Annotated in this window: 59 protein-coding genes (1 of these 59 cut by a window edge); 50 read left to right on the top strand and 9 right to left on the bottom strand. The window is 31.9% G+C overall.

The window, feature by feature from the left end; all coding sequences use genetic code 11:
* From J0J69_RS06475 to J0J69_RS06405, 15 genes are all read left to right on the top strand, one after another.
* Positions 1-500, top strand: partial view of a CpsD/CapB family tyrosine-protein kinase gene (locus J0J69_RS06475; RefSeq protein WP_212726020.1) — the 3' portion only. Its footprint begins 217 nt before the window's first position; the window shows 500 of its 717 coding nt (coding positions 218-717); the start codon falls outside the window, past its left edge; the stop codon is at positions 498-500.
* A gap of 165 nt (positions 501-665) precedes the next feature.
* Positions 666-1331 (top strand): sugar transferase, encoded by a 666-nt coding sequence (locus J0J69_RS06470; protein ID WP_212726019.1) that lies wholly within the window; start codon positions 666-668, stop codon positions 1329-1331.
* A 12-nt stretch (positions 1332-1343) separates the two neighbouring features.
* A complete protein-coding gene (locus tag J0J69_RS06465) occupies positions 1344-2510 on the top strand; it encodes a nucleotide sugar dehydrogenase (RefSeq protein ID WP_212726018.1) in 1167 nt (388 codons plus the stop codon).
* Between the two features lie 27 nt (positions 2511-2537).
* Positions 2538-3698, top strand: a complete 1161-nt coding sequence (gene cps2T / locus J0J69_RS06460; RefSeq protein ID WP_212726017.1) for a beta 1-4 rhamnosyltransferase Cps2T — start codon at positions 2538-2540, stop codon at positions 3696-3698.
* 187 nt (positions 3699-3885) lie between these two features.
* Positions 3886-5274, top strand: a complete 1389-nt coding sequence (locus J0J69_RS06455; protein ID WP_212726016.1) for a glycosyltransferase — start codon at positions 3886-3888, stop codon at positions 5272-5274.
* Positions 5271-5960, top strand: coding sequence for an acyltransferase (locus tag J0J69_RS06450; RefSeq protein WP_212726015.1), 690 nt, complete (start codon positions 5271-5273; stop codon positions 5958-5960). The genes J0J69_RS06455 and J0J69_RS06450 overlap by 4 nt, the downstream gene beginning before the upstream one ends.
* A 9-nt stretch (positions 5961-5969) precedes the next feature.
* Positions 5970-6917 (top strand): glycosyltransferase, encoded by a 948-nt coding sequence (locus J0J69_RS06445; protein ID WP_212726014.1) that lies wholly within the window; start codon positions 5970-5972, stop codon positions 6915-6917.
* A 12-nt stretch (positions 6918-6929) separates the two neighbouring features.
* Positions 6930-8306, top strand: coding sequence for a hypothetical protein (locus tag J0J69_RS06440; RefSeq protein WP_212726013.1), 1377 nt, complete (start codon positions 6930-6932; stop codon positions 8304-8306).
* A gap of 13 nt (positions 8307-8319) precedes the next feature.
* Positions 8320-9291, top strand: coding sequence for a glycosyltransferase family 2 protein (locus tag J0J69_RS06435; protein WP_212726012.1), 972 nt, complete (start codon positions 8320-8322; stop codon positions 9289-9291).
* 333 nt (positions 9292-9624) lie between these two features.
* Entirely contained in the window at positions 9625-10494 is an 870-nt protein-coding gene (gene rfbA / locus J0J69_RS06430) for a glucose-1-phosphate thymidylyltransferase RfbA (RefSeq protein ID WP_212726011.1), read from the top strand.
* Entirely contained in the window at positions 10494-11075 is a 582-nt protein-coding gene (gene rfbC / locus J0J69_RS06425) for a dTDP-4-dehydrorhamnose 3,5-epimerase (protein ID WP_212726010.1), read from the top strand. Before rfbA ends, rfbC begins: the two co-directional genes overlap by 1 nt.
* Positions 11075-12103 carry a dTDP-glucose 4,6-dehydratase gene (rfbB, locus tag J0J69_RS06420; protein ID WP_212726009.1) on the top strand — a complete coding sequence of 343 codons (1029 nt, stop codon included), beginning with the start codon at positions 11075-11077 and terminating at the stop codon, positions 12101-12103. The genes rfbC and rfbB overlap by 1 nt, the downstream gene beginning before the upstream one ends.
* Positions 12103-12942: a dTDP-4-dehydrorhamnose reductase gene (rfbD, locus tag J0J69_RS06415; protein WP_212726008.1), complete on the top strand. Its 840-nt coding sequence runs from the start codon at positions 12103-12105 to the stop codon at positions 12940-12942. Before rfbB ends, rfbD begins: the two co-directional genes overlap by 1 nt.
* Positions 12943-13130: 188 nt before the next feature.
* Complete coding sequence (locus tag J0J69_RS06410) at positions 13131-14579, top strand: flippase (RefSeq protein WP_212726007.1); 1449 nt, start codon at positions 13131-13133, stop codon at positions 14577-14579.
* Positions 14580-14930: 351 nt separating this feature from the next.
* Positions 14931-15980, top strand: a complete 1050-nt coding sequence (locus J0J69_RS06405) for an LCP family protein (protein ID WP_256637943.1) — start codon at positions 14931-14933, stop codon at positions 15978-15980.
* 42 nt (positions 15981-16022) lie between these two features.
* On the opposite strand, the gene galU is transcribed toward J0J69_RS06405, so the two are convergent.
* A complete protein-coding gene (gene galU, locus J0J69_RS06400) occupies positions 16023-16907 on the bottom strand; it encodes a UTP--glucose-1-phosphate uridylyltransferase GalU (protein ID WP_212726006.1) in 885 nt (294 codons plus the stop codon).
* Positions 16908-17490: 583 nt separating this feature from the next.
* Here galU and J0J69_RS06395 point away from each other — a divergent pair.
* The 20 genes from J0J69_RS06395 to J0J69_RS06300 all read left to right on the top strand — a co-directional run bounded on the left by J0J69_RS06395 (position 17491) and on the right by J0J69_RS06300 (position 39224).
* Positions 17491-19476 carry a polysaccharide biosynthesis protein gene (locus J0J69_RS06395; protein ID WP_212726005.1) on the top strand — a complete coding sequence of 662 codons (1986 nt, stop codon included), beginning with the start codon at positions 17491-17493 and terminating at the stop codon, positions 19474-19476.
* A gap of 11 nt (positions 19477-19487) precedes the next feature.
* The gene (locus J0J69_RS06390; RefSeq protein WP_212726004.1) at positions 19488-20090 is read left to right on the top strand and encodes a sugar transferase; all 603 of its coding nucleotides are present in this window, start codon (positions 19488-19490) and stop codon (positions 20088-20090) included.
* Position 20091: 1 nt separating this feature from the next.
* Positions 20092-20721, top strand: a complete 630-nt coding sequence (locus J0J69_RS06385) for an acetyltransferase (protein WP_212726003.1) — start codon at positions 20092-20094, stop codon at positions 20719-20721.
* 18 nt (positions 20722-20739) lie between these two features.
* On the top strand, positions 20740-21885 hold the full coding sequence (locus J0J69_RS06380) for a DegT/DnrJ/EryC1/StrS family aminotransferase (protein ID WP_212726002.1): 1146 nt from the start codon (positions 20740-20742) through the stop codon (positions 21883-21885).
* Positions 21886-21896: 11 nt separating this feature from the next.
* Positions 21897-22574, top strand: coding sequence for a YveK family protein (locus J0J69_RS06375; protein ID WP_212726001.1), 678 nt, complete (start codon positions 21897-21899; stop codon positions 22572-22574).
* Positions 22575-22577: 3 nt separating this feature from the next.
* Positions 22578-23267: a CpsD/CapB family tyrosine-protein kinase gene (locus tag J0J69_RS06370; protein ID WP_212726000.1), complete on the top strand. Its 690-nt coding sequence runs from the start codon at positions 22578-22580 to the stop codon at positions 23265-23267.
* Positions 23268-23284: 17 nt separating this feature from the next.
* Entirely contained in the window at positions 23285-24403 is a 1119-nt protein-coding gene (locus tag J0J69_RS06365; protein WP_212725999.1) for a glycosyltransferase family 4 protein, read from the top strand.
* Position 24404: 1 nt separating this feature from the next.
* Positions 24405-25517: a glycosyltransferase family 4 protein gene (locus J0J69_RS06360; RefSeq protein ID WP_212725998.1), complete on the top strand. Its 1113-nt coding sequence runs from the start codon at positions 24405-24407 to the stop codon at positions 25515-25517.
* A gap of 48 nt (positions 25518-25565) precedes the next feature.
* Complete coding sequence (locus J0J69_RS06355) at positions 25566-26120, top strand: acyltransferase (protein WP_212725997.1); 555 nt, start codon at positions 25566-25568, stop codon at positions 26118-26120.
* Positions 26113-27075: a DUF6625 family protein gene (locus tag J0J69_RS06350; RefSeq protein ID WP_212725996.1), complete on the top strand. Its 963-nt coding sequence runs from the start codon at positions 26113-26115 to the stop codon at positions 27073-27075. The genes J0J69_RS06355 and J0J69_RS06350 overlap by 8 nt, the downstream gene beginning before the upstream one ends.
* Positions 27076-27086: 11 nt before the next feature.
* Positions 27087-27965: a glycosyltransferase family 2 protein gene (locus tag J0J69_RS06345; protein WP_212725995.1), complete on the top strand. Its 879-nt coding sequence runs from the start codon at positions 27087-27089 to the stop codon at positions 27963-27965.
* Between the two features lie 862 nt (positions 27966-28827).
* Complete coding sequence (locus J0J69_RS06340) at positions 28828-29868, top strand: EpsG family protein (RefSeq protein WP_212725994.1); 1041 nt, start codon at positions 28828-28830, stop codon at positions 29866-29868.
* A gap of 28 nt (positions 29869-29896) precedes the next feature.
* Positions 29897-31069 (top strand): glycosyltransferase, encoded by a 1173-nt coding sequence (locus tag J0J69_RS06335; RefSeq protein WP_212725993.1) that lies wholly within the window; start codon positions 29897-29899, stop codon positions 31067-31069.
* Positions 31070-31071: 2 nt separating this feature from the next.
* Complete coding sequence (locus J0J69_RS06330) at positions 31072-32265, top strand: glycosyltransferase (protein ID WP_212725992.1); 1194 nt, start codon at positions 31072-31074, stop codon at positions 32263-32265.
* Position 32266: 1 nt separating this feature from the next.
* On the top strand, positions 32267-33436 hold the full coding sequence (locus J0J69_RS06325) for a polysaccharide pyruvyl transferase family protein (protein WP_212725991.1): 1170 nt from the start codon (positions 32267-32269) through the stop codon (positions 33434-33436).
* An 889-nt stretch (positions 33437-34325) separates the two neighbouring features.
* Positions 34326-35267 (top strand): glycosyltransferase family 4 protein, encoded by a 942-nt coding sequence (locus J0J69_RS06320; RefSeq protein WP_212725990.1) that lies wholly within the window; start codon positions 34326-34328, stop codon positions 35265-35267.
* An 89-nt stretch (positions 35268-35356) separates the two neighbouring features.
* Positions 35357-36892 (top strand): lipopolysaccharide biosynthesis protein, encoded by a 1536-nt coding sequence (locus J0J69_RS06315; protein ID WP_212725989.1) that lies wholly within the window; start codon positions 35357-35359, stop codon positions 36890-36892.
* Positions 36889-38070 carry a Coenzyme F420 hydrogenase/dehydrogenase, beta subunit C-terminal domain gene (locus tag J0J69_RS06310; protein WP_212725988.1) on the top strand — a complete coding sequence of 394 codons (1182 nt, stop codon included), beginning with the start codon at positions 36889-36891 and terminating at the stop codon, positions 38068-38070. Before J0J69_RS06315 ends, J0J69_RS06310 begins: the two co-directional genes overlap by 4 nt.
* A 191-nt stretch (positions 38071-38261) precedes the next feature.
* Positions 38262-38675: a class II glutamine amidotransferase gene (locus tag J0J69_RS06305; RefSeq protein ID WP_237252660.1), complete on the top strand. Its 414-nt coding sequence runs from the start codon at positions 38262-38264 to the stop codon at positions 38673-38675.
* A 99-nt stretch (positions 38676-38774) separates the two neighbouring features.
* On the top strand, positions 38775-39224 hold the full coding sequence (locus J0J69_RS06300) for a hypothetical protein (RefSeq protein ID WP_256637942.1): 450 nt from the start codon (positions 38775-38777) through the stop codon (positions 39222-39224).
* Between the two features lie 14 nt (positions 39225-39238).
* Here J0J69_RS06300 and istB read toward each other — a convergent pair whose 3' ends face one another.
* Together istB and istA are read right to left on the bottom strand one after the other, a co-directional pair.
* Positions 39239-39991, bottom strand: coding sequence for an IS21-like element helper ATPase IstB (istB, locus tag J0J69_RS06295; protein ID WP_055243484.1), 753 nt, complete (start codon positions 39989-39991; stop codon positions 39239-39241).
* Positions 39979-41562: an IS21 family transposase gene (gene istA / locus J0J69_RS06290; protein WP_256637852.1), complete on the bottom strand. Its 1584-nt coding sequence runs from the start codon at positions 41560-41562 to the stop codon at positions 39979-39981. The genes istB and istA overlap by 13 nt, the downstream gene beginning before the upstream one ends.
* Positions 41563-41683: 121 nt before the next feature.
* On the opposite strand from istA, the gene J0J69_RS06285 reads away from it, so the two are divergent.
* The 9 genes from J0J69_RS06285 to J0J69_RS06255 all read left to right on the top strand — a co-directional run bounded on the left by J0J69_RS06285 (position 41684) and on the right by J0J69_RS06255 (position 49049).
* The gene (locus J0J69_RS06285; RefSeq protein WP_256637941.1) at positions 41684-42622 is read left to right on the top strand and encodes an isomerizing glutamine--fructose-6-phosphate transaminase; all 939 of its coding nucleotides are present in this window, start codon (positions 41684-41686) and stop codon (positions 42620-42622) included.
* A 37-nt stretch (positions 42623-42659) separates the two neighbouring features.
* Positions 42660-43247, top strand: coding sequence for a phosphohexomutase domain-containing protein (locus J0J69_RS13440; protein WP_272875286.1), 588 nt, complete (start codon positions 42660-42662; stop codon positions 43245-43247).
* Between the two features lie 4 nt (positions 43248-43251).
* The gene (locus J0J69_RS13435; RefSeq protein ID WP_272875285.1) at positions 43252-43452 is read left to right on the top strand and encodes a hypothetical protein; all 201 of its coding nucleotides are present in this window, start codon (positions 43252-43254) and stop codon (positions 43450-43452) included.
* Positions 43453-43468: 16 nt separating this feature from the next.
* Positions 43469-43669, top strand: coding sequence for a hypothetical protein (locus J0J69_RS13430; protein WP_272875284.1), 201 nt, complete (start codon positions 43469-43471; stop codon positions 43667-43669).
* A 445-nt stretch (positions 43670-44114) separates the two neighbouring features.
* Positions 44115-44474 (top strand): phosphohexomutase domain-containing protein, encoded by a 360-nt coding sequence (locus J0J69_RS06275; RefSeq protein WP_336511279.1) that lies wholly within the window; start codon positions 44115-44117, stop codon positions 44472-44474.
* A gap of 495 nt (positions 44475-44969) precedes the next feature.
* Positions 44970-46256 (top strand): AAA family ATPase, encoded by a 1287-nt coding sequence (locus J0J69_RS06270; protein ID WP_212726209.1) that lies wholly within the window; start codon positions 44970-44972, stop codon positions 46254-46256.
* A gap of 7 nt (positions 46257-46263) precedes the next feature.
* The gene (locus J0J69_RS06265; protein WP_212726208.1) at positions 46264-46908 is read left to right on the top strand and encodes an HNH endonuclease; all 645 of its coding nucleotides are present in this window, start codon (positions 46264-46266) and stop codon (positions 46906-46908) included.
* A 493-nt stretch (positions 46909-47401) separates the two neighbouring features.
* A complete protein-coding gene (locus J0J69_RS06260; protein ID WP_212726207.1) occupies positions 47402-48172 on the top strand; it encodes a type II toxin-antitoxin system PemK/MazF family toxin in 771 nt (256 codons plus the stop codon).
* Positions 48173-48653: 481 nt separating this feature from the next.
* Positions 48654-49049, top strand: a complete 396-nt coding sequence (locus tag J0J69_RS06255; RefSeq protein WP_212726206.1) for a hypothetical protein — start codon at positions 48654-48656, stop codon at positions 49047-49049.
* Between the two features lie 161 nt (positions 49050-49210).
* On the opposite strand, the gene J0J69_RS06250 is transcribed toward J0J69_RS06255, so the two are convergent.
* Complete coding sequence (locus J0J69_RS06250; protein ID WP_055245000.1) at positions 49211-49582, bottom strand: hypothetical protein; 372 nt, start codon at positions 49580-49582, stop codon at positions 49211-49213.
* A gap of 83 nt (positions 49583-49665) precedes the next feature.
* On the bottom strand, positions 49666-49926 hold the full coding sequence (locus J0J69_RS06245) for a hypothetical protein (protein ID WP_055244998.1): 261 nt from the start codon (positions 49924-49926) through the stop codon (positions 49666-49668).
* A 311-nt stretch (positions 49927-50237) separates the two neighbouring features.
* On the opposite strand from J0J69_RS06245, the gene J0J69_RS06240 reads away from it, so the two are divergent.
* The 6 genes from J0J69_RS06240 (at position 50238) to J0J69_RS06215 (ending at position 55238) form a co-directional block, all read left to right on the top strand.
* Positions 50238-51488: an AAA family ATPase gene (locus J0J69_RS06240; protein WP_212726205.1), complete on the top strand. Its 1251-nt coding sequence runs from the start codon at positions 50238-50240 to the stop codon at positions 51486-51488.
* A gap of 11 nt (positions 51489-51499) precedes the next feature.
* Positions 51500-52168, top strand: a complete 669-nt coding sequence (locus tag J0J69_RS06235; RefSeq protein ID WP_212724945.1) for a HEPN domain-containing protein — start codon at positions 51500-51502, stop codon at positions 52166-52168.
* A 241-nt stretch (positions 52169-52409) separates the two neighbouring features.
* The gene (locus J0J69_RS06230; protein ID WP_212726204.1) at positions 52410-52943 is read left to right on the top strand and encodes a VanZ family protein; all 534 of its coding nucleotides are present in this window, start codon (positions 52410-52412) and stop codon (positions 52941-52943) included.
* 91 nt (positions 52944-53034) lie between these two features.
* Positions 53035-53685 (top strand): hypothetical protein, encoded by a 651-nt coding sequence (locus tag J0J69_RS06225; protein ID WP_212726203.1) that lies wholly within the window; start codon positions 53035-53037, stop codon positions 53683-53685.
* Positions 53686-53700: 15 nt separating this feature from the next.
* Positions 53701-54324: a class D sortase, LPxTATN-specific gene (gene srtD / locus J0J69_RS06220; protein ID WP_212726202.1), complete on the top strand. Its 624-nt coding sequence runs from the start codon at positions 53701-53703 to the stop codon at positions 54322-54324.
* Positions 54325-54338: 14 nt separating this feature from the next.
* The gene (locus tag J0J69_RS06215; protein WP_212726201.1) at positions 54339-55238 is read left to right on the top strand and encodes a hypothetical protein; all 900 of its coding nucleotides are present in this window, start codon (positions 54339-54341) and stop codon (positions 55236-55238) included.
* Between the two features lie 168 nt (positions 55239-55406).
* Here the strand turns inward: J0J69_RS06215 and J0J69_RS06210 are convergent, their stop codons facing one another.
* The 4 genes from J0J69_RS06210 to J0J69_RS06195 all read right to left on the bottom strand — a co-directional run bounded on the left by J0J69_RS06210 (position 55407) and on the right by J0J69_RS06195 (position 57671).
* Positions 55407-55973 (bottom strand): IS66 family transposase, encoded by a 567-nt coding sequence (locus J0J69_RS06210; protein WP_212726200.1) that lies wholly within the window; start codon positions 55971-55973, stop codon positions 55407-55409.
* A gap of 49 nt (positions 55974-56022) precedes the next feature.
* Positions 56023-57033, bottom strand: coding sequence for an IS66 family transposase (gene tnpC, locus J0J69_RS06205; protein WP_256637940.1), 1011 nt, complete (start codon positions 57031-57033; stop codon positions 56023-56025).
* 63 nt (positions 57034-57096) lie between these two features.
* A complete protein-coding gene (tnpB, locus tag J0J69_RS06200) occupies positions 57097-57417 on the bottom strand; it encodes an IS66 family insertion sequence element accessory protein TnpB (protein ID WP_256637951.1) in 321 nt (106 codons plus the stop codon).
* A gap of 74 nt (positions 57418-57491) precedes the next feature.
* A complete protein-coding gene (locus tag J0J69_RS06195) occupies positions 57492-57671 on the bottom strand; it encodes a hypothetical protein (RefSeq protein ID WP_212723601.1) in 180 nt (59 codons plus the stop codon).

Below are 57671 nucleotides of genomic sequence, written 5' to 3'. Positions count from 1 at the left end.
ATTTACGTAAGCCACGTGTTCACAAAGTGTTTAAAATTTCAGGGACTAGAGGATTAACCAATTTATTAGCAGGTCAGTTATCTTTAGAAGAAGTAACAAGCTATGTTGGATCAGATTTAACAGTTATTCCATGTGGGCCAATTCCACCCAATCCTTCAGAGCTAATTGCTTCAAAGCGTATGAAAGAGTTAGTAGCAAACTTACGACAACAATATGATGTGGTTATTATTGATGCACCACCAGTTGGAGTGGTTACTGATAGTGCTATTTTTTCAACGATTGTGGATGGAACATTATTAGTTGTCGCTTCTGGTAAAACAGAAATTGATGGGGCAAAACGAGCTAAACAATTACTTGAAAATGTTAATGCACGAATTCTTGGTGTTGTCATGACGATGATTCCAGTCACGAAAAAAGGGTACTATGGTTATCAATATTATAGCTACGAAGAAGAGACACAACCAGCAAGAAAGAAACGGGGGGTATTTTCAAAAGCATAGATGATTGAATCGAGGGATTTAATTATCGATAAAGGTTATAAGAGTTAATTAGGGTAGAGATAAAAATATTAGAATATGAGTTTAATGCAAACTTATTTTTAAAGGTGTTTATTTACCATACCCACTATGTTAAATAAACACCTTTTTTAGTGAGGTGAAATAAAAGTGGAGCATTTTAGTGAAAGTGAACTCCTCATGAAAAAAAAAGAATTAGTAAAGGATGACGTTATTTATTTATTCTTTAAACGATTGATGGATATTGTGGGAGCTAGTCTGGGATTAATTTTAGCCTCACCAATCATGTTAATCGTGGCTATTTTGATTAAGTTAGAGGATCCAAAAGGGCCTATCTTTTTCTCACAAATTCGAAATGGGGCTTATCCAGGAACCTTTAAAATGTATAAGTTTCGAAGCATGTATATCGATGCGGAAGAACGGCTACAAGAGCTAATGCATCTCAACGAACAAAGTGGTCCAGCTTTTAAAATCAAAGATGACCCACGTATCACGAAGGTTGGAAAGTTTATTCGTAAGACAAGTTTGGATGAGCTCCCACAACTGTTTAATGTGTTAAAAGGTGATATGAGTTTAGTGGGGCCACGTCCAGCAATTCCACGTGAGGTTGAACAATACACTGATTATCAAAAGCAACGTATATTTGTAAAACCTGGACTTACATGTATTTGGCAGGTGAGTGGACGAAATAACATTGGCTTTGAAGAATGGGTCGAACTTGATATTGAATATATTAAAACACGAAATTTATGGCTAGACATTAAATTAATTTTATTAACTATTCCAGCAATGCTGGGCGATGAGAATGCAAGTTAGGAGAGAGTATAAATGAAAATTACCGTAGCAGGAACAGGGTATGTGGGATTATCAAATGCCATACTACTCGCACAACATAATGAAGTCATTGCCCTAGATATTATCCAACATAAAGTGGATATGATTAATGCAAAAAAATCTCCGATTGTTGATCAAGAAATCGAAGAATATTTAGCAAATAAGGAATTAAACTTAGTTGCGACAACAGATGTTTTTACGGCGTATAAAGATGCGGATTATGTAATTATCTCAACTCCAACGAACTATGATCCTGAGCTAAATTACTTTAATACGCGTTCAGTTGAGGCTGTAATTGCGAATGTACTGTCAATTAATCCAGACGCGACGATGATCATTAAATCAACCGTACCAGTTGGGTATACGGAAAAGGTTCGTGAAATGTTTGAAACAGATAACATCATCTTCTCACCGGAGTTTTTACGTGAAGGGCGCGCATTATATGATAACTTATATCCTTCTCGTATTATTGTTGGGGAACAATCAAAACGTGCGAAAAAATTCGCTGAGCTTTTAGTACAAGGGGCTATAAAAGAAGATATTCCGGTATTATTTACGAATTCTACAGAAGCAGAAGCGGTGAAGCTATTTTCAAATACATATTTAGCATTACGTGTTGCTTACTTTAATGAATTAGATACCTATGCGGAAATTCGCGGACTTGATACCAAACAAATTATTGAAGGAGTTGGACTGGATCCTCGAATTGGGACACATTACAATAATCCTTCCTTCGGATATGGAGGATACTGTTTACCAAAAGATACAAAACAACTTCGTGCAAATTATGCCGATGTTCCAAATAACATTATCGAGGCCATTGTTGAAGCGAACCGCACGCGTAAAGATCATATCGCTGATATGATTATGAAAAAAAATCCTAAAATCGTAGGGATTTATCGTTTAACAATGAAGACTAATTCAGATAATTTCCGTGCCTCATCGATTCAAGGAATTATGAAGCGTCTAAAAGGGAAAGGAATTGAAGTTATTGTTTATGAACCGGTATTAAAAGAAGAGACATTCTATAATTCAAAAGTTATTCGCGATTTAGATGAATTCAAATCGATGAGTGATGTGATTGTGTCAAATCGTTTATCAAAAGAACTACAAGATGTTGAAGAAAAAGTTTATACACGAGATTTATTTAATCGAGACTAAATTATATAAGGATGGGGTAAAAGATAAATGAGAAATGTTTTTATCATAGGTTCAAAAGGAATACCTTCAAATTATGGTGGTTTTGAAACATTTGTTGAAAAGCTTACTGAAAATAAAAAAAGTGATGAGATTAAATATCACGTTTCTTGTTTGGCAACAGATGAAAAAGAATTTGTCTATAATGATTCTCGCTGTTTTAATGTAAAAGTTCCTAATATTGGTCCTGCCAAAGCTGTTTATTATGATTTAGCAGCTTTGAAAGAATGCATTAAATACATTAAAATGAATAATATCGATAATCCAATTATTTATATTCTAGCTTGTCGAATCGGTCCTTTTATGTGGTTATTCAAAAATGTATTAAAAAAATATAATATAACTTTATTCGTTAATCCGGATGGTCATGAGTGGAAGCGTGGGAAATGGAGTGCACCAATTAAAAAGTATTGGAAAATTTCAGAGCGATTGATGGTTAAACATGCTGATTTATTAGTCTGTGATTCTAAAAATATAGAAAGATATATTAAAGAAGACTACTCTAAGTATAATCCACAAACAACTTTTATTGCATATGGGGCAGATTCAGAAAAATCAAAGTTAGCAGATGATGATTTAACCTTAATTAATTGGTATAAAGAAAAAAATATTAAACAAAATGAATATTATTTAGTAGTTGGTAGATTTGTACCAGAAAATAATTATGAAACAATGATAACGGAATTTATGAAATCGAACACAAAAAAAGATTTTGTATTAATTACCAATGTTGAGCAAAATAAATTCTATGAAGAATTAAAAATTAAAACTAGTTTTGATCAAGATTCACGCATCAAGTTTGTTGGTACCGTTTATGATCAAGAATTATTGAAGAAAATACGCGAAAATGCCTATGGTTATTTGCATGGACATGAGGTTGGAGGGACTAACCCGTCTTTATTAGAAGCTTTAGCTACCACAGATTTAAACTTATTACTAGATGTTGGATTTAATAAAGAAGTTGGCATGGATGGAGCAGTCTATTTCAGTAAGGAAAAGAATCATTTAGCTACTTTAATTAATAAATTAGAAGAGATGAGTGAAGCGGAGAGATTTATCTTGGGAGAGAAGGCTAAAGATAGAATAGAGAAGAATTATACTTGGACAAAAATTGTTAATGAATATGAATGTTTATTTTTGACTCTGTTTTAGAAGAATGTTGATATTTAACTAAAAACACGAACATCATGTTGATGTCGTTAAACTATTGGTCCATTAAAGTTGATATGATAAATGGTTTTAGTCATCAACATTTATTTAAAACACAGCCTTATTTTTAATAAAGTAGGTTTGAATCTTATCTTATAATATAAGGCATTCTTAATATGGAGGAATTTAAGTGAAGATACTACATTATACATTAGGGTTGCCTCCATACAGATCAGGAGGATTGACGAAATATACATATGATCTGATGAAAGAACAAGTGAAGAATGGAGAAGATGTTTATTTATTATTTCCTGGTCAGTTAAAAAGAAATAGTAATGAGACTATTATAAAGCGTTATAAAGTAGTTAATGGAATCAACGTTTATGAGTTAATTAATCCATTACCGGTACCGCTTCTGAATGGAATTCAAAATCCAGAAGCATTTATGCAATCTACAGATTATATCGTATACAGAGAGTTTTTGAATTCAAATAAAATAGAGATTATTAACTTGCATACGTTAATGGGGTTGCATAAAGAATTTTTAATTGCTGCAAAAGAGCTAACTATTCCTATAGTTTATACAACACATGATTATTTTGGTTTGTGTCTTAAGGTTAATTTTTTAGATTCAAATTCTATTATTTGTGAAGATAGGAATTCTAATAAATGTTCGAATTGTAACTTAAAAGCAGACAGTCTTAATAAAATAAGGATTCTTCAATCTAAAGAATATCGGCTGATGAAAAATCTTGGAATGATAGATAAAATAAAAATTTTAAAATCTTATATTAAATCTGATAAGAGTTTGGATGGTATAGGAGAAAATATTCTACTGACTAAGTATAACGCTCAAAGTAGTAATTATGAGTTATTATTAAAATACTATGAAGAAATGTTCACTCTGGTAGATAGGTTTATATTTAACAGTGAAATAACTAAAAAGGTATATAGTAAATATATTGATATTGCTACAAAAGGAGATATAGTATCTATTACACACAAAGATATTCGAGATAACCGACAAAAAAAGTATTTAAATCCATATAAGTTAAGACTAACATATTTGGGACCGGATAAACCCTATAAGGGTTTCAATTTATTAATAACTGCAATGAAGATATTAAAAGAGTTAGGCTATTCAAATATTAGTTTAAATGTATACGGAAATACTAGTTATATTGGACAGATAGATGAAAATATAAAGGTTAACGGGAAATATGTATATAGCGATTTAGAAAAAATCTTTAAGGAAACGGACTTATTAATTGTACCTAGTAGATGCTATGAAACTTTTGGATTTATTACTTTAGAAGCAATTAGCTATGGGGTTCCCGTATTACTAACTGATAAAGTTGGAAGTAAAGATATTTTAAAAGGAAACTTTAATAAAGGAATTATTATTCAGGATAGTAGCGAAGATATAGTTAAAACTTTAGTAACATTATACGAAGATAAATCGTTAATAGAAAATATGAATCATAATATTTTAAATGACGAATTTAATATAACCTTATCACAGCATTATCAAGAGATTAACAATATATACAATAGAATTTTAAAGGAAAAGATATCATGATAATAAAAAAAATTGTAAAAAAAATAAAAGGAAATGATTTCGAATTAGATCCTAATATCCCCTTTAGTTATCTTATTCATAAAAGTATTGAAATGATATTTAACTTAATCAGAGGTAATATAAAATTCCTATTTGTAAAAAAAAATAGTAGATTATTTTTTGTAGGAAAAAAGACAAAGATTAAAGTATCTAAAAAAGTTACAATTAATAAAGGGGTAAATATAGGAGATAATGTTGTAATTGATGCATTATCTCTTAATGGGGTTAAGATAGGTAGTAATGTACGTATTGGAGATTACAGTAGAATTTTATGTAGTGGAACAATTAGAAATTTAGGTAAAGGATTTTCAATTGGTGATAATTGTGGAATAGGAGATTATGGATTTTTTGGCTCTGCCGGTGGAATAGAAATAGGAAATGATGTAATAATGGGACAAAATGTTAGATTCCATTCAGAAAATCATAATTATCAAGATCTCACGATCCCAATTAGATTGCAAGGAGTAACAAATAAAGGAATTAAAATAGGTAATAATTGTTGGATTGGATCAGGCGCAGTATTTCTAGACGGAGTAGAGGTTGGAAGTGGTTGTGTTATTGGAGCTAATTGTCTTGTCAATAGGAATATCCCTGATAATAGCGTTGTAGTGGGAATTCCAGCAAGAATAATTAAAGTTAGAAAGTAGTTGATCAAAATGTATGATTATAAGGTCAGTATTATTTTACCAGTATATAATGTAGAAAAATTTTTACGAAAATGCTTGGAGAGTTTGTTGAACCAAACTTTAGATAATATTCAGATAATTGCAGTTAATGATGGATCAACAGATAATTCTTTGCAAATTCTTAAAGAATATGAAAAAAAGATTATTATTATTAATCAAGAAAACAAAGGCTTAAGTGCAGCAAGGAATGCTGCATTGAAGTATGTAAAAGGAAAATATCTTGCTTTTGTTGATAGCGATGATTTTATGGATAAAGAAATGTTCAGTAAAATGTATTATAAGGCAGAACAAAATCAAGTTCCTTTAGTTATTTGTGATTTACTTCAATATTGGGATGAAAACAAGCATCAACCATTTAATAAATTACAAAAAGATGAAGAGAGAATCTATAATAAAAATGAATTATATCAAAGTTTATTAACAAGAGAATTAAATTGTCAAGTTATCAATAAAATTTATCGAACTGATATTTGGCAAGATAATAAAATTGAATTTGAAGAAGGAATCTATTATGAGGATATTCATCTTTCTTTTAAAGTAATTGAATATTATAAAGAGGCAATGTTTATAAATAAGCCTTTGTATGTCTATAGAATGAATAGTGATAGTATTACTAGTAATTTCAGTGAGAAAAAAATCAATGATTATATTAATGAATGTAATAAAGCTAAGAAACATGTACTATCACATGCAAATTGTAATGAGGTAACAAAATATATTTTAAATTTTGATACTATATATGGTTTATATGCTAAGTATATGTTAAGAAAAAATGGAGAAAGTACTAATAAAAATATAATACTAAAAAAAATATATAATAATTTCTTTAGTCATAATAGATGGGATATATTGATTAATGCTAATTTAGACTATCAAACAAAATTTAAATTTTTATTATTTCTTATAGGGTGTTATTAAGAGGGATAGAGTATGAAGAAAAATTTAGTCTATTTCTTATGTGTTGTATTATTGATTATTAGTATAATAATTGCTAGTGCAGTATTAAATGTAAATTTTATGAATTTATTTTTGATAGTATTATTAGCTTTATTTTTGGGAATTTTTTTATTTAATCATGACAATTTATTAATAATAGTAACCCTATTCTATGCGTTGACAGTTTATTTTGTTACAGATACAATAGGAATTTTAAAGTTTATAAAAATTGGTGTAGACTTTTTGGTTTTAATTATTCTATTTAAATTATTATATTATATGTTAAAACGAAGAATTTTATTTGATAAAATTTATCTTTTATTAATTATTTTTACTATATGTACATTTATAAGCTCTGTATTTATAAATAAAATTAATATTTTAAATTACATGATTGATTTCTACACCGATTATGCTCGTTATTTTATTATCTTTTTGGGTGCTTATAATTTTAATATGGATAAGATTAAATATTACAACATAATAAAATTATTATGGTACTTCTTTATTTTACAAATTCCTTTTATATATTTTCAGGATAAAGTAACAAAGATAAAGTGGGTTCCAAAACTCCCAGGAGATATTCGTCAAGATTATCTTAGTGGACTTTTAGGTGGACGAGGAGTAACAGAACTAGGCATAATAATATGTGCAATTCTATCTATATTATTTATGTATTATTTAGATAAAAAAGTTTCCTTTTCAAAATTTATAGTATTTTTATGTTTATTTTTCTATATTTTTATAATAAGTGAAATTAAATTTGCAATTTTCCTAGTAGTATTATGCTTTGCTATTGTCTTGTTTTTTAAAACTAGTATTAAAAGTGTGATTTGGCTACTAATTACGGCTATATGTGGATACAATAGTATTATTTTATTAGGTAAAATATATCCATGGTTTGATAATTTTTTAAATATTGAAACTATAACTGAATATATCAATTTTGAGTATGCTGGATCAGGACTAAGTCGCGGTAATTCATTTTATATTGCACTTAATAATATTAGTCGTTTTTTTGGGACAAAATTATTCGGAATGGGAATTGGTCATGGAACTTATATAATTGATGAAAACAGTCATACAACAATATATAAAATGTTTACGATAAGTCAATATATTTATGAGAATGGTATTATTGGTTTACTGTTAATTATCTCAATTTTAATAACTATCTTAATATATAGTTTTAGATTGATGAAAAAAAATACTGAATTATTTAATATAGGATTATCGGGAATAATAATTATATTTTTAATTGTTGTCTCCTTATTTTACGGTATGTCAATGATAAAATTAAATTTTAGTGTATTAGTTTGGATTTGTTTTGCATTTATATGCAAGCTTCATCAAGAACTAAAGAACAGTTGATAGGGAGAGAAAAATGATTACAATTATAATACCAGTATTTAATGTCGGAAAGTATATTAGAGAATGTTTAGAGTCGTTATTTTGCCAAACATATAGCAATTTTGAATTAATTATCGTTAATGATGGTTCAACAGATAATTCATTAAAAATTATAAAAGAGTATATAAATGAATATTCTGAAAAGATTACTTTATTGAACCAAGAAAATCAAGGAGTTTCAGAGGCAAGAAATCTAGCTAATAATTATATTCGAGGGGATTATTTAATTTATATTGATCCTGATGATTATTTACACCCTGATTATCTAAAAAAATTGGTTTTGACAATAGAGAAAGAAAAATCTGATGTAGCAATATGTGGTTATGAAATTTTTTATGATGATATAAAAGGAGAAAATTATCAAAAAAAATATAATGTTTCAGTCGATTTTTTAGATGGTATAGCTACTGCTCAAATGATGATGAACTTAGATTTAGAAGGATATTTATGGAATAAATTGTTTAGGGTAAGTGCCCTAAAAGCAAAAGGAATATTTTTTGAAAAAGGTAGATATATACAAGATTGGTATCCCGTTTTTAAAACATTAGCATCGATGAGTAAAATAACATTTATAAATGAATCACTATATTTCTATCGACAAAGAAGTACCTCTACTGTTTATAAAAAAAGTAAAAAGAAAGTAGATGACTACTATTATGCCTGTCGACAAATTATAAAAAAAGCAGAACTATTAGATATTGACAGTAAGATAATCGCTAAATTTAGAGTTGCTACTTTTTTGGCAATTGCTACAGATATTTATTATATTAATGATGTCGATATTATAGATTTATACCAATTTTCTTTTGAAAATGGTTATACGGAATTAATTGATAATGTTTCAATACTAAAAAATAGAGAAATATCATTTAAACAAAAAATAAAGTTATTATTATGGAGAGGACATGCTTTTTATAAAATACCAATTGTAATAAAGCATAGATAGCGAGTATATAATTAGTAAGTTTAACTTTTTTTAGAAAGTATTGATGTTTTCTTGAAAGACTTAAACATCTAGTAGTTTTAAATTACCTAACATTTAGATTAGTAATTAATATGAATCTTTTTAAGAACCACTACTTATATAAAAAAACATAAATTTTTATTATTAACTCAAATTTCATATAAAGGAAAACATAAGCCTTGATATAGTTAGTTTCTGTTTTCAATATATTATTAATCAAGTATTTATCATTATGAATAAGTTCAAATACTGTTAAATTATAAATATTACAAAATAAGGCTTAATAATAAAGAAAGATTCGAAAGGATGAAAGATATGAAAGGTATAATCTTAGCAGGTGGGTCAGGCACACGTTTATATCCAATCACTAAATCTGTTTCAAAACAAGCATTACCAATTTACGATAAACCAATGATTTATTATCCATTATCAGTCTTAATGTTGGCAGGGATTCAAGATATTTTAATCATTTCAACACCACGAGATATTACGTTATTTCAGGAATTATTAGGAGATGGATCCCATTTAGGATTAACAATTGAATATAAAGTTCAAGAACAACCAAATGGATTAGCCGAAGCATTTATTATTGGAGAAGAGTTCATTGGTAATGATAAAGTAGCTTTAGTTTTAGGTGATAACATCTTCCATGGTTATGGATTTTCGGAGCGCCTTCAAAAAGCAGTTGAACGCGAGGAATCAACGATTTTTGGATATCACGTCAGTGATCCAAGTGCATTTGGAGTGGTTGAGTTTGATCAAGATTTCAACGTATTATCCATTGAAGAAAAACCTGTACAACCTAAGTCAAATTATGCGGTTCCAGGCTTATATTTCTATGATAATGAGGTTGTTGAAATCGCCAAAAATATCAAACCTTCTCCACGTGGTGAGCTAGAAATTACTGATATTAATAATGAATATTTACGTCGTGGAAAATTAAAAGTCGAATTATTCGGACGTGGAATGGCTTGGCTTGATACAGGAACTCACCGTGGATTATTAGATGCAGCGAATTATGTTGAAGCGGTTCAAACACGTCAAGGGTTATATGTCTCATGTTTAGAAGAAATTGCGTATCGTAAAGGTTACATTTCAAAAGAACAATTATTAGAATTAGCACAGCCATTATTGAAGACAGAATATGGACAATACTTAGTGAAAATCGCAAATGAGGTGATTTAATGGGAAACTTTAATTTTATTGCGACTAAAATTCCAGACTTATATATTATTGAACCGAAAGTATTTGGTGACGATCGTGGATACTTTATGGAAAGTTACAGCCAAAAAGACTTCGCTGAAGCAGGATTAACGATGACATTCGTTCAAGATAACGAATCAAAATCTCGCAAAGGTGTGCTACGTGGCTTACACTTCCAAACGAAACACACGCAAGGAAAATTAGTACGTGTTACTCAAGGAGAAGTATGGGACGTAGCGGTGGATTTACGTAAAGGATCTCCGACTTATGGACAATGGGAAGGTGTTTACTTAAGTGCTGAAAATAAACGCCAGTTCTATGTACCAGAGGGATTTGCTCATGGATTTGTGGTGACATCAGAGGAAGCTGTGTTTAACTATAAATGTACGGACTTCTATGCGCCAGAATATGATAGTGGGCTACTGTGGAATGATGAAGATGTTGCCATTGAATGGCCTTTAGAAGGACTAGGAGACATTTTATTATCAGAAAAAGATAAAAAACAAAAGACATTAAAAGAATTAACTGATTTACCGTTTGTCTATGAAGGAGAGAGCAAGTAATGATGGATAAAAAGATTTTAGTGACAGGTGGAGCCGGATTTATCGGTGGAAACTTTGTTCATTACATGGTAGATAAATACCCAAACTACATGATTGTGAATTTAGATGCGTTAACTTACGCAGGAAACTTAGAAACATGCCAACCAGTTGAAGGGAAACCAAACTACAAATTCGTTAAAGGAGATATCGCCGATCGTGACTTTATCTTCGATTTATTCGAAAAAGAAAAGTTCGATATCGTCGTTAACTTCGCGGCAGAATCTCACGTCGACCGTTCAGTAACAGATCCAGAAATCTTCATTAAAACGAATGTATTAGGAACACAAGTGTTAATGGATGCATCTCGTGCTTATGGCGTAGAACGTTATCACCAAGTGTCAACAGACGAAGTATATGGAGATTTACCATTAAATCGTCCAGATTTATTCTTTACAGAAGAAACACCATTACACACCTCAAGCCCATATTCAGCGTCAAAGGCATCAGCTGACTTATTAGTCTTCGCTTACCACCGTACATTTGGATTGCCAATCACGATTTCTCGTTGTTCAAATAACTACGGACCATACCATTTTCCAGAAAAATTAATTCCATTAATGATTTCACGTGCGTTAAATGATGAGCAATTACCGGTTTACGGAAATGGAGAGAATGTTCGTGATTGGTTACACGTGTATGACCACTGTGCAGCCATCGACTTAATTTTACATAAAGGTAAAATTGGTGAAGTTTACAACGTCGGTGGACACAACGAACGTACCAATTTAGAGGTCGTTAAAACCATTTTAAAAGCCTTAAACAAACCAGAATCATTAATTACTTACGTGAAAGATCGTCCTGGACATGATTTACGCTATGCGATTGACCCACAAAAATTAGAAACTGAATTAGGATGGAAACCAACGTATAACTTTGATACAGGAATCCAACAAACGATTGAGTGGTATTTAGACAATAAACAATGGTGGGAAAATATCATCTCAGGAGAATACCAAAACTATTTTGAAAAACAATACGGTGATAAATAATGAAAGTATTAGTAACTGGAGTTAAAGGTCAATTAGGCTATGATGTGGTAAAAGAATTAGAAAAACGTGGACATCAACCGATTGGGGTTGACCGTGATGAAATGGATTTAATGGATAATGCCGCAATTAGAACGTTTATTATGGAGTTAAAACCAGAAGCCATCATTCATTGTGCAGCTTATACAGCAGTAGATAAAGCTGAGGAAGAAGTAGAGACTTGTTACCAAATCAATGCTGAATCAGTGAAAGTCATTTCAGAATGTGCCAAAGAACTAGATGTCAAATTAATTTATATCAGTACTGATTATGTGTTTAATGGGACAAAAGAGGGAGAGTATGTGGAAACAGATCTTCCTAATCCAATCAATGTATATGGTGCAAGTAAATTAAAAGGGGAACAATACGTTCAAGGCTTATTAGAAAAGTACTATATCGTTCGTATTTCATGGGTCTTCGGTGTGAACGGAAACAACTTCATCAAAACGATGCGTCGTTTAGGTTCAGAACGTGATAAATTAAATATCATCAACGATCAAATCGGATCACCAACGTATACAGCCGATTTAGCACCATTATTAGTCGATATGATGGAAACAGATAAATATGGCATCTATCATGCGACAAATGAAGGAACTTGTTCATGGTATGAATTTGCGAATGAAATTTTCAAACAAAGTGGGATTGAAGTAAAAACAAATCCAATTACAACGGATCAATATCCAACAGCAGCAAAACGCCCAATGAATAGTCGTATGAGTAAAGCAAAGTTAAAAGCTAATGGATTTAGCTTGTTACCTACTTGGAAAGAGGCATTAAAGAATTATCTTGATCTAATTTAATATATGTAGATTGAAATAATTAAAAGCTATGTTATAACATTAAAATATTATCTTAGTGACATATTTTAATTATTGGGTCAAAGAGATGAACAGTTTATTTATTTGAGAGATCATAAAGAGATCGATTAATAAAGGCTACATATAGATTTATATGTAGCCTTTATTAATGACTATCAAGGAGAATGAGCATGAGTATAAAGAAAAATTTTTTATATAATGTATCCTATCAACTTTTAACAATGTTATTGCCTTTATTTACAGCACCTTATATTGCCCGCGTTATAGGGGCTGAGGGGGTAGGAGTCTATTCCTATTCTAGCTCCATAGCAAATTATTTTGTCTTATTTGCTATGTTAGGGCTTGTTAATTATGGTAATCGAACGATTTCACAAGTTAGAGATAATAAGCAATTATTGAGCCAGACATTTTTTAATATATATGGTTTACAGCTAATTACATCTTTAATAACGATTGTTGGGTATGTATTTTACATAAATACTTTTGTTACAGAGAATAGAGTAATCTTTTATATTCAATTATTGCTAATTATAGCCACTATATTGGATATTAATTGGTTTTTCTTTGGATTAGAGCAATTTAAACTAACTGTAACTCGAAATACTATAATAAAATTGTTAACTGTGGGATGTATTTTTATTTTTGTAAAAGATAGTAATGATTTATGGATTTATACAGTGATAATGGCAGGTGGAACATTATTAAGTCAATTAATGTTATGGTTCTTTATCAAAAAATATGTTTATTTTAGAATGCCAACAGTGAAGGGGATTTGCTCTCATCTTCGTCCTAACCTAGTATTATTTATTCCAGTTTTAGCAGTTAGTATATATAAAATTATGGATAAAATCATGCTAGGATCTATGACGAATATGGCTGAGGTTGCTTATTATGAAAATTCAGAAAAAATTATTAATATTCCCATGGGAATCATTGCAGCATTAGGAACCGTCATGTTACCCAGAATGTCAAATTTGATTGCCACAGGAAATGATAAGAAGGCAATGCAAATGATTGAAATGTCACTTAAGTTTATTATGTTTTTAGCGATAGGTATTGCAGGTGGAGTTATTATTGTATCGCCTAATTTTATTCCTTTATTTTTAGGTGATGAGTTTGTGAATGCTATCCCAGTTGTATCATTATTAGCATTTACTGTTATTTTCATATCTTGGGCAAATGTTATAAGAACACAGTATCTTATTCCACATCAAAAAGATAAAATTTATATTAAGTCTACCCTATTAGGGGCTCTAGTCAATGTAATTAGTAATATAATTTTTATTCCGTTTTATGGAGCAGTAGGTGCTGCTATTGGGACAATCTTCGCAGAGGCCACTGTAGCCATATATCAAACAGTTAAAGTAAGAAATGCATTAGAGATAAGAAAATACCTAATTAATACTATGATATATATTGGACCAGCGATTATAATGTATATAGTTGGAAATCTAATTTCATTAAAACTTTCTTCAGCTATAGGTACTATATGTATTCAAATAATTTTAGGAGGAAGTATTTATTTAATATTAACTGGATTAATGGTATTGCTAGTAGATAAAGAGATTAGAGTTAAATTTAATAAATATTTTTTAGAAAAATATTCTAATACAAAATAGGTAGCTGAAACAAAACACTAAATATTGTAGACTTAAAATATTCAACAAGTTTGTCGCTAACTACAAAAATAATAGCTATCAACTTAGTATAGTGCTTTGAGTTTACAGGATTGGTAGCTATTGTTATATTCGTGTTATTATTAACCACTTACAATTCACTATTTGAGAAAAACTATAGGATAAAAGAGTTTGATTAACGTCAGAAAAGTTCTGCTGATAACTCTCTCTTATATAATTATTTTTGATAACTAAAGTATAGAGTAAAGTGAGAGGTCGAAATAGACAGACTTATTTACAAATTATCTCTGAGTATGGTAGAGATTGAATTAATGTGGAGTAGGAGGATTTGCTGTGAGTAAGAAAAAAGTACTAGGGATTGTGATTTCTTTAATGATTATTGTTTTCATCTTAGTTATTGGTGGAGGGATTTTTGCGGCGAATCATTTTTACTCAAAGGTAGAGACAACGGAATCTTTAAAGCCCGCAGAGGTTGGAGTTATTGAAGAGCTTGTTCAAAAAGAGGAAGAGTCTAATATTGTTAATATTGCGGTTTTAGGGATTGATCGCGATGGTGATGGGTCAAATGGTCGTAGTGATGCAATTAAGGTGATTTCTCTTGATATGAATAATAAAAAGGTGAAGATGACATCGTTTCAGCGTGATACATTGATTTATATTCCTGAGCCTGAAAATGATTTTGATAAGCTGAATCATGCGTATTGGTATGGAAAAGCGCCATTAACATTAAAGACGTTAAATTATAATTTTGATTTAGATATTACGCGTTATGTCGCGTTTAATTTTGATGCGATTGAGCATATTATTGATACGATTGATGGAATTGAGTTAGATGTTCATGAAAACGAGTTAAAAGTGACAAATGATTATATTCAGCATTTAAATAGTTTATCAGATACTGATCAAGATGCTCCTTATTTAACGAAAGGTGGATTACAAAAATTATCGGGACGCCAAGCGATGGCGTATATGCGTAATCGTTATGTTGGTGATGATTTTGATCGAATGAATCGTCAGAACAAAGTGATGGAAGCGATGATTGATAAAGTGATGAATCAAAGTTATACGGAGCTATTAGGCTTGCTAGACGCTTGTTTACCTTATGTTGAAACGAATTTAACGATGAATGAGATGATTAGTTTTGGAACAAAAGTTTTAACATTTGATTTGAAAAATATTGAGCAAACACAAATTCCGGCTGCTGATAATAAAAATAGAACGGTAAGTTATAAAGGATATAGCCCGCTTTATGTCATGAACAATTATCAGGACTTAGTACGTGATGTGCATGCTTTTATTTATAATGACGCTGAGTATCAGCCATCACAAACTGTCATTGAGAATGAGGCTGCTATTTATGAGAAGTTTGGAACTGTTAAATAAGAGAAAAAGGAACCTTCGAGGGAAGGTTCCTTTTGTTATCTATTAAGCTTGTTTTAGTTCTTTTAAGTAGGCAATGACTTGGTGTTTTAGATCTTCGCGGTTTAATGAAAAGTCAATGGTTGCTTTGATGAATCCGAATTTATCTCCAACGTCATAGCGTTGTCCTTCAAAGTCATAGGCATAAACGGCTTGGCGATCCATTAAGCGATCAATGGCATCTGTTAATTGGATTTCTCCACCAGCCCCTTCACCTTGAGTTTCTAACATTTCAAAGATTTCTGGTGTTAAGACGTAGCGTCCCATAACAGCTAAGTTTGATGGTGCTTCTTCTTGTTTTGGTTTTTCAACCATTCCAGATAGTTTAACTAGACGTCCTTCTGGTTGATGTGATTTTGAAGGTTTCATAATTCCGTATTTAGAAACGTCTTCGTCTGCTACGGTTTGAACACCCATAATTGAGCATCCGTTTTTCTCATAAGCATTAATTAATTGTTTGGTTGCTGGGTTTTCATCGTTTACGACGATATCATCTCCAAGTAAGACAGCAAATGGTTCATTCCCAATGAATGTTTTGGCACATAAAATCGCATGACCTAAACCTTTCGCTTCTTTTTGACGAATATAGTGAATTTGTGCCATATTTGAAATGTTTTGAACCATTTCAAGCATGTCATTTTTTCCTTTTTTAGCTAGTGTGTCTTCAAGTTCGTAAGATTTATCGAAGTGATCTTCAATGGAACGCTTTGTTGAGCTTGTGACAATTAGAATTTCTTCAATTCCTGAAGCAATCGCTTCTTCGATGATGTATTGAATCGTTGGTTTATCAACGATAGGTAACATTTCTTTTGGTTGTGATTTCGTTGCTGGTAAGAATCGTGTTCCAAATCCGGCAGCTGGAATCACGGCTTTACGTACAGGTTTTCTCATAACTTTCTAACTCCTTCTCTCTTTTCAAAAAGATAGCAGAATTATATCATAACTTTAATTAAATGTACATAATTAGTAATATATTGTTATATTAGGTAGAAAAAACAATAATATTGTAAAAATGGATTCAATCTTTAATTGTATCAAACTGATTTAGAAGATAAACTTTTATAAGGTAAATAATGTTTATTTCTAGATAAACTTGTAAAAAAATAATAAATAATGTAAAATTTTAGTTGTGTAAAAGGGAAATTGGGTTATTGGGATAATATTTGGGACAAATTCGATGCTAGATAGGGTTAAATATTAATCTGTTAATTTTGGGAGAATTGCTAGTTTCATGATTTATTATTTAGGGTAGAATTTTTTAATCATTTTAAAATCGTTGAGATTTACTCTAAAAAGGTCACATTTATTGTCTAATAGATGTGGCTTTTTTTATGTTTAAAGGAGGTAATGAAGGTGATGAGAAGAGCGCCGACTTCGATTGTGTGATCAATTTTATAGAAAGTCATTAGCTTTGTGACATTAAAAAAGTTAAGTAAGATAAGTAATCGATGATTTAAGATAGAGGAGGTCGTATATGAGAGAGTTAATATTAGAGGGGCCACTTCTTAGAAAACGTGGAGTGAAAAAGGGAATTTTAATCGGGATAGATACCATTTTAATCACACTATCGTATGGATTAGCGACGTTATTTCGTTACCACTTAGCGGGAAATTCACTGGTTGAAACGATTGGGATTTTTAATTATTACAAGTGGGAGTTTGTTTTAAGTTTAGGAATTTTACTACTATGTCAGTGGATCATGAAGCAGTATCAAAGTATTTGGACGTTAGCGGGGATTGAGGATTTTATGCTTGGAACGCTTGCGTTTATGGGGGGAACGATCATTAACTTGATGATTTCAATGCTACTTCCTCATCGTGTACCGTTACTGGTGACGACACTTGCTGGGATTTTGGCGATGCTACTTTGTAATGGAGTTCGTATTTTGTGGCGTATCATTCGACGAATGATTATCTCACGTCAATATGAATATCAGCATAAGATTCAGCGCATTTTGATTTATGGGGCTGGTATGGGTGGAAGCTTAGTGGCGAATGAATATAAGCGAAACCCTCATTTAGGGAAAAAAGTCATTGGTTTTATAGATGATAATCAAGAAAAGTTAGGCACGGTGATTGGAAATACACCGGTATATGGAACCCATGAAGACTTAGAACAAATCGTTCATCAACATCAAATTGATGAAGTGATTATCGCGATTGCAAACATTGAAGAAAGTCTTCTAAAAGAAGTGTCACTCACCATTAAACAACTTGGATTAACGGTTAAAATGATGCCGGGTCTTTTTGAACTCATTGATGGTAAGTTTAATCTTAACATGATTCGTGAGGTACAAGTGGAGGATTTACTTGCTCGTGATTCGATCAAACTGGATTATGAAGGGATTCATGAGTATTTAGAGCATCAGGTCGTGATGGTGACGGGGGGTGGTGGATCGATTGGTTCGGAGCTTTGTCGTCAAATTGTAAAGTTTAATCCAAAGCAACTGATTATTTTAGATATTTATGAAAATAATGCGTATGATTTACAAAATGAATTGTTACGTCAATATCCTAATCTAAATTTAGTGACGTTAATTGCCTCGGTTCGAGATCGTCATCGATTAGAAGAGATTTATCAAACGTACCAGCCAAATGTCGTGTTTCATGCGGCCGCCCACAAACATGTTCCACTCATGGAAGTGAGTCCGTCTGAAGCGATTAAAAATAATGTGCTTGGAACACTCAATACGGCGGAACTGGCGAGTGAGTATGGGGTGAAACGCTTTGTACTCATTTCAACGGATAAAGCGGTGAATCCAACGAATGTCATGGGAGCGACGAAACGTTTATGTGAAATGATTATTCAAGCGATGAATCCTAAAAGTCAAACCGAATATGTGGCGGTGCGTTTTGGAAATGTGCTTGGATCGAATGGATCAGTCGTACCACTGTTTAAAAAGCAAATTGCCAAAGGTGGACCGGTGACGTTAACACATAAAGACATTACCCGTTACTTTATGACGATTCCTGAGGCGGCACAACTGGTGCTTCAAGCGGGAGGATTCGCTCAAGGTGGAGAAATCTTTGTGCTTGATATGGGAAAACCAGTTAAGATTTATGATTTAGCGGAAAATCTCATTAAGTTATCCGGTTATGAACCTCATGTGGACATCGAAATTGAAGTCACAGGGCTTCGCCCAGGGGAGAAGCTGTACGAAGAGTTATTGATGGATGAAGAAGGATTAACAGAGACGCGCCATCAAAAAATCTTTATTGGAAAACCAAGTGAATTTGAATTAACAACGGTCAAATCACAAATTCAAGAGTTATTACAAGTGGCGAAAACAAAAGGGATTCAAGAACTAAAAGAGAAGTTAAAAGAAGTGGTGCCGACTTATGAGGAGCCAGATCATCATCAATTAGATAAAGAGAAGATGACCCTACCAGTGGAGGAAAGCCACGAGACCAATCAAAGATTGTCCCACGTGGCGCAGGGAACCCACCATAAAGTTGTATAAGGAGGAGAGAGATGCAACAAATCATTAAACGTATTTTAGATTTTATTATGGCTTTTATTGGACTAATCTTAGCTTCTCCTATTTTGTTAATCATCGCTATTTTAGTAAAAACGAAGCTTGGATCACCCATTTTATTTCGGCAACAACGCGCGGGGTTAAATGGAGAAATCTTTGAAATGGTGAAGTTTCGTACGATGAAAGATGCTACTGATTCAGAAGGAAATCCACTACCGGATGAAGAACGTCTCACTAAATTTGGACAGTTACTTCGAAAAACAAGTTTAGATGAGTTGCCTGAGTTATGGAACGTTTTAAAAGGTGATATGAGTTTAGTGGGGCCACGTCCACTGCTTGTGGAATATTTACCTCTTTATTCAACGGAGCAAATGAAACGCCATGATGTTCGTCCAGGGATTACGGGTTATGCTCAAGTGAATGGTCGTAATAATATTTCATGGACTAAAAAATTTGAACTGGATGTCTACTACGTGGAGAATTTTAGCTTATGGTTAGATGTCAAAATCTTGTTTCAAACCGTTGCTAAAGTGTTAGGGCAAGCGGATATTAATCAAGAAGGTAATGTCACAATGGAAAAATTTAATGGGATGAACTAAGATGAAAGAAATTATTTTACTTGGAGCAGGCGGTCATGCCGCTGTCATATTAGATATTTTAAAAGCACAAATTGCCAATGGTGAAAAAATCAAAATTAAAGGTTTGCTCGATGACTCAAACAAAAAAGAGTGGATGGGTTATCCAGTCCTCGGTTCAACGTTAGAAGTCAATGACTTTAATGAAGAAAATACCTATTTCATTATTGCCATTGGTTCAAATGAAATCCGTTATAAGTTAAGTGAAAAATATAGTCACTTGAAGTTTTTTACTGCGATTCATCCGAGTGCGATTATTGGAAGTCAGGTTAATATTGGAGTAGGAACCGTAGTGATGCCAAATGCCGTTATTAATGCGAATAGTCAAATTGGTGAGCATGTCATCATTAATACAGGAGTAATTGTTGAGCATGATAACTTGATTGGTGATTATGTTCATCTCTCACCAAACGCCACGCTATGTGGAACGGTCAGAGTTAAACCACTGACTCATATCGGAGCGGGAACAACAGTCATTCAAGGAAAAACAATTGGCATGCAGTCGATGATTGGAGCGGGAGCAACAGTTATTACAGATATCCCGGATCAAGTCGTTGCGGTTGGAACACCTGCTAAAGTGATTAAACAATACTAGTCGAAGGAGGAGAGCGCGATGAACGAGCGTATTTATTTGGCTTCGCCTCATATGAGTGAACAAGGGTATGAAGAACAGTATGTAAAAGAAGCGTTTGAAACGAACTGGGTGGCGCCACTCGGACCCAATGTGACGAATTTTGAAAAAGAATTAGCACAGTACGTAGGTGTGAAGTCAGCTTCTGCTTTATCGAGTGGAACGGCTGCGATTCATTTAGGGTTAAAAGCGTTAGGTGTGACGACAGGAGACGTTGTCTTTTGTTCAACCTTGACGTTCTCGGCATCATGCAACCCGATTCTTTACTTAGGGGCAACACCTGTGTTTATTGATAGCAATGCTTTAACTTGGAATATGTGTCCGAAAGCATTAAAACTAGCTTTTGAAAACGCAGAAAAAAACAACCAACTTCCAAAAGCAGTGGTGGTTGTTAACTTATATGGGCAAAGTGCTGACATGGATCCTATTTTAGAACTTTGTCAACAATATACCGTTCCGATTTTAGAAGATGCAGCCGAATCTTTAGGAGCTACTTATAAAGGAAGAATGAGTGGAACGATTGGCGATATTGGGATCTATTCCTTTAACGGCAATAAAATCATCACGACTTCAGGTGGAGGGATGATGGTTTCAAACAATGAAGACTATACAAAAAAAGCAACATTCTGGGCAACACAATCTCGTGAAGCAGAACGTCACTACGAACATAAAGAAATTGGCTACAACTACCGTATGTCAAATGTCGTTGCTGGTATTGGACGAGGGCAGTTAAAAGTATTAAATGATCGTATTGCGAAGAAAAAAGAAATCTACGAAACGTACAAAGAAGGCTTCAGGGATATTGAAGACATTCAAATGATGAATATTTGTGACTTTGGTGAGTCTAACTACTGGCTATCAGTAATGACCTTAAAAGAAGATTCTAAAGTTAAACCACTCGATATCATGTTAGCGTTAGAATCAGAAAATATTGAATCTCGTCCTGTTTGGAAACCAATGCATCTGCAACCAGTCTTTAAACAGTATCCATTCTTTACAGCAACTAAAGAAATCCCGTTTTCAGAAGACTACTTTAATCGTGGAGTTTGTTTACCATCGGATACGAAAATGACGAAAGAACAACAAGAATTTATTATTAAGTTAATTAAGCAGTTATTTGAGCAGTAAAGGAGTACCATATGGAAGAAAGAACGTTAGAAATACAAGAACTCTTTGAGTTGTTTAAAAAGAAAATATGGGTTTTAATAGGTGTGACTTTTATCATGACGATGTTAGGAGTCTGCTACTCTTTAACCATGGATACAATGTACCGTGCACGTGTTAAAGTTTATGTAGGAGATTCAGAAACCATTATTAATAGCTATACGGAAGATCAAATGAAGTATTATTCTAATTTCATGAATACGTTTAAAGAAATTATCGTTATTGATGACTTCTTAAATGAGACATTAGAAAAGAATCAGATTGGGTTAACGGCCGATCAAGTGAAAAGCGGATTAAGCTTTACGTCTGCGACAAACTCTCCAATCTTAGAAATAAATTATACGAGTGCTGATCAAATACAAGCACGTGATGTGTTAAAAGCCTTAGCCAATGAATATACGAGACAAGCGGAAAGTATTATGCCAAATGCGAAAGTTCAAATAGTTGATAGCGTCAAAGTATTTACAATTGAGCCAGCAACACTAAAAGTGATTATGGTTGCATTTGCCGTTGGAGTGATTGCTTCAATTGGTTTGATTTTAGTGCTTGATTATTTAGATGATACGATCCGTAAAAAACAAACATTAGAAAAGCTTTTACCAGTTCCGGTGCTTGGAACGTTACCACATTTTGATGAAAAGGAGGGGAAATAAATCATGGCCTATCATCGCTCAAAAAAATCATTATCTTCAGAAGCATATCGTTCTCTTCGTACAAGCTTACAATATTCATCGGTTGATCGAGAGTTACAAACCATCGTCATTACAAGTTCCGTTCCAGGTGAAGGAAAGTCAACAGTTGCTTCAAATCTAGCTTTTTCAATGAATGAAATGAATAAAAAAGTTCTACTAATTGATGCCGATTTAAGAAAACCGACGATTCATAAAAAATTGAATTTATCGAATCAAATCGGTTTAACGGATGGAATTGTCCATAAGCTACAGTTTAATGAAGTCATTCAAAAGGTGAATGATTATTTTCATGTCATGACAGCTGGTAAAATTCCACCGAACCCGGCAGAAATTGTTGGTTCAGAAGCAATGGCTCAGTTATTAAATCAGTTAAAAGAAGAATATGACTACATTATTATTGATACCCCACCGGTTTTATCCGTGACCGATCCACAGTTACTAGCTTTAAAAGTAGATGGAACATTATTAGTCGTTCGAGAAGGAATGGCTAAACATAAGCTAGTTTTAGCCGCCTATCAAGAGCTTGAGAAAGTACAGGCGAATATTGTCGGAACGGTATTAAATGATTGTGAAGAGAAAACAAAAGGATATTCGAAATATTATTATCAATATGAAGAAGGGGCACAACCTAAAGGACGTAAAAGACGTCATTAAATAGAGTAGGTGATGAGATGAAAAAAGTACTTTATATCACAACGGTTAGTCGAACAGTGAATGCTTTTTTAGTGCCACATATTCAAATGTTACTCGATGAAGGATATCAGGTTGATATTGCGACCTGTATTGATAAACCAATCGATCAATCTTTAACTAGTCGTGGAGTAAACATCTTTAATATTCCTTTTACAAGAAATCCACTTCACCCAGGAAATGTTAAAGCGTTTGGTCAATTAATTCAAATTCAAAAGAAAGAGCAATATGACATGGTTCATGTGCATACCCCAGTCGCCTCCTTATTTGGTCGCCTTTTAAAGCTTGGATTTCCCAAACTCAAAACGATTTATACCGCTCATGGCTATCACTTTTTAAAAGGTGGACCAAAAATCGGGTGGTTGTTATATTATCCCATTGAAAAAGTCATGGCTAAACTAACTGATGTCACAATTACCATTAATCAAGAGGACTATGACATTACAGTAAGTAAACTAAAGCCTAGAAAAACGTATTTAATGAATGGAGTCGGACTTGATTTAACGCAGTATAAAATCTTACCCGAGAAACAGAATCAGCAAAAACGTGAAGAACTTGGATTAAGCAAAGATGATTTTGTCATCATTATGATTGCAGAACTTAACGAAAATAAAAATCAAATTCAACTCATTAAAGCGATGGAATTGCTAAAAGATAAGTACCCTCAAATTAAAGCATTACTTGTAGGCGAAGGTCTGAAGTTATCTGAGTTACAACACGAAGTAAAACAGAGAGAACTGACTGATAAAATTCAATTTTTAGGTTTTAGACATGATATTAATGAACTCATTAATGTTTCAAATATCGGAGTACTATTATCTTATCGTGAAGGCTTGCCACGAAATCTCATGGAACTCATGGCCTGTGGTCGAAAAATCATTGGAACGAATATTCGTGGTTGTCGAGATATTATTGTGGACGAAACAGTAGGAGCTAAAGTCTTGGTTGAAGATGAATTTGGATTAGCTAAGGAAATTGAACAGTTGTATCACACTCGTGAATCAGAATTTGAACTAAGTCTGCATCTTAAGTCTTATGAGGTGGAATCTATTTTAGGGCAATTAAAGCAAATTTATACCGATATTGTAAGGGAGGGATAAGATGATTAAAGTTTTACATTTGTTACCGATGAATAAGTTAAGTGGAGCAGAACGGATGGGATTACTCATTTGTAAACATATGTCTGAAGTTGAATCCTATGTTATAACAGGTGGAGCAGACTTAGCAGCGGTGTTTGAAAAAGAAGGTATTCAAACGAACCACTTAAATTTTTCTATGAGGCAGTTACCACAAGTGATCAAGCAATTAAATCGATTTATTAGGGAAAAACAAATTGATATTATCCATGCTCATGATAATATCGCTTCTTTAAGTGCTTATTTAACGAAAAAAAGATATGGATTAAAGGTGAAAATTGTTTCTCATATTCATAATTGTTATCCATGGCTAGAAGGTAATGGAGTCTATAAACGTATTGATCAGTTCATTCGTCCAAAATACGATTTCAATATTGCATGTGGGCAAATTGTTTATGATTATTATTATCAGCATGCGCCCTACTTTAACCTAAAGAAAACATGTATTTTATCAAATGCGATTGATGTGAGTAACTTAGGGATAACTCCGCAAAACCAAGTGAACGAAATTCGAGAAATATTTAATATTCCTTCTGATCAGAAAATCATTGGTTATATTGGGCGACTATCTGAACAAAAAGGAATGATACCATTTATTAAGGCGTTGAAAAATTACAAAGATCAGTTTGAAAATTGTAAGTTTTTGATTGTTGGAAGTGGTGAACAAGAAGATGAAACTAAACAACTTGTTAAGGAATTTGAATTAGAAGAGTTATTTATTTTCACAGGATTCCAATCGAATATTTATCCATTTTATCAGTTAATCGATATCTTTTTCTTACCATCTTTATATGAAGGATTACCAATGGTCTTACTCGAAGCAATGGCGTTTAGGAAGGCTGTAGTGTCTATGAATGTTGGAAGTATAAATGAGATAATAAAGGATGATATAACAGGGAAACTAGTTAAACCAAAAGCCTATAGTGAATTTATAAAGTGCTTATATAATATAAAAGAAGATGAAACTATTTTACAAAAATACGGTAATAATGCTCGAATGCTTATAGAAGGGAATAATGATATAAAGGCATATGTAAAAAAGATAATTTCAATATATGATAAAGTTATAAATTTATAAAAAGATTATTACTTGTAATAATTAATAAAATGGAAGACGGTGTAATCAATGGAGTTAAAATTATTCTTTAAAGATATTATTAGAAGAATTATAGGTGAAATTCCAACAAGTACTTTAATAAAAAGGGGACTAATTGTAGGAAAAAACTTTAATAGGCAGCAAGGGTGTTTTATTGATCCAACTCATTGTTGGCTTATAGAAATAGGGGATAATGTAACTATGTCTATTAGAGTAGTTCTCATGGCTCACGATGCAAGTACTAAAAATGTAACAGGATATACAAAAATAGGGAAAATAAAAATAGGAGATAATGTTTTCATAGGAGCCAATAGTCTAATTCTCCCAAATGTGACTATTGGGGAGAATTCTATAATAGGAGCAAATAGTGTAGTGACAAAGGATATCCCTTCTAATTGTATTGTAGCTGGCAACCCTGCAAAAGTAATAGGCTCACTGAAAGATTTCAAGGTTAAAAACGAAAATATGATTCATATAGATGAAAATGTTTTTTCATCAGAATATACTATGAGAACAAAAATAACAAGAGAGAAGAAAATAGAGATGAAATTAAAGTTAGATAAAGGAGTAGGTTTTGTTGAGTAAAATAGCATTAATTATGCCTTATTTCGGATGTTTACCGAATTACTTTGATTTATGGATTTTATCAGCAAAATACAATAAAACAATAGATTGGTATATTTTCACAGATATTAAAGAACTAAAAAATTATCCTGAAAATGTAAAGGTTATATTTATGACATTTGATGAGGTAAAGAAAAGGTGTCAAGATATCTGTAATTTCACAGTTTGCTTGGATGAATATTATAAATTATGTGACTATAAACCGGCATATGGCTTAGTTTTTGCAGATTATATAACAGACTATGATTTTTGGGGACATTGTGATCCGGATATTATTTGGGGCGATTTGAGAAAGTTTTTAACGAAAGAAATTCTAAATGAAAATGATAGAATTTTTACATTTGGACACTTATCTTTATATAGAAATAATGAACGAATTAATAACTTATTTAAATATAGTAAAAAAGATATTTTTAATAATAAATGTATATGCACCTATGAAGATGCATTTACTACGCCTTATTCATGCCATTTTGATGAATGGGGAGGAATTAGTAAATATCTAGAATTAATAGGGATGAAGCAATATGATGGTAGAGAGTTTGCAGATATTGATGCTACACGGTTTGCGTTTTATTATAATGAAATAAACAATAAATATGGAGCAGTATTTAGTTGGAATAAAGGAAAATTAGAGGCGCATTTTATATGTAATGGTAAATTTGGATCTAAGGAGTATGCGTACATACACCTACAGAAGAGGAGTATGGATGTTTGTCTAAAAGATATGGATGAAGAATCTTTTTTAATTGTACCAAATAAGTTTATAAAGTATAGCAAACCAATGAAAGAAGATATTGAAAAATACGGTAAAGACAAAATATATTTTGAATGGTATAGCAAACGAGGAAGAATGATTTTAGAAAATATAAAAAAAGGGGCTATTCAACGTAGATTACGTAAAATATTGAAATAAAAGGTGATAGTATGAAGGTGACAATTCTTACTCCTACATATAATAGAGCGCATACTCTTAACAAATGTTTTGAGAGTTTATGTAATCAAAATTGTAAAGAGTTTATATGGCTAATTATTGATGATGGTAGTACAGATAATACGAAAGAAGTAGTAAATAAATTTTTAGATATAACGCCATTTGATATTATATATAAATATAAGGAGAATGGTGGGAAACATACGGCATTGAATACAGGAATAGAGATGATTAAAACAGAATTAACATTTATTGTTGATAGTGATGATAGATTAACTCCAGATGCTGTTGAGATTATCAATACCACTTGGAATATGATAAAAGATAAAAATTTATGTGGAATAAATTTTTTAAGAGGTTATTCTGAAGATACTGTTATTGGAGATAAATTTCCAGATAGTGATGTTGTAGATAATGGGATAAAGATTCAGTTCAACTATAATGTGAAAGGAGATAAAGCGGAAGTTTGGCGAACTGATTTACTAAAAACCTTTCCGTTCCCAGTATATGGAGATGAAAGGTTTTTAGGAGAAAATATTGTTTGGTGGAAGATTGCATTAGAATACGATATGTATTATATTAATAAAATTATCTATATTACTGAGTATTTAGATGGGGGGTTGTCGAAATCTGGAAGGAGGTTGAGAATTAATAGTCCAATAGGAGGTATGGAAAACTCTAAAGTTGGTATGAATAAAAAGTTTCCACTAAAAGAACGTATAAAAAGAACATGGCTCTATATAGCTTATGGATTTTTTGCAAATAAAAGTATTTTAGAAATATTAAAAAATGAATATTTTAAAATAACTTTTATTAATTTACCTTTTGGATTTGCTTTGTACAAGTATTGGAAATTTAAGTATAAGGATTAGGCCACGCTTTAAGGAAGTGGTAATATTTAAGGTGAAATTAATCCTTTTAATTTTATTAATCATTAGACGTATTTCAAACAGATTAAAACTCTTTTTAGAGATGAAAGGTAAATGTAAATGTCATTATAATGACATTTACATTTTAAAATAAATTTCTTTAATACGTTCAAGTAATTGTTCATTCTTGTGTTTCCACTTCGATTCAGTTCGTTGTAATCACTTCACTTAAATCTACCTATATGTAGATATGGATTATAGAACTTTCATTAATAGAACTTTATAAAGAATCTTATGGGGAGGAAAATAGAATAATAGTAATTTAGATTTGTGGTATTAAGTCAATTAATGATTGACAAAAATTAATTAAGATTTTAATTTTTAATCGTACTGAACAAGGTTCTAGGATAATTCTTAAAAATTACCTCAGTGTAAGACAGACAGGATTCAAAAGCAGTGGAGGATAGTTCTCTTCAGTCACTGCCAAGCGCGCCTTTAATTTATAGTAAAATCGGATACGAACAGAACCCCTAGGGTTCCCAATAGCACCATAACCTCGCGTATCGTATAAGTATTCTAAAGACACTAGCTAGCTTCTCTCATCCTACTAAGAAAAGAAACCTATATAGATTCGATACAGCTTGTGCGGTTCGGGGAGGGGCTACAGTCTTCAAAAGTAGTCACAGGTAAAAAAGATATATTCCTAATGGACTAATTCCATTACCTCTATTGTGCGATGTTGGAGAGTATTTAAGATAAAAAGGAATTAACTTACATGAGTATTGAGGTAAAAAACTCATTCATTTTTCAAAGAACAAATTATGTCTTAACTGAAGGGGGTAAACTTATTATATAAGGAGAGAAAATGGAGATATTATTTAGTTTATTATTAGTTTATTTAATTCTAGCATCAGTATTCAACTTCAGTAATAAATATCCAAAAATGAGTTTTTTCTTGAATTTATTACTACTTTCTATCATTACGGGATCAGTCTATGAAAAGATAGGTGGTGGAGGAGATTACGATAATTATCGAAATATATTTAATAGTATTAGTTTAGAAAAGTTCCCAGATAAAGAAATATTCTTTTATTATTTAAATCTGCTTATTAAATCTTTTACTGATAATTTTAGTATCGCATTTCTATGCTTTATGTTTATTATTAATTTTTTTATACTTGCATTTATTTATAAATATTCTAAAAATATAGATATGAGTTTGCTGATGTATGTAATAATGGGGGGCTATATAACTTCTACAAATATAACTAGACAATTTATTGCTATTGCACTTGTTACTTACTCTATTCGTTATTTGATAGAAAAAAAATATGTAATGTATATCCTATTTTGCGTTCTTTCTGTTTCATTTCATACCACAGCAATTATTCCTATTTTTACAAATTTTTTAATAAGTATCTTTAATGAAAAGATCTATAAAAATTATATTATCTATTTTATTTTCATTAATTGCATGATTATCGTAGAACCACTTATTAGAAAAATAGGGATAGAGATGTTTTATGAAAACTATTCTGATGGCTACTTTAATTATGGAAGTAACATATTACATTATGTGGTGCAATTAGCGTTTATAGGATTTTATATTATCAACTTAAGGAAAGTACGATGTGCAAATATAAAATTATTTATTAATCTAGCAACAATGGCTTCTATGTTTACTTTAATGTCTAGAAATATGGTTTTATACGCTCGATTTGCATCGTATTTTAATATATTCCATGTTGTGGCGATGGTCAATATTCTTTTTTATAATCGAAATATAAAAGAGAAGAGATTGTTTTATTATCTAATATTCATAGGATTATTAGTTTATTATGTTTTATTAACTAGAAAAGCATTCGTATTTGAAAGTAGTATAGTAGATTATTTTAGAAATTTATAGGGATTAAAGTGAAGAATAGGAGCGAGAGATGAAAAAGGAAATATTATTTATTGTATCGGATATGGAGAGTGGTGGGTTTCAAAAGAGTTTAGTTTCGTTACTTCAATGTTTTGATTATGACAAGTATAGTGTGGATCTATTAATTTTATCTCCTCAAGGAATATTTATGAATCAAATACCGTGTGAAGTTAATGTATTGAAATTAGATGTTCCTAGAAAATTTTTTAGTAGTTTCCCAAAAGGAGTAATAGAATTAATCAAAGAAAAAGAATTCGTGTTAGCACTTAAAAGAACATTTCACTTTTGTTTGTCTAGAATTGATAAAGGTAAAGCAGGAATCTATATGTCTAAGCAAATACCTACTTTAAGTAAAGTTTATGATGTAGCGATCGACTATAATGGACAGCATTTATTATATTATATGGTTGATAAAATAAAAGCTAAAAAGAAGATCTCTTATTTTCATAGTGATTATAAAAAATGGGATTATTATAAGAATGCGGATATGATTTATTATGACAAAGTCGACTATATTGTGACTATATCAGAAATATGTAAAAACTCTTTAGATGATATTTTTCCAAAATATAAAAAGAAGACTAGGGTTATTCATAATATAAGTTCACCTCGTATTATAAAGAAGTTAGCAAAAGAAGAATGCCCAATCAAATTTGATTCTAATTACACTAATATTATTATGGTTGGAAGACCATCTCAAGTTAAGGGATATGATTTTGCAATTGAAGCTTGTGTAAAGCTAAAAAAGATGGATTATAAAGTTAGATTCTATGCAATTGGTACATCAAATGAAGTCGAAAAGTATAAGGAAATGGTCGGAAAATTTGATGTTCAAAAAGAATTTATTTTTATCGGTGAAACGAATAATCCATATACTTATGTTAAAAATGCCGATATATATCTCCATCCTTCTAGATTTGAAGGTAAATCTGTTGCAATAGACGAAGCAAAGATATTATGTAAGCCAATAATTATTAGTGACTTCTCAACAGCAACGGATCATATTAAAGATAAGATTAATGGACTTATTGTTGAGATGAGTAGTAAGGGAGTTTACAAAGGGTTAAAGCAAATGATTGACAATCCTCATTTGATTCAAGAATTAGTTGAAAACTTATCAAAAGAAACGTTAGGTAATGAAGATGAAGTTTATAAATTATATCAATTAATAGAGGAGTTGTGAGGGTGAAAAAAAATATATTATTTGTAATGGAGTCTTTAGGTATTGGTGGTGCAGAGAAAAGTTTAGTTACTTTATTATCACAATTTGATTATTCAAAATATGAAGTAGATTTATTTTTATTCAATCCTACAGGCGAGTTTATAAATTTAATTCCATCAGAAGTGAATCTATTGAAAACTCCTGAAGATTTCAAAAATTATATTTCCTCACCTAAAGATTCTATTAGATATCTATGCAAACTAAGAAATTTAAAGTTATTAATATGTAAAATGATTGAGGTAGCAGTCTTAATTATTAATAAATTTTTATTTCATAAAGAATATATAGGTTGGAGATACATCAGCCAGTCAATTGATGTGTTACCTAAGGAGTACGATGTTGCTATTGGGTTTTTAGAAAAAAAAAGTATTTACTTTACAGTGGATAAGGTGAAATCAAAAAAGAAAGTCGGATGGATACATACTGATTATAAAAAAATTGAGTTTAACTATGATTTAGATAAAAAATATTTAAGTCAATTAGGTGAAATAGTGACAGTTTCGAGTTCTTGTAGAAATTCTTTTATAGAGATATTTCCTGAACTTGAGTCAAGAGTAAGAGTAATTGAGAATTTTGTCTCACCGCAAATGATAAGAAATTTAGCCGTTGAAAAAGAAAATAAGATAGAATTAAAAGATAATTCTTTGGTAATTGCGACTGTTGCACGCTTAACCAAAGCTAAGAATTTATTTATTATTATAGAAGCAATGAAAATACTAAGAGGTAAATATAAAATAAAATGGTTTATAGTTGGAGACGGAGAATTAAAAAAGGAATTAAGTGATTTAATAAGTCTAAACGACTTAAATGAAGAGATAATTTTAGTTGGTGCGAAACCTAACCCCTATACCTTTATGAATCAGGCAGATATTTATGTACAGACATCTTCTTGGGAAGGGTTTGGAATAACTGTAGCCGAAGCTAAATGTTTATGCAAACCAATTATAGTTAGTAATATACCTGAGTTTACAACTCAAATTACTCATAAAAAAACAGGATTAGTTTATAGTAATTTAGCTGAATTAGTTAATTGTATTGAAACATTAGTCTCTGATTCTGAATTAAAAGCTAATTTAAGTAATAATTTGAAAGTAGAAATTCATCAAGAGATAAAACAAATAACACAATTAAATAATTTATTGAATAGGAGAGATTAAAATGAAAAATGTTGTATTATTTGCTCATGGAACCCATGAAAATAGAGGATGCGAGGCAATAGTTAGAGGAACTACAAAAATTTTGAAAAAAGGGATTGAAAACTGCAACATTAAAGTAGGATCATATAATCCTAAACTAGACCAGGCAAGGAATATTTCTACTGTAGACGAATATTTATTACAAGGATCAATTAAAAATAGATTTTCGATACAATGGTTTAGACACTTAATTCAGGGACATTTATTAAAAGATGAAATTGGATATTATCAATGGGTCCATAAAGATGTAATTAAAGAAATTAAAAAAGCAGATTTAACACTATCCGTTGGAGGGGATAATTATTGTTATTCTACTCCAGTTTGGATATACGCATTAAATAAAGCCGTAAAAGAATTATCAAAGAGTAAATTAGTGTTATTTGGTGCTTCTGTCGATCCTGATGCTATTGATGAGAGAATGAAAGAAAATTTAGATTTACATGATGCTCTTATTGTTAGAGAGAGTCTTACTTTCGAAGGATTAAAAAGAGTAGGGTTAGAAAGTAAGACTTATTTATGTCCTGATCCAGCTTTTACAATGGATCCTGAGAAAGTAGAATTATCTGATTTTTGGAATAGCGGCAAAATACTTGGATTAAATATAAGCCCTCTAATTATGGAATATGAAAAGAAACCAGGAATAGTGAAAAAGACGACAGAAAGTTTGATTCAATATATTCTTGATAATACTGAACTTAAAATTGCTCTTATCTGTCACGTTTCAACAGATATTGAAGCATTAAAACCTTTATTTGAAAAATTTAAATCTAGTAGAGTTACTTTGGTTGGTAATGATTATAATGCAAAAGAACTTAAATACATTATTTCAAAGTGTAATCTATTTATTGGTGCTAGAACTCATGCAACCATAGCAGCTTATTCAACTTGTGTTCCAACATTAGTTATTGGCTACAGTATTAAAGCTAGAGGAATTGCTAAAGATTTATTTGGCGATTGCAGTGGATTAATATTACCAGTACAAGATCTTGAAAGTGAGAATCAGTTAATTAAAACAGTTATGAATTTTATTGATAGAGAAGATGAATTAAGAAATCATCTAAACTTCATAATGCCACAATATAAAGAAAAAGCTTATGAAAGTATAAATATAATTGATAGTTTACTTCAATAATATAATAAATATTATTGTGTTATTAGTAGAGGGGGATACACAGACTTAGATTAAGTTATTACAAACGATTTAATAAAGTGGAATTTTAATATGAAAAAATCCCTACTCAATGCTTGAACAATTTTATAAAAATGGATACTTAGTAAAGATCTTAATCATGAAGATGGGGTGCCAGAAGTTAATAGGCATAAATATTTTAAACAGATTTCTTCTATTATTTCAATTGATGATATTGAGATTATATTAGAAGGGTTTAAGTATGCGAAGCAAGAATTGTTATATTTATGGCGGAAAAAAGAAATCTTATTAAGAAACTTGACTTTGTAAAAAGTCAAGTTTTCTCTTATACTTTAGAAAAAGTCAATGAAACTTTTTTTGAAAATTTTATTCAGTTAAAGTAGTGAGAAATATTAAATTAGGAACTAAATGTATTTTACGTTTTTATCAGTGGGATTAGTTATCAAAATAATTTAGTAGTAAGGCCTCCTATAGCCCAATTAAAATTTTTTACGATATGAAAAACATATCGACACCTATATATAAGGCCAAAAGTTTTTAACATAATTTGAACAGGAATCTTAACATAGAGAATGTTTTGATATAAGTTCTTTCTAAAATTTTCTTGTTATAGATGGAATATAGAAAAACCATGAATTATATTTCGCCATGTATATATATACTTTAATAGTATTTGTTGATTTAAATATTTAGAGATAAGAAGAGTGAGGGGAATAAAATGAAAATAATTCAAATTAGTAATTATTGTGCTCCTTTCAAAGGATCGTTTATTACATTATCTGAAAATTTATCCACAAAAATTCATCAAAAAAATGGATAATATATTTATATTTTTCCTAAAAAAGCAAGAAATTTTCAATGGTGTAAAGAATTGGGGAATAGATATAAAATTTATTTTGTTGAAGAAGTTAATAGGAAAAATACATCAAAAATTATTGAAGAGTTGAAGAAGATATTTAATAAGGAGAATCCTGATATAATTCATTCACATTTTGATGGATATGATGTTCCTATGGTGAAAGCCTCTTCGTCTAACGTAATAAAAATATGTCATAGACATAATAATTTTGATATATCTAATTTACCTATCCATAAGAAACTATATGCAGTTTATAATGTAAAAAAAAATATGTGGTATTTAAAAGATAAAACATTATCTATTTTTACGGCTGAAGAAATAAGGAGTGAATTCCTTAATAAGAAATATATAGATAAAGAAAAGAGCGTGACAATAATTAATGGAATAAATACCAAAAGATTAGACTCACAATCTCCTTATATTAACTCCTATAATAAACCAATAATATTTTCATTTATAGGAGATTGGCATAGGAAAGGTGCAGATATTCTTTTCTCGGCTATTGAAAAAATAAATGCAGATAATTTAAATGTATATTTAGCGATAATATGCAAGGAAAATTATTTAATAGATAAAATTGGATATATACCTGAATGGGTAATCCTCCTGGATACCACAGATAATATGAAAGAATATTATTCTATGGCCGATCTTTTTATTTCAGCTAGTAGAAAAGAAACTTTTTCATATGCTTTAGCAGAAGCAATTTATTGTAAGATTCCTTGTTTGAGTAGTGATGTAGAGGGAGTTCAATGGGCAAAAGAAATTCCATCTGTTGATTTTTTTGAAAATGAAAATGTTTCAAGTTTGGTGAGAAAAATTAAAGTTATGCTAAATTGTAAACCCACTGAGAAGGTATTAATAGATCCAAAAAATATTATCATACAAAAATATAGTGAAACAGTATGGACGAATAAAATTATTGATTTCTATGAGAGTTGTAAAAAAGTATGATATAAAGTCAGAGAAACCTCAGAGAGAAATGAATCTTAATTAAAAGATTTAATAGACATTATATGGTATTTCATAAAGGAGTAAATTTTATGAAAAGTAATAATCAATTGAAGATAGGTGCTATATTATCTTATTTTTCTTTAGGAATAGGAAATGTTATTTCAATATTATATACACCTATTATGTTGCGTTTATTAGGGCAATCAGAATATGGGTTATATAATCTATCAAATTCGATTATCGGTTATTTAGGCGTATTAGATTTTGGTATTGGAAATGCCGTCATTCGTTATACAGCTAAATATAAGGCATTAGAAGACAAAGATGGTGAATCAAACCTTTATGGAATGTTTATTGTCATTTATAGTATTTTAGCTGTATTGGTTATTCTAGCTGGGAGCTTTTTAGTTATGAATACTCACTTATTTTTCTCAAGTAGTTTAACAAACGATGAAATGACTCGAATTCGATTCATGATGGCATTAATGATATTTAATTTAGCTATTTCATTCCCCTTTGGAATTTTTGGAGCCATTATTACGGCTCATGAGCAATTTGTTTTTCCTAAATTAGTGGGGCTTGTAAGGCAAGTCTTAAATCCATTTGTGATGATTCCATTATTATTATTGGGATATAAGTCACTTGGGATGACAGTTGCTTCAACTTGTTTAAATTTGATTTTTATTTGGGTAAATCTTTATTACTGTTTTAAAGTTTTAAAGATAAAAGTTAAATTTAATAAAATGGATTTTTCAGTTTTAAAAGAAATTATGGGATATTCATTTTTTATTTTCTTAAATATGATTGTAGATAAGATTTATTGGTCTACTGATCAATTTATTTTAGGTTCAGTAAGAGGAACTGTAGCCGTTGCTGTTTATTCGATTGGATCGACATTCAATCAATATTATATGAATTTTTCGACTGCTATTTCTGGAGTCTTTTTGCCAAAAGTGACAAAGATGGTAACAAAGAATGTATCTCGTGAGGAATTATCTAATTTGTTCATTAGAACAGGAAGAATCCAATTTATTATTTTATCATTTATTTTAAGTGGATTTGTGTTAGTTGGAAAAGAGTTTATTGCTATTTGGGCAGGAGATGGTTATGAACAGTCATATTTCATTGCACTTTTAGTTATGATTCCATTAACTATTCCATTAATTCAAAACTTAGGAATAACTATTTTACAAGCTAAAAATATGCATCATTTTAGATCGACAGTTTATATTATCATTGCAATATTGAATGTGATTACAAGTATTCCTCTAGCTAAAATGTACGGTGGTGTAGGATGTGCCTTGGCTACAGGGATTTCAATGGTGATTGGTAATATTATTATCATTAATATCTATTATTATAAGAAAATTCATATTAATATCCCTAAGTTTTGGTTAGAAATTTCAAAACTTAGTATTCCAGTTGTGATAAGTCTTGGAATTATGTTAGCTATAAACAAAATAGTTTCATTAAATGGAATAATAGATGTTCTTTTCACCGGGATGACCTTTACTGTGATTTTTGTTCCTCTAATGTGGTTATTAGGAATGAACAATAGTGAGAAAGAATTATTTATAGGACCGATTAAGATGATTGGAAGAAAGTTAAGGAGGGTAACTGTATGATTGAAATCATAGATAAAGGTAAATGTTGTGGATGTCATGGATGTACAAATATCTGTCCCAAATCTTGTATTAGTATGGAAACTGATCAGGAGGGATTTTGGTATCCTAAAGTCGATAAGAATCTTTGTATTGACTGTCATCTATGTGAAAAAGTTTGTCCAATCTTAGAGGTTCCGCAGAAAAAAGAGGTGTTTAATCTATTAACGTATGCTTGCAAAAATAAAAACAATGAAGTTCGAAAAGAGAGTTCTTCTGGTGGTGTCTTCTCTTTATTATGTGAATATGTGATAAATCATGAAGGTGTTGTTTTTGGAGCATCGTATAATGCTCAATTTGAAGTCCGTCATACCTATGTAGAGACGTTAGGGGAATGTTCTCAATTTAGGAGTTCTAAATATGTTCAAAGTAAAATTGGGGAAACGTATAAACAAGTTAGAACTTTCTTAAATCAGGGACGACTTGTTATGTTTTCAGGGACTCCTTGTCAAATAGAGGGGCTAAGTGGTTATTTAAGCAAAGAATATCCTAATTTAATACGGGTAGATATTGCCTGTCACGGTGTGCCAAGTCCAATGGTTTATAAAAGGTATCTTAACGATTTAGAAAATGAATATCAATCGAAATTAAAAAGTCTATCATTTAGAAATAAAGATACAGGATGGAGTTCGTACTCTTTTAAGGCAGAGTTTGAGAATGGTAGAGTTAAGCAAGAATTAGGAAGTAATAATATATATATGAAAGGTTTTATAAAAGATATTTATTTAAGACCTTCATGCTTTGAATGTGAATTCAAAAAGCCTCATACGACTGCTGATATAACGTTAGGGGATTACTGGGGTGTTAGTGGAATTCATCCTGAGTTTACAGATGAAAAAGGGATTTCATTGATTTTTGTTCATAGTCAAAAAGGAAAAGATATTTTTGATAAAATAAGTACTAATTTGCAGGTGTTAGAATCTGATTTTGATTATGCGACGAAATGTAACCCCTCAATTGTTAGACATGCTCCAATACAACCAAAGAGACAACAATTTTTCGATTTATTAGAACAAGGTGTGGGGTTACAAGAGGCAATTGAAAAATGTATTAAACCTACTTTATTGCAGAGAGTTAAAGGAAAAGGATATGGAGCATTAATTAAAGGGAAAAGATTAGTGAAGAAAGTAGTCTATAAATAGAGAGGTATTAAGCATATAAAATGAACTAAAATTTAGGATAAAGAAACTTTGAATAGAGAAATTGTGGGCATTAGAATATATTACAAGTTTATGAATAACCAAAGAGCAAGAGTTTTAAATAAAGTTCTTGTTTCTTTTTCAGAAAATAAGATAGGAATTACAGTACGTAATAAAACAGGAGAGATTTATTTATGTGTGGTATTGTTGGATATATTGGTGGGCAAGATGTTAAAGATATTTTATTAAATGGATTAGAAAAATTAGAGTACCGTGGATATGATTCAGCAGGGATCGCTGTTGTGAATGAAGCAGGAGTTCATATTTTTAAGGATAAAGGGCGTATTGCTCACTTACGTACTGTTGTTGATGAATCTGTTTTATCAACAGTAGGAATTGGACATACACGTAGGGCAACTCATGGAGCACCAAATCAACGTAACTCACACCCTCATCAATCAAGTACAGGTCGTTTTACGATTGTTCACAATGGGGTTATTGAAAATGAGTTAGAATTACGCCAAGAATTCTTGCCAAATTACAACTTCATTTCAGATACAGATACAGAAGTTATTGCAGCATTAATTGAGCACTTTGTGTTATGTTAGACTCAGTAATTTTCGATAGAAAATTTTACTGAGTCTATAGTCTATATAAATTAATAACGTTTTTTTGTTTACAATTTGATATAGAATCACAGTGTTAGTTTGTTTCTTAAAACAGAAAAAGAAGATGTGGAATTAGCGATTCGTCATGTGATGAGTTTATTACACGGTTCTTATGCATTGGGAGTTATTGATGCTAATAATCCTGAAGTGCTATATGCAGCTAAAAATAAATCACCCATGTTAATTGGTTTAGGTGACGGGTTCAATATGATTGGATCTGATGCGATGGCCATGTTACAATGTACCAATCAATTCGTTGAAATCGAAGATGAAGAGTTCATTAAGTTAACACGTGAAGGGGTAACGATCTATAACTTATTAGGAGTGACAGTTAAACGTGATCCATTCACAGCTGAGTTAGATGCTTCTGATATCGAAAAGGGAACATATCCTCACTACATGTTAAAAGAAATTGATGAGCAACCTTACGTGATTCGTCGTATCGTGGAGCAATACTTCGTGTATATTGCAAGTGAAAAGTTAACTTAATTGAAATTTAATTTTTAACTTTCATGATTTTCTAAGAATTTTTTTGATTGTTGTAGACGATAGCTTGTTCCATTCATGTTAATCACATAAGATTGATGGGTAATGCGATCAACCATGGCCGCTGTGATAATCGGATCATGGAAGATTTCATTCCATCTTGAAAAGGGCAAGTTAGTCGTAAACATTGTTGATGCTTTTTCACATCGAGTAGAGATAAAGTTAAAGAGCAGCTCTGCGCCTTCTTTATCAAACGAGATATAACCAAGCTCATCTAAAATAACGAGATGATATTTATCAAACTTCTTTTTTAAACGTTGTAGGACACGTTCATTTTTTGCTTCTTTTAACTCAATAATTAAAGTCGGAACATGCGCAAAATACACATGATATCCAGCTTGACAGGCTTTAATTCCAAGTCCAATGACCGTATGACTTTTACCAGTTCCAGGGTTACCTGCTAGTATGACATTTTGTTTCTTTTCAATAAATTCTAAGCTTTTTAATGTTTGATAATGTTTTTGAGCCTCTAATGGTAAAGCAGCGACCTCTAATTCCTCTAAATGTTTTAGATATGGAAATTTAGCAGCTCTTATACGCGTATTAACCCCATTCTGTTGTCTAAGTTCAACCTCATATTGAAAAAGATTCAGTAAGAACTCTTCATAGGATTGATTTTCTAACCGAGCTTGTTCTAAATGAAAAGACAAATTTTGATGAATATAAGGTAAGCGTAAATGTTTGGTGTAAGTTTTAATTAATTGATCCATGAGTTTTCTCCTTGACTATACATTGAACTAATTTCAGATAATTGATGATAACAAGCTTGTTCAATAGGGGCTTCAATTAAATCTTTGGTATTGAACTGACTAGGGTTTAAATTCAATAAGTAATTGATGATGTGATGATTTTGAATCGGTAACCCTTGTCGTTTTAAAGATTCAATCGCAAACTGAACCGTTTCAAGAGAGTTCTGCTCAATTATTGTTAATAGATAGATAAAGTCTCGTGGATTTGTGTTATAATAAGTTTGGAATATGTTTTGAAGCCAGGGAGTAGCTTGTTTGAGAGCCAAGCTATGCGCAATTGCCCCGGGCTTCTTTTTTAATGTCGCTAAATAGTGATGAATATCTATATGATATTGGTGACGTCCGATTAATCGGTTAGCCTTAAATAAAAATCGATCATCGAAATAAACTTTAATCTGGTTAATGTTTTTACGGACAGTCACCTCTTTTCCTACTAAGTAATCCGGAACAGAATAAAAATTGGAATCGACATGAATAAAACTATATTTATTCACTTTATAGGTAGAGGTTAAATAAGTATCCAAGGGTAACCTATATGGAAGTAAATTCTTCTGTTCTTGTGCAAATACAGTTTCTGCAGATTGGTTCGTTCGTTGTTTTATTTTTTGATTTTCACGGTGAGTTGCTTCTAAAAGTGCAGTAACAGCATCTGCAATTGTTTTGAAATGGTGAGACTTACTATAAGCTTTTCGTCGAATTAATTCAACAGAACGCTCCACATGACCTTTTTCATGACCACTGTAAGGATTGGTGTATCGGGGAATATAACCGTAATAATTCATTAATTTTTTAACCACCTCAGTGGGTTGTTTTTCTCTACCAGCTAGATGTTTCACTTGAACACGTGCATTGTCATAGACGATTTCAGTCGGAACCCCTTTGATTTCTTCAAAGAAGCGAGTGTGAATATCAAGAAAAGCTTCCGTATTTTCATGTGAATAAAGGTAAGCAAATCTCTTATCACTATATTTTAAGTCAAACACTCCAATTTTAAATCGTCGCTCAGCACCCAATTCCTCAATATAAAGAGTAACATCTCCCCAATCAAATTCAGCCACTTGTCCAGGCTCATAAACTTGCCTAATAAATGCCTCTTTTGAACGTTGGGCTTGTTTAGAAACATAAGCACAAACTGAACGATAGCTAATATCAATATTTTTCGAAATCAGCCATTCATAAATATCTGTATTTTTCATGATGAGTTTCCGTTTCCCCTGTTGAATCTTTTGTTTATTTTCTTCTAAGCAAGAATCAATCATTGACTCAACATCAGGTGTTAATTTAATACGTTGACGTTTACTACTATCGTACTTAGGCTTAGCAGATGAACGGATAATAATCTGTTCTTTTTCTTCAGCGGTCGTAGCTAATTCTAATTCTTGTTGATCCTTCTCATATTGCTTAATATATTTACTAACCGTTTGTCGAGTCATTCCTATCTCTTTAGCAATGTCGGTATAAGATAGACCTTTTAGATATAAACGAATCATTTTTTCTTTCTTCTCCAAAGTTAGCACTCCTATCTCCTCCATATCTCTAGTTGATATGGATAATTTTACAAAAGAGATGTTAACTTTTCAAATGCATCCCTGTTAATTATTAGAATACTATAAACACTTCGAAGATGGGGACATTAAAATTGATCAAGAAATCGTGAAGGCCGTGAAGGAAGCGGATCGTTTATATATCATTGCAGCAGGAACGAGTATGCATGCTGGATTCGTTGGAAAGCAAATGTTTGAACAATTAGCTGGAATTCCAACTGAAGTTCACATTTCATCAGAGTTCGTTTATAATACACCAGTGATTAGTAAAAAACCATTATTCATCTTCATTTCTCAATCAGGAGAAACCGCAGATAGCCGTGCCGTATTAGTTAAAATTAAACAATTAGGATATCCATCATTAACGATTACAAACGTACCAGGTTTAACGTTATCTCGTGAAGCGGATCACACGTTATTATTATATGCAGGACCTGAGATTGCAGTAGCTTCAACAAAAGCTTACACAGCTCAAGTTGCGGTTCAAGCCGTTTTAGCAGCTAAAGTGGCTGGAAAAACAGATTTAGATTTATCTCGTGAATTAGCGATCGTTGCTAATGTGATGGAAAGTATTACAGACCATAAAGAGCAATACGATGCCATTGCGAAAGATTATTTAACACAACGTAACTGTTTCTATATCGGGCGCCATGTGGATTACTATGTGGCCTTAGAAGCGGCGTTAAAATTAAAAGAAATTTCTTATATTCAAACAGAAGGATTCGCAGCTGGTGAGTTAAAGCATGGAACGATTGCCTTAATTGAAAAAGGAACACCAGTGATTGCGATTGTTTCTCAAGAATCAGTGAATTTAAATACACGTTCAAATGTAAAAGAAGTTAAAGCGCGTGGAGCTAATACTGTGATTATTTCATTACGTTCATTAAGTTCTGAAACGGATCAAATTGTGATTGATGATGTTCATCCATTATTAACACCATTAGTAACAGTAGTTCCAACTCAATTAATTTCTTACTATGCAGCGTTACATCGTGGATTCGATATCGATAAACCACGTAACTTAGCGAAGTCAGTGACGGTGGAATAGTAGAATTAGATAGATTAAAAGGATAGAGGATAAAGATATGGGAAAATATTTTGGAACAGATGGAGTTCGTGGTGTTGCCAATACAGAGTTAACACCTGAATTCACTTTAAAGTTAGGACGTATTTTAGGGTATCAATTAAAAAGTTTATGTGAACGTCCGAAAGTATTGATTGGGCGAGATACTCGTATTTCAGGTGAAATGTTAGAGTCGGCCTTAATGGCTGGTCTGATTTCATCAGGAGTTGATGTGTTAAAACTTGGTGTCATTACAACACCGGGAGTGGCTTATTTAACGAAAAACTTAGATGTTCAAGCTGGAATCATGATTTCTGCCTCACATAACCCTGTGCAAGATAACGGAATCAAAATCTTTAGTCATAATGGGTATAAATTAAGTGATGCCCAGGAAGAAGAAATTGAAGCTTTACTGGATGTGATGGATGAATTACCACGCCCAGTTGGAGGCGAAATCGGTCGTGTCGAAGACTATCATCTAGGTGCTAAAGAATACGTTGAACATTTAGAAACGACGATTTCTAACAAATTAACAGGATTAAAAGTTGTCTTAGATTGTGCCAATGGGGCAATAGCTATTCTACACGAACAAAGAGAGTGTCTAGAATAACTTAGTGCCTTTCGGTGCAAGTTCCACATTAGCTCCTCAGCTATTTAAAGACTTAGGCGCAGAAGTCGTTAGTATTTATCATCAACCAGATGGAGTTAATATTAATGAATCATGTGGATCAACTCATCCAGAAATGTTAGCTACGGAAGTTGTGAAGCAGGAAGCGCATTTAGGATTTCATAGCTGTTCTGCCTTTACTGTATGAAGGCTAGAACAACTTGATGCCCTTGTGGTGCGCTTTTGATGGCGATGCTGACCGTTTAATTGCGGTTGATCATACAGGAGCCATCATCGATGGAGATTACATCATGTTCATTGTCGGGCGTTACTTAAATGAAAAAGGGTTATTGAATCATGGAACAGTTGTTTCAACCGTGATGAGTAACTTAGGATTTCATAGCTATTCTACTTTCGTTTTATGAAAGCTAGAATAACTTGATACCCTTGCGGTGCTACAATGCTGTTGAAGCGCATGGATTACAGAGTGTTCAAACAAAAGTTGGAGACCGTTATGTGTTATGTTAGTCGCCGTAATTTTTGTGGAACGAAAATTTTACTGCGACTATAGTTGGTTTAGTTAACAGAAGAGATAGTGTTTATTTCTGATGAAGATTATATAAAAATCCAAACATTATTTAAAACAGAAGAAATGTTAGGTAATGGCTATCATAGTTGTTCTATTTTCACTAGATGAAAATTAGAACAACTTGACACCCATGTGGTGTAACTTTGGTGGAGAACAATCAGGACACTTAATCTTCTTATGTTAGTATCCGTCATTTTTGGAACAAAAATGTTACGGATTCTATAGTTAGTCTTCATTTAAAAGGAATGAAGTGTTTAATCATGATGTGTAGAATGTAAAATATTGATCTACTCATAACAGATCATGGAACAACAGGAGATGGAATGTTAAGTGCCGTGCAATTAGCAAACATCGTGGTTGAAAAAGGGCAATCATTAGCTGAGCTTGCAAAAGAAATGCCGAAGTACCCTCAATTACTGAAAAACTTACGTGTAGAAGATAAAATGGCCATGATGACGAATGTTAAGATTTTAGAAGAAATCGTAAACATTGAAGCCGAAATGAACGGTAAAGGTCGAGTCTTAGTTCGTCCATCTGGAACAGAACCACTCGTTCGTGTCATGGTCGAAGCACAAACAGAAAAATTATGTGAAAGCTACGTGAGTCGTTTATTAGAAGTCGTTGAAAAAGAGTTAGCTTAGTTGAGTGGATATTAAGGAGCAGACCACTTTTAGGTGTTTTGCTTTTTAAGTTTCTCTGATTGACAGATTGTAATAGTACGTGCTTATGGATAAGATTTTTACTCTCTCTAAGTTTTTAGATTATTCAATTCTGTCAACTTTTCACGTGTACAGATGGTGTTAAAGGTTAACAGATAATATAAAGGTGTCTATATCGATCATTAATTTTAGGCTATGTTATAGCTTAAAGTTTGTGGTCGATTTTTTATGTCAGAAAATAGATAGAAAAAAGAATTTTATATCGACCTGTCTCTTTGAATAGGTTACAATTAAGTAGATACTTAAAGAATAGCTAACGATTATGAAAGGTTGATTATTTATTTCTTAATTAGGATAATTTAATCGAAGTATTATTGAATATAGAAATGTAATAAATTCCAATAATATATTTGCTGATATATTTAGAATCGAAATGATATGTTAGAAATAGTTTGAAATGGAAAGTTGGAGAGTTTGATGAAAGTAAAGAGTCTTAAGATAAAGAATTTTAGATGTTTTGAAGAGTTAAAAATAGATTTTAATGAGGATTATACTGTTTTAGTTGGCGTAAATGGAGCTGGAAAAAGCTCTATTTTAGAAGCTATTTCTATAGGGTTAGGAAGTTATATTGCAGAATTTAGTAATATTTCTGGGAATAGTATTCATAATGAAGATGCTCACTATAAGTATTATGAAGTTGGAAGCAGAATTGATCCCCAACAACAGTTTCCTGTTTCAATTGAAATGGGAGCAAATATTGATGGAGATAACGTTTTCTGGGTTAGAAGTTTAAATAGACAAGGTGGAAATACGACGGTTAGCGGAACAAAGCAAATAAAAAATTATGCTTTGCAACTTAATGAAGAATTAATGCATGGAAATCAAAATATTATTTTACCAATTGTCTCTTATTACGGAACCGCACGGTTATGGATGCAAAAAAAACAAAAAAAAAATAAAGATACAGCTATAAGGTTAGCAAGACAGAATGGGTATATAGATTGTTTATCTGCAGCTGCTAATGAAAAACTAATGTTAAAATGGTTTGAGGAAATGACCTATCTTCAATTACAAGAAGGAAGTAAGATAGCGGAATTAGAAGCGGTAAAAGACGCTTTGAAAAGATGTTATCAAAGTATTGGCCTAGATTTAGAAGATGTTGAATTTAGGTTTAATGTGAAGACAAAGGATTTAGAAATTTATATGGAGAGAAAGGACGGAAGTAGAGAGATTCTTCCCACTCGTTTGTTGAGTGACGGGATTAAAGGTATACTTGGAGTCGTAGCTGATATTGCTTATCGTATGGCACTATTAAATCCTCAACTTTTAGAGAAGGTGAATGAAACCCCAGGAATTATTTTAATTGATGAAATTGATATGCACTTACATCCTGCATGGCAAAAAAAAATTATTCATGATTTGAGAGAAATCTTCCCTAATGTACAATTTTTATTTACCACTCATTCCCCAAGTGTTTTAAGTCATGTACCTAGAGAGAATATTCTCATGTTGAATAATCATCAAGTTTATCCCCCTATGAATAAAACATATGGAAGGGATGTAGATTCGATTTTAAGAGAAATTATGCTTGTAGAAAGTAGGCCAAAAGAGATATTAGATAAATTGAAATCTTTTTCTGATTATATTGAAGAATCAAAACTAGAGGATGCACGAAAAATACTGAATGAGTTAGAAGATATTCTTGGAAGTAATGATGAAGAAGTCATAAGTTCGAAGATTACGTTAGAATTAGAGGAGATGTAGGGGAGAAATGATTGAGATAAAAAAGGGGCCTGTTCCTGCATTCTTAAAAAAATATAGAAAAGAATCTATTTTTGAAGAATTATCGACTGCAGATAAGGATTCATTAAGGACTGAGTTGTTAAAAGAGCAGGGCTATATCTGTGCTTATTGTATGAAGCGTATTAATGATTATAAAGATACTAAGATTGAACATTATCAACCTAGAAATAGTACTAATCAATTACAATACTCTAATTTAATGATTGTTTGTAGAGGAAATGAAGGATCTCCTAGTCATTTAGCGACATGTGATACGAAAAAACAAAACGCTACCCTGTACTTGAACCCTCAAAATAGTACGCATATTGAAACTATTAGTTATACTCCTCAAGGAATTATTAAATCTAGTGATTCTAGAATTGATAACGATTTAAATGTACACTTGAATTTAAATTGTTATCACGGATATTTAGTTACTAATAGAAAAGCGGTACTAGATGAATTTAAGAAACATTTATACCATGAAGGAAAAGGAGGAAAAGATACTATACCTTACTTATTAAAATCTAAGGACAAGTTTGAAAAATTAAATCAGGAAGGCAAATACACAGAGTATGTAGGAATTATTTTACATTACATCAATAAAAAATTAAAAAGTAAAGGAATTTCTTAATCCTGAATTATTTATTTGAAAAGCTACAAAATCTGGATTTTATTAGAAATCCAGACATACTGGTAGGGGTTTTGCCATGGGCTAAAACAGTCCAAGAACTTTGTCAGTAACAATATAAAATAATAGCTACCAACACTGTATTTATAGTTTTCAGAATTGGTAGCTATTTTTATATCCGTGCTATTATTACATGCTTACGTCGATTATTAGAAGTCGTTGAAAAAGAGATGAAATAAGTCGAGAGCCACCCCGAATGGGTGGCTTTTAAGGTGAGATTAAATTAGTTGTAAAGCCATCTTATAAGAAAGTGACTAACATGAATCTGCTTACATCATAAGTGGGAAGTAGCGTTAGATAAGGATAGTATTTTCGATATTATAAACTATAAATTTATGAATTTTTTAGAAAGTTTGTTCGCTTCACAACATCATCTATAAGATGTGTGTTATAATAATTTCTATGTAGTAAATATAATTTTTATAGGGGTTTTTGAATGAGCTATTTAATCAATGATTTACGAAATACTCTAAAAAATAAATACAATAAAAATCAGTCTACCTCTGTTTCGATAGAAGCATTGCATGAAATACAAAATGTATTTGCTCATACGAATATAATGCTCAGTCAAGGTAATTTAGAACGAACTGTAAATTATGCTCATATTCATGATCTTTGGATACAAAATGAATATAAGCAGTTAAATAATAATTATTATAATTATAGCCGTGGAGATATTATTTCTTTAGTAGATTTAGGAACTTGTAATATTGGAACTGAAATACGTTACCCTCATCCTTGTGTTGTCTTATATGACAATAACGAAGATTGGGTTATTGTAGCTCCTATTACGGCTGCAACAAAAGACAAGTCGACGGGAAAGCCTATTATACATGAATTTGAAGTGTTTGCTCAAAAATCGAACACTACTACTAAAAAGAAAAATCTTTATCTATTTAAGAAGGATTCTGTAATACAGGTGGACCAAATAACTCGCGTAAGTAAATATCGCATACTTAATAAAAAACGATTCAAATTGCGAGAAAATCTCTTAAATGAGATTGATAATATTATTTTAAAAAAGTATATTCCTAAAAAGGATGAGTTACTTGAAAAATTAAAAGATGTGATTTCTAATCAGAAATCTATTATTGCTCAAAAAGAGAAAGAAATTACAGATTTACAAAATACTATCACTAATCAAGAACAACTGATTAAACAAATAAACCTAGAACTTGCAAATTTAAAAAGAGAACTTAAAAAGTAATAATTAGTGATTGACACAACTTGAGAGAAATAATATAATTTAATCAAGATAGATTTTGTACCATCTTGATACAAATCAGTAATGAAGATAGGCTATGTCTAGACATACGCCAGTAAAGTAAGAGCACATACTCACAAGGTATGTGTTTTTTGTTCTAATTTTAAAGGTATTTGAATAAGCTAGAATTAATCGGAGAAAATAAAAATAGAACCACACCAATGTTTATTATTTGCATATAATACTAATAAGATTGGTCTAGCACCAGTAGGTTCTAAGCTACATACTCACAAGGTATGTAGTTTTTGTATTTGACAATTCATAATTTTTAAATAACTTTTCAGATAATAGGTTTAAGTTATTTCTATGTGATATCTGGATAAAATATGAAAAAATTAGATTCTATATATAGATTATAAAAGATTTTTTGAGAGATAATGATCTAATTAGAATAGAACTATAGGTAATCAGGAGGAGAGTATTTATGGCAGGGAAATGTTGTGATTGTGAGTTTTGTTTTCCAGATCAAAAATTTGGATTTGTATGTGCCGGAGCTCACTCTGGAGAGAATTTATCTTCGTCTTTAGATGAGGTGAAAGATTGCTACTCTGAAGGACTTAAAGCATTTATTGAAAAATGTAAAGCTAATGAAATTATTTATGAAGTAGGAACGAAGTTAGAAGACATTAAAATTGATGGGAGACGAAAAATTAGATTAATTGATCAGGAAAATAAAATAGTCGAAATAAAAGCATCATATGCAAAAGAGTTATTTGAGGGAATTGAAGTGGAAAAACGAATTTTTGATGGTGAGTATGTCGTTCGTGCCATTTTTGATAATAAAATTTTTAATGGGAAAAAGCTGTTAAAAATTATTTAGTAACATGTTATTTATAAAAGAAATATTGTTAAAGATATAAATTGTTGAAACTGAATAAGAGATAAAATAATATGAAAGCCAATCCGTTCGGACTGGCTTTTAAAATGAGATTTAATTAGTTGCAAATTCTCCTAATAAAATATTAAGAGCTAGTTTGCTGCTTATTTAAATTCCAGTGTAAATTTAATTTGAGGTAGATTCTCCTGATTTGGAACGGTAAATTCTTGTTGATGAGGGTCAATTAATATTTTACTTTCACGGTTTATTTTGATTGCTTCTCTTTCGAGAGATGTCCTAATTCTGATTTTAACACCATTTGTAAATGTATTGAGTTGTTCTTCTCGTTCGGATAGAGTGTTGTTTCGAGCAATTAAATGTGCTTTGAATACAGTAGGAGCTTCTAATTCGATTTCCTTTTTCAAGTCTTCAGCTGGTTCATAGTATTTCGTTATAAATTTTTCAATGTAATCTTTATAGGGATCTTCAATTTGATAGACAGAATCGACTTCAAATAAATCTTTTAGAGTCTTCACCAGAAATGGCGCTTGACAATTTCTTTCTATTGAAACTATTCATTCAATTCTTAAAATTGGCTATTCTCCGTGTAATTTAAACATCATTTTAAATGAGAAAATATTTTTAAAAAATCAAGAACCAATTTTGGTGATGAGCCATCTTTTAATTGTAATAATACGTCATTCCATAGTTTTTGTTGTAAGTTGTTCATTTTTTGTCTGTAATCTGGATTATGATAACCTTTCCTAGGTAATGTCATAATTTTATGATAGAAGTTTTTCCTTTTAAATGTTGTATTTAATTGATTGATGAGTTCAGGATGAATATAGTAGATAGTGGCCTTAAAAGTTGGTGTATCCATAAAATCCTCCTCGTATCTTTACATTAGTACAGTTTATGTCAGAGGTGATAGGGATATGAATAATTTTGTAGATTATGTTGTAAAATTGGGTTTTCCTAGTTGGCTCAGAACGGTATCCTTCAAATATGTTGTAATAGATATAGAGTTAGCTACAATGCTTTTGTGGTTCATATCTAAGAAAATATTGAGTAAAGATATTCGAGAATTAATTTTTATGGATATTTAATCTTCGATTTTGAAGTTTTTTCTCAAAAATGGAGTTTAAAATGATGATTAATAGGGTATAATAGACGGAGATAAGTGGAGGAGAGGTGCTAGAATTCATGTTGATTCAATTTAAGTGTGCGAATTATCGTTCGATAAAAGAAGCGATTGTTTTTTCGATGCTAGCAACAAAAGATGAAACACATTCAAAGTATTTATTGGGTGATTCAAAATTAAGGATAAATCCAGTTTGTGCGATATATGGGGCAAATGGGGCAGGTAAAACTAATTTAATTAATGCTATTGATTATTTAAGTCATATTGTTAGTACGAGTGTGAATTTACAATATCAAGATGTTTTACCTTATTATCCGCATAAAATGAGTCAAGAGGGGTTACCTTCTTCATTTGAAATTCAATTTTTAGAAGATGGAGTACGCTATGTTTATGGTGTAAGCTTAACTAATAAAGAGATTATGGACGAGTATCTATACTATTTTCCAAATGGGCGCCAAGCAAAGATCTTTGATCGTGAACATCAGACGTATACATACGGAGCAAATTTTAAAAAAGTCCTGTCTGAAATTGCAGAAAGTAAGATGAAGGAGAATCGTCTCTTTTTATCATCAGCTGCTTCATGGTGTAATATTGAAGAGGTGTTAAAAGTATTTCATTATATTCGTCAAAAGCTAGTTGTCTATCAAGGCTTTCGTAATGATAATTGGTTTGAATATACGTTACAAAATATAGAAAAAGATTCAGAATTCAAAGAAGAATTTCTTCAATTTCTTCAAACATTAGGGATTAATATTCAAGATATTGAAATTAATAATCACTTGATGATGCTATTGAATGAAGATTTACCATCTAACCTGCCAGAGGAATTAAAAAGTTTTTTAAATGGAAAAGAATTTAAAAAATCAGATGTAGTGTTTAAATATCCTCATATGGATATTAGTTTGTCAGAAGAGTCATTAGGAATTAATAAATTATTTGAATTAGGAGGACCTCTCTTAGAGATTTTGAGGAATGGTGAAGTTTTAGTTTTTGATGAACTAGAAACGAGCCTTCATCCGAATTTAGTTGTTCACTTAATTCAATTATTTTTAAATCCAGTTATTAATAAAAAGGGGGCGCAATTGATTTTTACAACCCACGATACGAATTTATTAAATTTAGATTTATTTAGGCGCGATCAGATATGGTTTGTTGAAAAGACTAATAATCAGTTTAGTGATTTTTATTCGTTAGCACAATTAAAAAATGTTAGAAAAGATGAGAATATAGAAAAAGGTTATATTGCAGGCAAGTATGGAAGTATTCCATTTCTTCATAATAATACATTCTTTTTAAAATAGGGAGAGAATAGATGCGTGATTTATCTTTACATCAAACACAGCCAAATCGTGATAAAAAGAAAGTTGTCATTAGAAATGAGCAAGAAAAACACATTCTTAAACAATTTAATAGTAGTATTGAAGTTGTTAGACAAAAAGATGAAATTATTCAATTTCTATCAGCACATGGTCAGTCTACACTAGAGATTCGACAGAGTCAAATTATATTATTAATGAGTGCATTAGATTTATATATTCATGATATTGTAAAGTATTGTATCATACAAAAATTTAATGGGAATCAGACTAAGACAAAACAGTATAAAGAGTTACTAATTCCTATGCAATCAGTTGAGTTAGCCATTCAAAATCCAGAGTCATCAGATTGGTTAGATGAAGTGATTACGAGTATAAATCAGTATAAGAGTTTTACAAGTTATGGAAAAATTAAAAATCAGTTAGAAGCAGTAGGGCTTAAGTCAAAAAAATTTAATGAATTAGTGTTAAAGACAGAATCTGATTTTGGAGTATCTGACCTTATCGAGAAACTTCGTTCGCTTCGGAATCGATTAGCCCATCAAGATCAAGAATCTATTAACTCTTTGGGATCAGAACTAACAGAAGAAAAAATTAATCAGTATATTGGTTTCATTTATCAATTGGTTCAGGATATTCATCAAACTATTATAGAATTAGATTAGAAAGAGAATGATGGGATATAGGTAAGATGATTAGATGGTATCTTTTATACATTAAAGGCAAGATGTTAACTCTGGAAAGGTGTTACTTATAATGAGTGGCGATTTCAAATGATAGGAGGCTAGATATAGTCTCCTATTTAATTAAGTAATCTATTTTAATTCCAACTAATTCCTTTTTAGGGTTACGATTATCAGTGAAATATGGTAATTTAAATGTGAATAGGATGAAAAAGGAGAAGTTATGAAAAGAGTTTGGATTATTTTAGTCGTGGGATGGATATGTTTTATTTTTTATCAAGGGATGCAGGTTGGAGAGGTATCGATGGATAAAAGTGATCGTGTTGTGACTCAAATGATGCGAATGATTGATTGGTGGGAAGAGACGTTTAAAAAGAAAGAGGAGCTTATTTTAGAGAATCTCATCGAAAGAAGTGAGGCTACGCCTTCTTCTCAATTACCCATTCATTCGAAAGTTCAATTGCAAAAAAATCTAAGTTACTTCGTTCGAAAAGCAGCCCATTTCACAGAGTATTTCATGTTAGCTGTCTTACTGTTATTGATGTTCAGATCATTTAACGTGAGCTTATGGAATCAAGGGATTTATTCTTTATTTGTTGTTTTATTGTGTGCGGTATTAGATGAATATTTCCAATCCTTTGTTTTCAGAACGTCGAGTGTTAGTGATGTAGTGCTTGATTTTTGTGGTGGATTGTTTGGTGTGGCTGTGTTACTAGGGGTAAATTTGTGTAATAAGACAAAAACTACCATTTGGTAATAGATTTTGGTTCATTTTTTTGAAAATAGTGGATATAACGTGGTATAATTAGGTAGTTTTTATAATATGATGATTGACAGAGGTGAAAGAGATGAAAAAATTAGCGACAGTCGCTTTAGCGGCAACTTTATTATTTGGCTCATTTAATGTGATCGCTGATGCGAGTGCAGCGGAGTTACGTGATAAGTTAGTGTCTTTAGGAGTTCCTTCAGATAGTGCGAATCAGTTAGTGACGTATCTTCAATCCATTGATTTAACAGATGCACAAAAAGTAGAACTTGAAGGTGTCGTAAAACAAGCGTATGCCTTAATTGATGGACGTACGGATTTAACGAAGTTATCGGATACTGAAAAAAGTCATTTAATGGGGTTAGCGAAACAAGCAGCTTCAAAAGTTGGATTAGTATTAAAGTATGATATTGTGAATGGTGTAGATACAATTACGTTAGTTTCAACGAATGGGCAACAAATTTTAACGTTATCAGCACCAGATATTGCAGATGTTTTACAAAACTTTGATGGAGATATGATTAAAGTCGTTGAAGCGATCATTGAAACAACAGTTGAAACAGTATTAGGAACAAATCCTACAGGTAATGGATCAGTGAATCCAATGCCAGATAGTAGTTTAAATGATACTGGATTTGAATTGCCAGCAGTAATGATGGCAGGGGCAGGACTTGTGGTGTTAGCAGCTGGTTTAATGGTTGTATCACATCGCCATATGCAAGATGAGAGATAAGAAGGTGAAGTAGGCGTGAAAACAAAAAAAGAGAAGCGCCGATACTTTCTTAAAAAGCTTGGGATTACCTTGGTAATCCCTCTTTTTTTGATGGTTATTGGTGCAACGATGATGTTAGTTCCATTATGGGGAATGATTGGGCAAGCGATGACGTTTAGTTCGCTTATTTTTTATGATCCAAATGTAGAAGTTGCCCAAACTGAGTTTATGATTAATAACCAATCGATGTATTTACCGAAGATTGGAGATCCGTTTGCGACGTTAAGCATTCCAAGTGTGAATTTAGAGGTTCCAATTTTACAAGGAGAAGGCAATGCTCAGCTTCGTGAAGGGGTTGGCCATTATGTCGGAAGTTTGTTGCCTGGTGAAGGTGGGAATGTCGTCTTATCTGGGCATCGAGAAACGGCCTTTTATCCATTAAAAGATGTGACGTTAGGCGATCGCGTCTTTGTTCAAACGGATTACGGAACGTATGAGTATCAAGTATCTGATATTTATATTACAACGCCTGATGATGTGACTCCAACTGTTCCAACGGAGGAAGAACGTTTAACGATGTATACGTGTTATCCTTTTATTAAATGGGGCGCGACTCCGGAGCGCTATATCGTTGTCGCAGATTTAGTTCAGATTAAGTAAAACGAGGTATAAAAATGAAACTGATTCAAAAATTGATAAGTGTGCTATTGAGTTTAGGCTTGATGTTTGTCATCATGGCATTTTGTCTACTAAGTAGTCTTCCCCAATTCTTAATGCCAGAAACGTATCTTTCAGTGATGGAAGAAGCGAATGTTTATCAATCGATGAAAGAGAATATTCAAGGCAGTATCGATGATGTGATGCTGTTAAATAATATTGAGCGTCAAAGCATGCGAGAATTTATTAAGCTTGAGGAAGTGAAAGAAATCGTGATGGGTGACGTGTACGCCGTTTTGTCATGGTTAAATGGGGCACAGCCGCAAATTAAAGCACTTGATTTAACGACTTATGAGGCCCGCTTTGATGAGCGTATTGGGACATTTTTTAGAGATAATCACTATTATTTAGATGAGGATTTGAAACAAGAGGTCGAGTTAATGAAACAAAATGTGGTGCAAATCGTGAAAGGGAATCTTCGATTAGTTGACTTTGATCAATTGACTCAAATGACAGGCCTTCAAAAACTCACGAGTTTGATTAGCGAGATGAATTTAAAACTGATGGCAGGGGTATTAGCTGGAATTGTGCTATTGTTAGTGGGGGTATTGGTCTTATTATCACCACGAAGTCGCCACCACAAGCGCCGTAAAAAAATTGAGATCGGACTATTATACAGTGGTTATGGGATAATGGCAGGTGGTTTAATTATTTTTATTGTTTTCTTTAGCGGCATTCAATCTGGCTTTTATCACCATATCGCCATTCAAGTCAGCTACTTACAAGAAAGTATCGCACTACTCATTGAAAACTGGTTTAAGACGTTGATGATTTCTGGATTACTAGCTACAGGACTCGGAATCATCTTTTTAATCCCTTATTGGGTCAAACTGTATCAAAAATATATGAAAAACTAGCTTCGGCTAGTTTTTTTATTTTGATGAAGGTTTTAGGCTGTTTGATTTCTTATATTTTTTGCAAAGTAGACAGATGCTTAAATTAATCGTAAGCGGGTAATAATAACACGTATAGAAAAAAGGAGACCTCACCTGTATACTGGAATTACAGATGAGATCTCTTTTCTTTTAGATTCCTTTACAATGTTCTTGAACATTTTTTGCCCATGGTAAAAAGTCCTCCAAGAGCTTTGGTTTCATTAAAAACTCAACATTTGGTAGGTGTTCAAATAAATAAGTTAAATATTTATAAACATTTAAGCCGTGCTCTTTCGCTGTTTCAATCACACTATAGATAATCGCATTGGCTTCAGCCCCTGATAAGCTTGTTGAAAATAAGTAATTTTTCCGTCCAATCACCACGGTTTTGATGGCACGTTCGGCACGATTATTCGATGCTTCTAATCGTCCATCTTTCAAAAATGCCATCAGTTCTTTCTTTTGATTTAAAACATAGTGAACCGCAGTTTGTAACTTACCTTTCATGGGGATGAAGCTCCCTAGAAAGTCATAAAAAGCCTCAATCACTGGCTTGACCTGTAACTGACGTTGCTCATAACGCTCCTCAGGCGATAATTCCTGAAGTTCTCGTTCAATCTTAAAAATTTGGTTACAGTAGTCAATGGCTTGTTTCGCTTTTCCATTCTTTCCTGGCACATCCTTAAATTTGCGGCGTGCATGAGCCCAACACCCCATTCCCTACCAGTGGAGGAGACATTTACTTCGTAAATGGCAGGTGACCCACTCATTCAATATTCGGTAAGTTCTTATATCCGGAATACCCATCACAATGCAGGTAGCCTTTAAGTCCATCGAGTAATTGCTCCGCGACGACTCTTGCACGAGTTAAATCTGCGTGATAATAAACGATAGGTGTTTCGCATTCTTTACCTGTTTGAATTAACCAGATTCGTGCTTGAGAGGTTGCGTCACGTCCATCCATTCGATTTAGTACTTGATAGTACGTTTCATCGGCATGAAGAACTTCTTCCTTTACGATGAGCTTAGCGAAAGAATCATAAATTGGGCGTAACCAATCATTGGCGACTTTGATCATCCGGTTCGCCATGGTGCGTCGACTTAATTCTAAACCATACGTCTTCCATTCTTTCTCTTGACGATAAAGGGGGAGGCTTAATTCATACTTTTGATGAATCATCCAGGCTAGAACACTAGGCCCAGCTAAGCTCCTTTGGATCGGTCCTTTAGGGACTTCGGCACATTGAATGGGCTGTGGTTCATAGAAATCATCACCACAATCACACTTATAAGCGTGTGAATAGTACACTTTTTTATATAACTTGGCTGGGATAAAACAAACCTCTTCACGAATAATTTTCTTTCCTATCGGTTTCATCTTTTCACCACAAGACTCACATTGGCAATCTTCACCATGTAACTCACAGTGAATTTCTTCAACGGGTAAATCTTTGGTTAACTCGGCTTTACGACCGGATGCCTTACGTCGACGATACGTGATTTCTTCTGTGGGTTCAGTCTTTGTTTCGTGGTTTTCTAAATGAGGATCCTCAAAAAGTGAGAGTTGATTTGGATCAATTTTAGTTTTCTCGCTTGAGGATCCATAAAGCTTTTTTGTTAAAAATTCAACCTGTTCAGTTAATTGTTTAATTTGTTGATCTTGTTCAGTGATTCGTTGAGTTTGTTGATCCAATTTTTTTAATAGGTTCTGATTTTCTTTGATTAGTTTCGATTCAAACGTACTCAACGGTGCCACCTCTTTTTCTAAATGATTCATGTTAGGCTTAGTATGCCCAAAATCAAATAGAAAATACAGGTTTTATTACCATTTTATAATGATTTAAATCAGACATCCTGTTTGAGCTGGTTTAATGGCTTTAGGTTGTTGGATAGATAAGCCTTCAAGTAGCCAACGAAGCTCCTGACTCGTTAATTTTTTGACTTCTTCTTGGTTTCGTGGCCATTGAAGGTTACCCTTCTCAATCCGTTTATATAATAAGATAAAACCGTCTTTATCCCAATAAAGGGCTTTGAATCGGTCTTTTTTTCGTCCACAAAATAGGAAAAGGGCATCGTTAAATAAATCAAGATTATACTTGTCTGTGATGATACCTGCTAGTCCATCAATGCCACAGCGCATATCTGTGTGACCACAAACGATGGGTCACCTACCATTTACGAAGTAAATATCTCCTCCACTGGTAGGGAATGAATATGTTTTGAACATTCGAGAAATTAACGAGCATGTTTAGACATCTCCGCTAAAACGGCATGTAAGATATGTTTATCAACTCCATTATAAAACGTCGCTTCAGCATCGTTTATTTTGAAGTAACATGAAGGGGTATCAGTATAGGGCTGATCAGAGGCAGGTTGATTTAACTGAACAGGAACAATGATCGGATTTTCTTTCAT

The sequence above is a fragment of the Turicibacter bilis genome (assembly GCF_024499055.1).
GTDB lineage: Bacteria > Bacillota_I > Bacilli_A > MOL361 > Turicibacteraceae > Turicibacter > Turicibacter bilis.
Note: the sequence above shows the minus strand (reverse complement) of the source record. Positions and strands in the feature narration are given on the sequence as shown.

Bases quoted from the DNA above. Each gene is read 5' to 3' on its own strand.
- J0J69_RS06465 (WP_212726018.1), top strand. From the start codon at position 1,344: ATGAAAATTACCGTAGCAGGAACAGGGTATGTGGGATTATCAAATGCC.
- cps2T (WP_212726017.1), top strand. From the start codon at position 2,538: ATGAGAAATGTTTTTATCATAGGTTCAAAAGGAATACCTTCAAATTAT.
- J0J69_RS06450 (WP_212726015.1), top strand. From the start codon at position 5,271: ATGATAATAAAAAAAATTGTAAAAAAAATAAAAGGAAATGATTTCGAA.
- J0J69_RS06445 (WP_212726014.1), top strand. From the start codon at position 5,970: ATGTATGATTATAAGGTCAGTATTATTTTACCAGTATATAATGTAGAA.
- J0J69_RS06440 (WP_212726013.1), top strand. From the start codon at position 6,930: ATGAAGAAAAATTTAGTCTATTTCTTATGTGTTGTATTATTGATTATT.
- J0J69_RS06435 (WP_212726012.1), top strand. From the start codon at position 8,320: ATGATTACAATTATAATACCAGTATTTAATGTCGGAAAGTATATTAGA.
- rfbA (WP_212726011.1), top strand. From the start codon at position 9,625: ATGAAAGGTATAATCTTAGCAGGTGGGTCAGGCACACGTTTATATCCA.
- rfbC (WP_212726010.1), top strand. From the start codon at position 10,494: ATGGGAAACTTTAATTTTATTGCGACTAAAATTCCAGACTTATATATT.
- rfbB (WP_212726009.1), top strand. From the start codon at position 11,075: ATGATGGATAAAAAGATTTTAGTGACAGGTGGAGCCGGATTTATCGGT.
- rfbD (WP_212726008.1), top strand. From the start codon at position 12,103: ATGAAAGTATTAGTAACTGGAGTTAAAGGTCAATTAGGCTATGATGTG.
- J0J69_RS06410 (WP_212726007.1), top strand. From the start codon at position 13,131: ATGAGTATAAAGAAAAATTTTTTATATAATGTATCCTATCAACTTTTA.
- galU (WP_212726006.1), bottom strand. From the start codon at position 16,907: ATGAGAAAACCTGTACGTAAAGCCGTGATTCCAGCTGCCGGATTTGGA.
- J0J69_RS06395 (WP_212726005.1), top strand. From the start codon at position 17,491: ATGAGAGAGTTAATATTAGAGGGGCCACTTCTTAGAAAACGTGGAGTG.
- J0J69_RS06390 (WP_212726004.1), top strand. From the start codon at position 19,488: ATGCAACAAATCATTAAACGTATTTTAGATTTTATTATGGCTTTTATT.
- J0J69_RS06385 (WP_212726003.1), top strand. From the start codon at position 20,092: ATGAAAGAAATTATTTTACTTGGAGCAGGCGGTCATGCCGCTGTCATA.
- J0J69_RS06380 (WP_212726002.1), top strand. From the start codon at position 20,740: ATGAACGAGCGTATTTATTTGGCTTCGCCTCATATGAGTGAACAAGGG.
- J0J69_RS06375 (WP_212726001.1), top strand. From the start codon at position 21,897: ATGGAAGAAAGAACGTTAGAAATACAAGAACTCTTTGAGTTGTTTAAA.
- J0J69_RS06370 (WP_212726000.1), top strand. From the start codon at position 22,578: ATGGCCTATCATCGCTCAAAAAAATCATTATCTTCAGAAGCATATCGT.
- J0J69_RS06365 (WP_212725999.1), top strand. From the start codon at position 23,285: ATGAAAAAAGTACTTTATATCACAACGGTTAGTCGAACAGTGAATGCT.
- J0J69_RS06360 (WP_212725998.1), top strand. From the start codon at position 24,405: ATGATTAAAGTTTTACATTTGTTACCGATGAATAAGTTAAGTGGAGCA.
- J0J69_RS06355 (WP_212725997.1), top strand. From the start codon at position 25,566: ATGGAGTTAAAATTATTCTTTAAAGATATTATTAGAAGAATTATAGGT.
- J0J69_RS06345 (WP_212725995.1), top strand. From the start codon at position 27,087: ATGAAGGTGACAATTCTTACTCCTACATATAATAGAGCGCATACTCTT.
- J0J69_RS06340 (WP_212725994.1), top strand. From the start codon at position 28,828: ATGGAGATATTATTTAGTTTATTATTAGTTTATTTAATTCTAGCATCA.
- J0J69_RS06335 (WP_212725993.1), top strand. From the start codon at position 29,897: ATGAAAAAGGAAATATTATTTATTGTATCGGATATGGAGAGTGGTGGG.
- J0J69_RS06325 (WP_212725991.1), top strand. From the start codon at position 32,267: ATGAAAAATGTTGTATTATTTGCTCATGGAACCCATGAAAATAGAGGA.
- J0J69_RS06315 (WP_212725989.1), top strand. From the start codon at position 35,357: ATGAAAAGTAATAATCAATTGAAGATAGGTGCTATATTATCTTATTTT.
- J0J69_RS06310 (WP_212725988.1), top strand. From the start codon at position 36,889: ATGATTGAAATCATAGATAAAGGTAAATGTTGTGGATGTCATGGATGT.
- J0J69_RS06305 (WP_237252660.1), top strand. From the start codon at position 38,262: ATGTGTGGTATTGTTGGATATATTGGTGGGCAAGATGTTAAAGATATT.
- istB (WP_055243484.1), bottom strand. From the start codon at position 39,991: ATGGATCAATTAATTAAAACTTACACCAAACATTTACGCTTACCTTAT.
- istA (WP_256637852.1), bottom strand. From the start codon at position 41,562: ATGGAGGAGATAGGAGTGCTAACTTTGGAGAAGAAAGAAAAAATGATT.
- J0J69_RS13440 (WP_272875286.1), top strand. From the start codon at position 42,660: ATGGGAAAATATTTTGGAACAGATGGAGTTCGTGGTGTTGCCAATACA.
- J0J69_RS13430 (WP_272875284.1), top strand. From the start codon at position 43,469: ATGCCCTTGTGGTGCGCTTTTGATGGCGATGCTGACCGTTTAATTGCG.
- J0J69_RS06270 (WP_212726209.1), top strand. From the start codon at position 44,970: ATGAAAGTAAAGAGTCTTAAGATAAAGAATTTTAGATGTTTTGAAGAG.
- J0J69_RS06265 (WP_212726208.1), top strand. From the start codon at position 46,264: ATGATTGAGATAAAAAAGGGGCCTGTTCCTGCATTCTTAAAAAAATAT.
- J0J69_RS06260 (WP_212726207.1), top strand. From the start codon at position 47,402: ATGAGCTATTTAATCAATGATTTACGAAATACTCTAAAAAATAAATAC.
- J0J69_RS06255 (WP_212726206.1), top strand. From the start codon at position 48,654: ATGGCAGGGAAATGTTGTGATTGTGAGTTTTGTTTTCCAGATCAAAAA.
- J0J69_RS06245 (WP_055244998.1), bottom strand. From the start codon at position 49,926: ATGGATACACCAACTTTTAAGGCCACTATCTACTATATTCATCCTGAA.
- J0J69_RS06235 (WP_212724945.1), top strand. From the start codon at position 51,500: ATGCGTGATTTATCTTTACATCAAACACAGCCAAATCGTGATAAAAAG.
- J0J69_RS06230 (WP_212726204.1), top strand. From the start codon at position 52,410: ATGAAAAGAGTTTGGATTATTTTAGTCGTGGGATGGATATGTTTTATT.
- J0J69_RS06225 (WP_212726203.1), top strand. From the start codon at position 53,035: ATGAAAAAATTAGCGACAGTCGCTTTAGCGGCAACTTTATTATTTGGC.
- J0J69_RS06215 (WP_212726201.1), top strand. From the start codon at position 54,339: ATGAAACTGATTCAAAAATTGATAAGTGTGCTATTGAGTTTAGGCTTG.
- J0J69_RS06210 (WP_212726200.1), bottom strand. From the start codon at position 55,973: ATGGGGTGTTGGGCTCATGCACGCCGCAAATTTAAGGATGTGCCAGGA.
- tnpC (WP_256637940.1), bottom strand. From the start codon at position 57,033: ATGAATCATTTAGAAAAAGAGGTGGCACCGTTGAGTACGTTTGAATCG.
- J0J69_RS06195 (WP_212723601.1), bottom strand. From the start codon at position 57,671: ATGAAAGAAAATCCGATCATTGTTCCTGTTCAGTTAAATCAACCTGCC.